This window comes from Kitasatospora sp. NPDC041917 (assembly GCF_055589745.1).
Genome location: NZ_JBVJBI010000004.1, coordinates 288286 through 345956, shown reverse-complemented (window position 1 = coordinate 345956; position 57671 = coordinate 288286). Strand labels below are relative to the sequence as shown.

Below are 57671 nucleotides of genomic sequence, written 5' to 3'. Positions count from 1 at the left end.
TGCGCCCCGACGTTTCCGCCGGCCGGTCGGCGGGGCCTCCGCTGCACGGGAAGTCGGCCGGGCCGACTTCCCGCGCCTTCGGATGCCGGGGCCGCCGTGGTCGGTGCGGTCGGTGTGGTCGGTGTGGCCGGCCCACAGCACTGTCCACAGGCTGTGGACAGTGCTGTGCACTCAGGATGGAACCCTCACCCGCGGCGAAGGACGCGAATCCGCCTCCGCGAAGCCGGTAGCCGACGGCCGGAGCCGGTAGCCGGTGACAGGCGGCCGGGCCCGTCAGTCGTCCTGGAGGTCGACGGCGGTGTGCAGGGTGGCGAACAGGGCCGAGAGGCGGGCGTTCCAGTTGGCGTACGTCGGGACGTCGATGGCGTGCTTCTTGCCCATGTCCTTGACCACCTTCTGGGCGTTCTTGAGCTCCTGCGCGGCGTCGTCCGGGTTGCCCTCGTTGAGGCGCGCGGCAGTGGTGTCGAGGATCCTCAACAGGTCGGTCTGCTTGTCCCGCTCCCTGCCGACCTGGGCCTGGGCGACGGCCTGGCGGAAGGCCTGGATCTGCAGCGCTGCCGGCTGGTTGCGCGGGACGGCCTGGGTGGGGGCCGGGGGTGCGGACGGCGCCGCCGAGCTGGTGGTGGGCGCCGCCGAGCCCGCGGAGGCCTTCGGGGTGGGCGTCGTGACCGGGGCGGTGGACGGGGCGGTGGCCGCGGCGGGCTTGGCGGCGGCCGCGTTGCCGGCCGGCTCGTCGAAGGCGGTGAGGGCGAGCGCGGTGACGCCGGCCAGGCCCGCCACGCCCAACGCCCCGAACACCAGCGGCTTCCGCCGGCTGCGGGCAGGCGCGGGCGCGTTCCCGGGCCCGGGCCTTGGGACCGGGACGTAGGCGGGAGCCGCCGGGGCGGGTATCGGCGCCATCACCGAGGTGGCGGCCGGCGGCTGGGGCGGCAGCACCGTGGTGTGCTGCTGGTTCGGCGCCGGGAAGTGCGGCACCGGCGGCAGCAGCTGGGTGGCGGCCCCGCCCGCGTTCGCGAGCAGCTCCGCCGTCGGGTCGGCGACCATCAGCCCCGGTACGGTGCCGAGGAGTTCGGCCCGGGCGGTGGCCGCGTCGGCCGGGCGGTCGACCGGGTTCTTGGCCAGCAGCCGCAGCACCGCCGCGTCCAGCGCGGGCGGCAGGCCCTGGCGGCGGGCGGACGGCGGCAGCGGCTGCTCGCTGACGTGCTTGAAGGCGATCGCCACCGGGGTTTCGGCGGTGAACGGGGTCGCGCCGGTGAGCATCTCGGTCAGCACGCAGCCGACCGCGTACAGGTCCGTCCGCCCGTCCAGTTCCGAGGCGGTGGCCTGTTCGGGCGAGAGGTAGGCGGCCGTGCCGAGCACGCTCGCGGTCTGGGTCAGGTTGCTGGAGGAACCGGCCCTGGCGATGCCGAAGTCGACGACCTTCACCCCGCCGTCATCGGTGATCATGATGTTCCCGGGCTTGATGTCCCGGTGCACCAGCCCGGCCGCGTGCGCGACCGACAGCGCCTCGCAGACCGCCGCCGCGATGCCCACGGCGCGCTCCACCGGCAGCGCCTGCTGCTCCGCCAGCAGGGCGGCCAGCGAACGGCCGTTGACCAGCTCCATGACGATGAACGGGGTGCCCTGGTCCACGCCCGAGTCGAAGACCATGACGATCCTCGGGTGCGCCAGCATGGCCGCGTGCTGCGCCTCGCGGCTGAAGCGCTCGGCGAAGCGGGGGTCGTCGGCGAGTCCGCCGTTGAGGACCTTGACGGCCACCTGACGGCCCAGCACCCGGTCCGTCCCGCGCCAGACGGTGGCCATGCCGCCGACGCCGAGCAAGTCGACGAGTTCGTAACGCCCGTTCAGCGCCCGTCCGATCACCTGGAGCTCCCCTCACGTGCCCTGCCCGGGGTCCCGGGCCGCCTCGTGCACCTGTGCACGATAGCCGCACCGCCGAACGCGCCGACCAGGGGCGGAGGGTGGCGGTCGGGGGACCGGGCAGCGGTCCCCCGGCCGCCGGCACGGGGGTGCGGCCCGCCCTGACTGCGGGCGGGCGGGCCGCACGTTTCCGGGCCGGCCGGGCCGGCGGCGCGTCCGGGGGGTGCGCCTGCCGGTCCGGCCGGGGCCGGCCGGGCGGCCGGTGGGCACGGGGGAGCCGACCGGCCACCCGGGGTCTTCGGGTGGTACTGCTTCCTGCGGGTGGTGCGGGTCCTGCGGGTGGTACGGGTGGTGCTGTTCCGGGTGGGCGGCGAGCCCGGGGGGAGTCGCTCGCCGCCCACCCGGAGTCCTGGGGGCTACCTCCCGGCCGACTGTTCGTTCTCGGTCCGGTCGGGCTTGTCCGGGCGGCCGTCCTGCGCGTTGGGGACGGCCGGGGCGGTCACGCCGGACTTGCCCGGCCTGGTACCGGCGCCGCCGGTGCCCTCGCCGTCGCTGCCGCCGCTGGTGTTGCCGCGCCCGTTTCCGCTGCCGCTTCCGTTGCTGTTGCCGTTTCCGTCGGTCCGGCCGCCGCCGGTGTTCCCCTTGCCGGATCCGGCGTTCGCCCCGCTGCCGCTGCCGGTGCGGCCGGGGTCGCGCGTCGGGCCGGTGGCGCCCTGGTGGTCGCCGTCCTCGCCGCCCTCATCGTCGATCGCGGCCCGGCAGTAGTCCGTCACGCGGTCCGCGCCACCGGCCGCCGCGACCAGCGGGCCGTACAGCGATTCGCCGGCCAGTCGGCTCGGGCGGTCGCCCTTGGCCGTACGGTCGGCGAAGCCGGTGCAGAGGCCGAGCAGCGCGGGCGGGACGGCCGAACGGCCACCGCGCCCCTCGGGCGAGGGGGTGCCGGGCGTCGCGGGGCCGGACGGGACGACCGCCTGCGGTCCGGCGGAGGCGCTGCCGGACGGACGGGCGGAACCGGACGCCACGGCACCGAACGGGGCCACGCCCGCCGACGACCCGACGACCGCCGGGCCCGACGCCGGGCCGGTGGCAGCGTCCCGGCCCGCGAGCCTGTGCTCCGGCGCGGACGGGCCGCCGCCCAGCGCGGGCGGCAGGTTGCCGGTGCCGGCGGCGACGGCGACACCGCACAGCGCGGTGGTGCCGAGCACGACGGCAGTGGCCTTCATGCTGAAGGCCCTGGCCAGCACCGCGGTTGCCATCGATCGTCTCCGGACGGGGGTCACTGTCGGGTCGGGCGTGAGACTCGCCTCCCGGAACGCGGCCAGGGCGGCCTCCTCCCCGGCCAGTTCGCCGGCCGTCGCGGGGGCGGCGGCCGCGGCGAGCACCCGGGCGAGTTGCCCGGGACCGCCGTCCGGTCCGGTGAGCGAGGCGTCCTGCCCGGCCGACGGGCCGCCCACGGCACCACCGAGCAGTTGCTCGGCGGCATCACGGTCGATCCGACGGGATCGGTTGGTGCTCATCTCATGTCCTTCAGCGTCGCGGCCCGGCGTTCTGTCACACCCTGCGGAGAACTTTTTTCCGCGGGTTTCCCCACGGGTCGCCCAACGGCCTCGCCCCCGCTCACTCCGGCCGCCGCCCCGGCGGCGTTCCCCCCGGCCCCGGCGCCCGGTCCGGCCTGGGCCCCGGCCGTCGCCGCGCCGGCCCGGACCGCCGGGATACCGCCCCCGGAGGCGCGCGGCTCGACCAGCTTGGCCAGCCGCCGCAGCCCCCGGTGGGCGGCCATCCGGACGCTGCCGGCCCGCTTGCCGAGCACCCGGGCGGCGCTCTCCGCGTCCAGCTCCATGACCACCCGCAGCAGCACGGCCTCGGCCTGGTCGCGCGGCAGTCGGGAGATCAGGGCCAGCGCGTCGGCGGTGCCGACCGTGGTCAGCGCCGCACGCGCGGTGTCGTCCCCCGCCGCCAGCTCGACCAGTTGCTCGAACGGCAGGTCGGTGACCGGACGGCGGCGCCGGGCGCGCAGGTGGTCGAGGGCGCGGTGGCGGGCGACGGTGGCGGCCCAGCCCCGGAAGCCGTCCCCGTCGCCGGAGAAGCCGCGCAGGTCGCGGGCGATCTGCAGCCAGGTCTCGGAGGCGATGTCCTCGGCGTCCTGCGCGTCCTCCGGCCGGCCGCCGACCAGCACCCGCAGGTAGCGCAGCAGGCCCGGCTGGACGGTCCGGAACAGCAGCCGGAACGCCTGTTCGTCCCCGGCCTGCGCGGCCCGGACCGCCTCGGTCAGGTCGGGGGGAGCGGGGGCCGGGCCCGGCGGCGGGCCGGCGGGTGGGACTGGTCCGGACCGGCCGACGGGTCCGTCGGTGCCCGCTCCGGGGCGCTCTGCACTCTGCACCCGCCACATGATGCGCCATTCGGGCGAACACTTCGGCTCCGGCCGAACGACCGCCCGCGGCCGGGGCCAAGGTCCCGAGGACTGCTGTCGTTCGCCCACGGCCCGGACGGGCCCGTCCGGCCTACGTTGTCGGTGGGCGAAGCAGTCCGGGCCGACGGCCCGCCCCGACACGGGGTCCGCCGACGCACCCGGCCCGCCGCCGGGATACCGCCGTGTCCGAGGGCGCACGCACGACCCGTGCGGGCCCCGGTCGCACGACCCTGCCTGGTTTGAGCCGTGCCGCTGGGGACCAGCACTGACGGGGACCACCACCGGCGCCGGGCCCGGCGCACCGCACCCGGCGCACCCGTCCGACACCACGACCAGCAGGGAAAGACCGCGATGACGACCGCCCACGAGCTCCACGGGCTCCACGAGCTCCATGCGAAGGGCCTGCGCGAGCACCTCGCACCCGCCCTGCGCGCCCTGGGCCTCATCGGGTGGCGCCGGACCTTCAGCCTGCCGGACGAGACCCACTGGCTGCTGCTCGGCCTGGTCGAGCGCCCCGCCGCCGACCGGGTGCCCTTCACCTTCGAGCTCAGCGTGGTCCGACGCACCGACTGGAGCGTCGCGGCCCTCCCCGGCCACCGGCCCGACCCGCGCACCCGGTACGGCGTCGAGACCTGGCGGGCCCGGATCGGCGAGGTGCTGCCGGTCGGCGAGGACGTCTGGTGGGAGGTGCTGCCCGGGCCGCGCTGGCAGCTCCCGCTGGACGACGCGGTCGCCGCCGTGCACCGTTACGGCCTGCCGGAGCTGCGGCGCCGGGCCGAGGCGGACCGCACCCCCGCCGGGGAGACCTACCTCCTGCCCGCCGAGCTGGAGGCGGTCAACGCCGCGCTGCTGACCGCGGCGGTGGCCCGGGTGCAGCGCGCCGAGCTGACCGACGAGGCGCTGGTGCTGACCGGCGCCTGGACCCGCGGCGACGGCGTCGCCCGGACCGTTCTGGCGGGTGTCGCGCAGGGCTTCCTGTCCGCCGGCGACGAGCGCTTCGGCACCGTCCGCTGCCTGGACACCCTGGGCCGCGCACTGTGGACCTTCCCCGACGAGGGGTAGGAAATCCGCAGGTCGGAGGCGGTGTCACGGCGCGCACCATGACAACCGTCACGCGGATGACGCAACGGACGGCACTGCGCTGACGGAGGGTCGGACGGAAAGACTGGAGGCACGACGCGGGCAGCGGCCCGCGGCCACCAGCCGGGGAGGAACCCACCGTGAGCCAGACCGTCAGTGCCGCCGCCGTCACCAGCACCGTCGCCCACACCGGCACCACCCCGGCCACGTCCGCCGCCACCGGCGCCGCCACCCACGCCAAGGCCCCCAACCCGCTGGTCTCCGGGCTCCGCCCGCTGGCCCTCGACGTGGCCGCCCCGCTGGCCGGCTACTACCTGCTGCACTCGACCCTCGGCCTGAGCGAGTTCGCCGCACTGGCCTGGAGCAGTGCCTTCCCGGCCGCCCGGACCGTCCTCGGCCTGCTGGTCGAGCGCAGGCTCAACCTGTGGGCCGCCCTGATGCTGACCGTCAACCTGGCGGGCCTGGCGCTGACCTTCGTCACCGGCGACGCCCGCCTGATGATCGCCAAGGACGGCGGGCTGAGCGGCACCGTGGCACTGGCGATCCTGGTCTCCGCGCTGGTCGGCCGACCGGTGATGACTCCGATGCTGATGCCCTTCCTCACCAAGGGCCGGCCGGAGCGCGCGGCCGCCTGGCAGCGGCTGGTCGAGGGCCGGGCGGCCGGAGCGCGGGCCTTCCGCCGCCACGAGCGGCTGTTCTCGGGCATCTGGGGCACCGCGCTGCTGACCGAGTGCGCGGCCCGGGTGGTCGGCGCCTTCACCCTGCCGGTGTCGACCATGGCCTGGCTGTCCACCGTCGTCCTGATCGGCGCGATCGTGGCCGGTTCGATGCTCGGCCAGATCGCGGTCGAGCCGATGGAGCGGCTGGTCCGCACCGAGACCGAGGCCCCGACCGCCGCCTGAGCAGACGGCCCGCCGCTTTCCCGAACACCCGGTTCCCTGAACAGCCGCCCCCGAACACTTCCCTGAACACCTCCCTGAACAGCCGGTTCCAGGGGCTCGAACGGCGAGGAACCATCCGGATCCCCCGGGAGTCGTTCATAACGAGGGGGTAACGGGACCCCCGCCGAGGAAAACGGGGACCCCCATGTACCGGACGACGCACGCGCCGAGCAGCACCGAGGACCGCACGCTCGTCTGGGACGGCTGCCTGAACGTCCGCGACCTGGGCGGCCTGCCCACCGCCTCCGGCCGGCCCACCGCCCACGGCGCGATGGTCCGGGCGGACAACCTGGACCGCCTCACCGCCGAGGGCTGGGACGCCCTCCTCGACCACGGCGTCCGCACCGTGGTCGACCTGCGCAACGCCGAGGAGTACAAGCCGCTCCTCCCGCTCCCCGAGGACGTCGAGCTGGTCCGCGTCCCGCTGGACGAACTGGCCGGCCCCGCCTGGTGGGAGGCCCACGGACGACTGGACGGCACCCCGCTCGCGCTCCGCCCCTACCTGGACCACTGCCCGCACGCCGCCGCCGCGCTGGTCTCCGCGCTCGCCGACGCCCGCCCCGGCGGCGTGGTCGTGCACTGCGGCGCCGGCCGCGACCGCACCGGCCTGGCCGTCCTGCTGCTGCTCGCCCTGGCCGGGGTCGACCGGGCCGCGATCGCCGAGGACTACCTGATGAGCGGCCCCAACGTCCGTCCGCTGTACGGGATGCTGGGCCTGCCGGACCCGTACCGCCGGATCGACGCGGTGCTCGCCGAGGCCGGGACCACCGCGGAGGACGCCCTGGCGGCCGCGCTCGACGACTTCGACCCGGTCGGTTACCTGCTCGCGGCGGGTGTCGCGCCCGAGCGGATCGCCGCCGTCCGGGAGCGGCTGCTGCCCGCCGCGTAGCGCGGGCCCCCGAAGCCGCCGGGGCTCCGAAAGGGTTCCCCGGGACGCCCGGGAAGACTTCCGCAAACCATCGTCAACCGATGGTTGACGATCCCCGGATCGACAACCTACGGTTGACGCATGGAGAATCCCGTTGTTCCCAACAGCACTCCGCTGCGCCTCGACGACCTGATCGCCGCGATCAAGAAGGTCCACACCGACGCGCTCGACCAGCTCTCCGACGCGGTCATCGCCGCCGACCACCTCGGCGAACTCGCCGACCACCTCATCGGCCACTTCGTCGACCAGGCCCGCCGCTCCGGCGCCTCCTGGACCGACATCGGCCGCAGCATGGGCGTCAGCAAGCAGGCCGCCCAGAAGCGCTTCGTGCCCAAGGATCCGGGCGCCCCGAACGACCTCGACCCCAGTCAGGGCTTCAGCAGGTTCACGCCCCGGGCCCGCAGCGTCGTGGTGGCCTCCCAGGAGGAGGCCCGCAAGGCGGGCAACGCCGAGATCACCACGGCGCACCTGGTGCTCGGCCTGCTCGCCGAGCCCGAAGGCATCGGCATGAAGGCGCTCACCGCCCAGGGCGTCACCCCGGAGGCCCTGCGGGCGGTGGCCGCCGCCGCCCTGCCGGCCGCCGCCGACGACCTGCCGGCACTGATCCCGTTCGACGCCGAGAGCAAGAAGGCGCTGGAACTGACCTTCCGCGAGGCGCTCAAGCTCGGGCACAACTACGTCGGCACCGAGCACCTCCTGCTCGCCCTGCTGGAGCTGGAGAACGGCCAGGGCGTGCTGGCCGGACTGAAGGTGGACAAGCCCGCCGCCGAGGCCTTCGTCTCGGAGGCGATCGCCGCCATCGTCGCCGCCGCCCGGGACGCGGAGGCCGAGCCGCAGCGGTGAGGCCCCGTGCCCTGTCCCGGACGGAACTCCCGCCCGGGACGGGGCACGTGCGCTCAGAACCCGGAGACGTGGGTGGTGACGATCCGCACCCGGCCGTCCTCGGCCGCCTCCAGCGCCGCCCGCAGCCGGGCCGACCGGGCCGGGCCGAGCAGCTCCAGGGCGTCCTCGACCGACGCCCAGCGGTAGTCGTCCAGCTCGCCGGCCGGGACGGTCACGGGGGTGCCGTCCGGGACGTCACCGAAGTCGAACATGAAGTGCTGGGCGGGGTGGTCGAGTTCGGCCGAGGCGTGGGTCCAGGAGATGGCCAGCAGCTCGCCCGCCCGCCGGACGAGGCCGGTCTCCTCCTGCAGCTCCCGCTCGGCGCACTCCACCGGGCCCTCGCCGAGGTCGATCGTGCCACCCGGGAACTGCCAGTGCTCGCGGTACCCGGCCTTCACGATCAGGATCCGGCCGGACCCGTCCCGCAGCAGGCACCCCGCCGCCGCGTAGATCCGGGGCAGGGAGGCCAGCCATTCCTCGCGGGACTTCAACGGCTCAGCCGTCACGGTGCTCCTCCTGGGACGGGGCGGGTTCGGTCGCCCCCACTCTGCCACCAGCCGACGACCGATGAGTCGAGGCCGCCCCGGCGGTCCTATCCGGCATGAACACCGTGGAAGCCGAACCGGAACGCCCCGTACTGACCTGCGACCTGGGCGCGCTGACCGCCCCCGACCTGGCCGTCGTCGACGCGCTCGCCCGGCTGCGGCTGGCCGCCGCCCGGCACGGAGTGGCCGTGGTGCTGGTGAACGCCGGCGGCCCGCTGCGCGAACTGCTGGCGTTCAGCGGCCTGTCGGCGCTGCTGCCGGGCACGGCCGACCCCCCGGCCTTCGCGGAGCTACTCGGCGACGGAGTCCACGGCGGGCTCGGCGGGCTCGACGGGCTCGACGGGCTCGGCGGGCTCGACGGGCTCGACGGCTTCGGCGGCGGACTCCGCGACCGGATCGGCCTCCAGTCGGGGCGAGAGGCCGAAGAGCGGGAAGAGCACCTCGGTGTCCAGGAAGTTGGTGAAGCCGGTGATCCGCCCCTCTGACGTCTCCGGCACGATCAGCGCCCACGGCTCGTACCCGCCCGCCGGACTCGGCCGGTACTGGCCGAAGGCCGGGCCTCCGTTGGCGGTCACCGGGAGCAGCCGGGAACCGCGGCAGCCGTGACCGGGGCCCAGCATCCACGCCCGGAGTTCGTCCCGCCCGCGCAGCCACATCGAGAACGGCGGCATGTTGAGCGTGACGTCCTCGTGCAGCAGCGCGGCGAGACCGTCCATGTCGTACGCCTCGAAAGCGCGGACGTAGCCGTCCAGCAGCGCGCGCCGGCCCTCGTCCAGCTCGGGGGCCGGCCGGGCCGCCGAGGCGTCGACGGCGAGCACCGCCCGGGCCCGCTGCAGCGCGCTGTTGACCGAGGCCACCGTGACGCCGAGCAGTTCGGCCACCTCGGCGGCCTTCCAGCCGAGGACCTCGCGCAGGATCAGCACCGCCCGCTGCCGGGGCGCGAGGCGCTGCAGCACCGCGACGAAGGCCAGCTTCACCGACTCGCGCTGGACGGCCACCTCGGCCGGGTCCCCCGTCTCGGGCAGCACCCGGCCGTCCGGCGCCGGACCGATCCACGTCACCTCGGGGAGCCGGGTGTCGTGCGCCGCGGCCACCGTGACCGGCCCGGCCAGGTCCATCGGCCGGGCCCGGCCGTTGCGGCCGTTCAGCGCGTCCAGGCAGACGTTGGTGGCTATTCGGTACAGCCAGGAGCGCAGCGCGGCCCGCCCCTCGAACCCCCGGTGCCCGCGCCAGGCGCGGACCATGGTCTCCTGCACCGCGTCCTCCGCCTCGAAGACCGAGCCGAGCATGCGGTAGCAGTAACCGGTCAACTCGGTGCGGTACCGCTCCAACTGGAGCTCGACCGGCTCCTCCGTGATCACGTCGGTCATCGTGCGCCCCGCCCCCGTCGTCCTGCCCCGCACCTGCACCGGTGCCTGTGCCCTGGTGAACGGGACGAACGTAGCGCACACCACTGACAACGACCGTGCCGACCGCGCTCAGGCGCAACAGCCCTGCGGGAACGGGCCGAAGCCGTCGCCGACCGGCCGCCGCGGGGGACGGGGAACGTCTGACGATGCGCCAGGAGCGCTCCGTCCGCTGTGCGGTGCAGTGCACCGCGGCACGGTCCGGTGCGGTGCGGCTCAGTGGGCGGAGTGCTTCTCCGCGCCACGGTGCCGGTGCCCCTTGAGCTCGGCGTGCATCGCCGGGGCGGCGTGCATCGTCGTGCCCGGCGCGTCCCTTCCACCGTGCCGGAACGATTCGCCGGCACCGTGCCCGGCGGCGGCGTAGGACATCGCGCCGGCGCTCGGCATCGGCGCGAACCGGGCGGGCGGGCTCGCCATGCCCCGGCGTTCCAGCAGTTCCTGGGTGCCCTGGCGGAGCTTGGCGGTGCTGCCGGGCGTTCGCTTGGTCATCGTCGGCCTCCCTTCGTCGGCCACCGGCCGGACGGACGCCGGCCGGTGGGGCCGAACGGGCTTTATGTCCGGATTTTATCCGGATTGCAGGTCCGTGCCAGTGCGGAAGGGATGTGCGGGCGCCACACCCGGGAGACGTCCGCGGGAGCCTGCGCGAGCGCCGGTACGCGGGCCCCGTCAGACGCGTGACCGGCTCAGCCCATGACCTCGTGGACGAAGCACCAACGCCAGTCCTCTCCCGGCTCGTAGGAGCGGATCACCGGGTGGGAGGTGTTGTGGAAGTGCGCGGTGGCGTGCCGTTGCGGAGAGAAGTCGCAGCAGCCGATGTGGCCGCAGTCCAGGCAGATCCGCAGGTGCACCCAGTCCCGGCGGCCCTGCTCCAGGCAGTCGGCGCAGCCGTCGGCGGGCGGCCGGGGCTCGATGTTCTGAGGGGCCAGAGCGAGGTCTTCGCAGGCGCTCATGACTGAAAGGCTATGCCGCCCCGGCACGGAACGCCCGCTCAGGGCGGCCACGGACGGGCGCCCCGAGGGTGGCACTGCCGTTCCCGGGTTCGCCCGTCCCAGGAAGGGCCGTCCCAGGAAGGGAGTTCCCGGGAAAAGCGCAACCCTGGGTAACCGCTCGCAGCCCGCGCAGAGTGGTCGGCACCGGCCCGACCGAACCTCTGGAGCCCCCGATGAGCCACCCCTCCGCCGACGCCCGCACCGCCGACCGCACCGCCGTCGTCACCGGAGCCGCCAGCGGCATGGGCGCCGCCACCGCCCGCCTGCTCGCCGCATCCGGCGCCCGGGTCGCCCTGCTCGCCCGCCGCACCGAGCGGCTGGACGCCCTCGCCGCCGAGATAGCCGCCGCGGGCGGACGGGCGCTGGCCGTCACCACCGACATCACCGACCAGGCCTCGGTGGACGCCGCCGCGAAGACCGTCCACGACGCCTACGGCCCGGTCGACCTGGTGGTCAACAACGCCGGGGTGATGCTGCCCAACCCCCTCGCCGACGGCCGGATCGACGAGTGGACCCGCATGGTCGACACCAACCTCACCGGCGCGCTGCGGATCGTCCGCGCTTTCGGCTCCGACCTCACCGCGGCCGCCGCCGAGGGCCGCACCGCCGACCTGGTCAACGTCTCCTCGATCGCCTCGCACGTGGTCTTCCCCGACTACGCGGTGTACGGGGCCACCAAGGCCGCGCTCACCCAGCTGTCCGCCGCCCTGCGCAGCGAGTTCGGCCCGCGCGACGTCCGGGTCAGCGCGATCGAGCCCGGACTGACCGACACCGAACTCGCCGGGCACATCGACAACCCGGTGCTGCGCGAACAGCTCGGCGGCATGTTCACCGCCATCCCGGCGCTCGCGGCCGAGGACGTCGCCGACCTCATCGCCTACACCGTGAGCCGCCCCCGGCACGTCAACCTGCGCCACCTGGTCGTCCTGCCGACCCGGCAGGCGTAGGGCCGCGTCGTCCCGGCACTGCCGAATCCCCGCCCCTCGCCCGCGGGCGGCATGGGAGCATGCCATCCGTGGCGATCGTGACGGGGAGAACGAACGGCGACACCGGCGGGGCCGACCCCGGCGGTGCGCCCGCACAACGGAAACGCGGCACGCGGACGCGGGACACCGGCGGCAGAAGTGGCGCCGGCACCGACAGCGGCAGCAGCGGCGACGGCACCGGGTCATCGGCCGACGGCACCGGAGTATCCACCGACGGCACCGGGGTACCGACCGACGGCAGCCCCGGAACGGCCCCCGCCCGGATACCCGAGCAGGCCGGCCCCGGCCGGTTCCGGGCCCGTCCGCTGCCCGCCACCGACCGGGTCCGGCAGCCCGTCGCCCTGATCCGGCTGCTCGGCGGCCTGTTCGCCATCGCCCTCACCCTGCTGCTCGCCGACTACGCCCGCGCCACCACCGGTGGCATCGCCGCCGACGTCGCCGAGGCGGCCTCCCTGGTGCCGCGCCCGCTGGCCGGACTGGCCGGCGGTCTCACCACCGCCGCCGTCCTGCTGCTCCCGGTCGGCCTCGCCGTCCGCCGGCTGCTGGGCCCCGACCGGCGACGCGCCCTCCAGCAGGTCTCCGACGGGCTGCTCGCCGCCGTCCTGGCGTACGGCGCCACACTCGGACTGGACCTCTGGGCCGACGGCCTCGCCCCGCCCTCACTGCTCTCCGTGCTCACCCAGCCGCTGCCCGGCAGCGGCGGGCTCGGGCACACCGAGTCCGTCTACGGCTACCTCGCGCCGGCCCTCGCCTTCATGACCGCCTCCGGCAGCCGGGAACGCCGCCTGCCGTGGACCGTCCTCGCCCTCTCCGGCCTGGCCGGGCTGACCGGCGGGTACGCCACCCCCACCGCGCTCCTGCTCGGGCTGCTGATCGGCTGGACCGGCGCCCACGGCACCCTGTACGCGGTCGGCACCCCCGACCCCTGCCCCCGGCCCGGCGAGCTCCTGCGTGCCCTGCGCGACAGCGGCCTGCGCCCGGTCGAGGCCCGGCCGGCCGGCCCCGACCGCTACCGGGTCCGGCAGGCCGACGACCGCCCCGACCTCGACGTCCAGCTCCTCGACCGGCAGGCCGTCACCGCCGCCGCCGTCCAGCGCGCCTGGCGCCGGCTGCGCCTGCGCACCGCCCCCGACCCGCGCGTCCTGCGCTCCCCGCGCACCGGCCTGGAGCACGAGGCCCTGGTCACGTACGCGGCCCTCGCGGCCGGCGTCCGCACCCGCCGCATCGCCGCCACCGCGGGCATCGGCCAGGACACCGCCCTCATCGCGTACGAGCGGCTGGCCGGACGCACCCTCGACGAACTCACCGACGAGGAGATCACCGACGAGCTGCTCACCGACGCCTGGCGGCAGTTCGCCCTGCTCCAGCGCCGCGAGATCGCCCACCGCGCCCTCGTCCCCTCCTCCCTGCTGATCGACGGCTCCGGCGCCGTGCACCTGGTCGACTTCGCCGACGGCGACATCGCCGCCACCGAACTCGTCCTGTGCTGCGACCTCGCCCAGCTCCTCACCACCCTCGCCCTGCGCGCCGGCGCCGCCCGTTCGGTCCGCACGGCCACCGCCGTCCTCGGCCCCGACCCGATCGACGCCGCCCTCCCGCTGCTCCAGCCCATCGCCCTCACCCACACCACCCGCCGCGCCCTCAGGCAGCACGCCAAACGCACCACCGCCCGAGCCGCCGCCGTGGCGAGCGGCAGCCACGGCGCAGCAGCCGGTGACGTGGGCGCGCCCACCGGTGGCACCGGAGCCGCCACCACCCCCGAGCCGGGGACCCCGCACGACTCCCCCGCCCCCGGCGGCCTCCTCGACGAGATCCGCGCGGAGGTCCTGCGCACCCGCCCGCAGGTGGTGGGCCGCCCGGTGCGGCTGGAGCGGCTGCGGCCGCGGACCCTGCTGATCGTCGTGGGCGGCGTGGTCGCCGGCTGGCTGCTGATCCCGCAGCTGTTCGCGGCGGAGGACAATCCGGTCTCCGCGCTGGCGGACGCCGATCCCTGGTGGCTGCTGCTGGCGCTGGTGGCGGCGGCGACGAGCCACGTCGCGGCGGCGATGGGCTTCGTCGGTTTCGTGCCGGAGCGGCTGAACTTCCGCAACGCGGTGCTGGCGCAGGTGGCCGGGTCGTTCGTGAAGCTGGTGTCGCCCGGCGGCGTCGGCGGGGTCGCGCTGAACACCCGCCTGTTGCAGCGGGCGGGCATCCCCACCGCGCAGGCGCTGTCCAGCGTCGGCGTGGGGACGCTGATCGGCCTGGTGCTGCACCTGCTGCAGCTGGGGGCCTTCGTCTACCTGCTGGGCTTCGAGCCGGGAGGCTCCGAGCTGGACGCGCTGCCCGCGGTGGTCGCCGGGCTGGCGGGGGCGGCGGCGCTGCTGGCGGGGGTGTCGGCGATCCCGGTGGCGCGGCGGTGGCTGGCGACGCGGCTGCGGCCGCTGACGGCCGAGGTGCTGCCGCGGCTGCTGGACCTGCTGCGCAGCCCGACCCGGCTGGCGGTGGGCGTGACCGGGCAGCTGCTGGTGTCGATCTGCCTGATCGCCTGCCTGTACTGCTGTGCCCGGGCGATCGGCCCGGAGCCGTCCTTCGCCGCGGTCGCGGTGGTGTTCCTGGTGGGCAACGCGGTGGGCAGCGCGGCGCCGACCCCGGGCGGGGTCGGCGCGGTGGACGGGATGCTGGGCCTGCTGCTCCAGCAGACCGCCTCGATGGAACAGGGCGGCGCACTGGCCGCGGTGGCGCTGTACCGCCTGCTGACGCTGATCCTGCCGGTGCTGCCGGGCTGGGCGGCCTTCGTCTGGCTGCAACGCCGCCGGGCCCTCTGAACCGGGACGGCCGGTCCGGGTGGCAGCGAGCCCGGGGTGGGGGCGGGGCGGGGGCGGGGGCTGCGGGCCCGCAGCCGGTCCCGTCGCCCACCCGTCGGCTACTCCCGGTACTCCTCCTCGTCGTGCCGGACCGGCCGGGTCTGTTCCACGACGTCCGCGACGTTGGTCGCCGGGTCCGCTCCGAGGGCCCGGCGTTCGGCCACCTCGTCGTAGGTGTCGCCCTCGGGTGCCTTCTCGTCGGTCTCGACGGTCTCGGCGGTCTCCTCGATCAGGTATTCCTCGTGCTGTTCCTGCGGCATGGCATCCGTCCTCACTGTTCGGAGGCCTTCACGGGCCCGGCTGGCGTACTGGCAGTATCCGCCGCCCGGCGCCGGGACGCGAAGTGCCGACGCCGTTCCGGCGTGTTGCCGGGACTGCCGCGGACCCCTTGCCGACCCGCCGGATTGACCCATGAAACAGCGCCCTGAATGACCCAGAGGGCAGGTTCATTCCGCCCCTAGGGTCATAGGCATGACGACGAACGAGAGCGCCCGGACCACCCCGACCACCGACGCCGCCGAGGCCCCCGCCCGCCTCGACCACGCCCGCACCGCGCCCAAGGTGTTCCGCGCGATGATCGCCCTGGACGCCGCCGCCCGCGAGGGCCTGGACCCGGCCCTGGTCGAGCTCGTCCAGGTGCGCACCTCCCAGCTGAACGGCTGCGCGTACTGCCTGGACATGCACGTCAAGGACGCCCGCAAGGCGGGCGAGACCGACGAGCGGATCTACCTGCTGCCGGTCTGGCAGGAGGCCCCGGCCGGGGTCTACAGCGAGCGCGAGCGGGCCGCCCTGGCGCTGGCCGAGGAGATCACCCGGATCCACGGCGGCGTCTCGGACGCGGTGTACGCCCGGGCCGCCGCGCACTTCGCGGAGGCCGAGCTGGCGCAGCTGATCTCGGTCTGCTTCACCATCAACGCCTGGAACCGCATCAACGTGGCCACCCGCAAGACCCCCGGCGCCGCGTGACCGCACCGCTGTCCGGAACGCCGTCCTGAACGTCGTCCTGAACGTCGTCCGGGCCGCCGGGGGTACGATCGGTGCCGTACAAAGGGCTAACCCACACCCACCCGGTGGCCCCGAGGCCCATACGAACGACGGGGAAATCATGTCCGGCTCGCACTACTTCACCGGTGCACCCGAGGTGGCCAGCGACCGCCGGCCGATCACGGTCTCCCTGCCGGACCTCACCCTGGAACTGACCACCGACACCGGGGTGTTCTCCCGCAGCCGACTCGACCCGTGCACCCGGATCCTGCTGGAGCACGCCCCGCAGCCGCGGGTGCGCGGCCCGATCCTGGACATCGGCTGCGGCTACGGTCCGATCGCCCTGACCTGGGCGAGCCGCCGCAAGCGCCTCCCGGTCTGGGCGGTGGACGTCAACGAGCGCGCCCTGGAGCTGGTCCGGCTGAACGCCGAGGCGCTGGGGCTCGGCAACGTCCAGGCGGCCCTGCCCGACGACGTCCCCGAGGACGTCCGCTTCGCCACCATCTACTCCAACCCTCCGATCCGGATCGGCAAGGCCGCGCTGCGCCGCCTGCTCACGCACTGGCTCGACCGGCTGACCCCGGACGGCTCGGCGTTCCTGGTGGTGCAGAAGCACCTGGGCTCGGACTCGCTCCAGAAGTGGCTGAACGAGCAGGGCTACCCGACCACTCGGGTCGCATCGGTCAACGGGTCCCGGATTCTGGAAGCGCGGCCCCGCCCCGAGGTGGGCGAGGGCTCCGAGAGTGGACGAGGTACGACGACGTGAAGCAGCTGCGCGGGACCGAACTGAAGCGCCTGCACCGCTCCTGGCGGCGCAGCAACGAGTTCCGGCTCGCGATGATCCTGGAGAACCTCCAGTCGCCGTTCAACGTCGGCTCGGTGGTCCGCACCGGCGCCGCGATGGGCGCCGAGAAGCTGTACCTGGCCGGGGACACCCCGTCGGTGCGCTCGTCCGGCGCTCAGAAGGCCGCGATGGGCACCGACAAGTACCTGAAGGTGGAGCACTTCCCGACCGTCGCCGAGGCCGTCGCGGCGGCCAAGGCGGACGGCTTCAAGGTCGTCGGTCTGGAACTGGCGGACGAGGCGGTGCCGATGTTCGCCGCGGAGCTGACCCCGGCGGTGGCCTTCGTGCTCGGGCACGAGGACCGCGGGATCACGCCCGAGGCGCTGGCCCTGTGCGACCAGGTGGTGTTCGTGCCGCAGCTGGGCCGGGTCGGCTCGCTGAACGTCTCGGCGGCCGCCACGGTGGCCTGCTACGAGGCGCGCCGGCAGGGCTACGCGATCAGCGGCACCCCGGACGGCGACCTCGCGGGTGACCTGGCGGGCGACCTCGGCGACGACGAGTAGCCGAGCAGCGCCCCCGAGGTGTGACCCGAAGCGCGAGGGGAGCCCGGTCCGTCCGCCGACGGGCCGGGCTCCCGGCTTCGCACGGCCTCGGCCTTGACCTCCGCCCCGGGCCCGTGCCCCGACCCGGGCCTCAGCCCTTGACGTTCCGCCGGGCCGCCCCGACCAGGAACACCACCGCGAGCATCGCCGCGGACAGCGCCCCGACCAGCAGCGGGCCCGGACCGGCCGGGCTGCCGTCGACGCGCACGGCCCCCATGAAGTCGACGGCGGCGACGTTGTTGACCAGGACCCACCAGAGCGGCAGGTAGACCGCCTGGAAGAGCCGGTGGCTCCGGCTCACCACGCCGAGCGCCATGGCCAGCGACGGGACGAACAGCGCGCCGCCGAGCCAGCCCGCCGTCCCCGCGCCGTCGCCCGCCACCAGCATGCGTATCAGCGGGGCGGCGCCCGTCACCGCCGTGAGCACCAGCCCGGACGCCCATTCGGCGAGCAGCCGGCGCCGGGCCGACGGGTAGGCGCCCAGCAGCACCTCCAGACCGTTCTCCACCTGCCGGCTGCCGAGCCGGGACCAGATCAGGACCGGCCACAGCCACACCAGGGGCAGCAGCAGGCCGGTGACGGCGTCCGTCGGCAGCACGAACCCGGCCGCCGTCAGCCCGGCCGCGACCAGCCACCACCACCGGGAGACGCCCTGCACCAGGATGCGGACCTCACCCGCCAGCAGCCGGCCGAACGCCCCGGCCCGCCGCGGTTCGGTCCCTGGCAGGGCACCCCGCGCGGTCGTCCGGCGCGCCCCCGCGGGCTCCGTCCCGTCGGACCCGGACAGCCGGCCCGCCGCCCCGGCGGCCGTCGGAACCTCGGCCGGCTCCGGCGGCGCGGCCGCCCCGCCGGACCCGCGTGCGGGATCGAACCTGCCGAACCACAGCGCCGGCAGCACCGCCACGGCGAACGCCGCCAGCACCAGCGCCAGCCGGCCGAGGAGGAACCCGGAGGACGGGTCGAACCCGTCCCAGCGGAAGGTGCCCAGCGGCCTGTCGACCTTGGTGAGGCCGAGGCTGAATCCGCCCGGGTCGGCCGTCCCGTGCTGGGCCTCCAGCGCCGCGCCCATCGACCGCGCGATCCGGTGCACACCGAGGCCGTCCAGCGGCGCGGAGGCCGACTGCCCGCCGATCGCGAGCACCATGGCCAGCACGAACCAGACGACGTTGCCGAAACCGCCCCGCAGCAGCGGCACCGTCTCGAACAGGAGCGCCGCCGCCGCGGTGAAGGCCATCAGGGGCAGCGAGAGCAGCAGGAACGGCTCCGCCAGGGCTGCCGGGTCGACCGCGCGGTCCTCACCGCGGGCGAGCTGCATCAGCAGCGCGGTGACGGCCAGCACGCCGACCATGGAGGCGAGCACCAGCAGGTTGCTCAGGAACTTGGCCAGGAGGTACTGGGAGGTGCGCAGCGGGGTGGCGGCGAGGATCTGTCCGACCCCGGTCGTCTCGTCCCGCGCGATGCCGCTGCGCACCACGTAGAAGCCGCCGAAGGTGAGCCAGAGGGCGCCGGCCAGGGCGGTGACCGCACCGACGTAGGCGCTGTTGTAGACGCCCCGGCTCCCGCCCACGTCCATGATCGTCCAGTGGCCGCCCGCGTCCGGTACGGCCAGGTAGCCGAGCCCGACCGCGGCGAGCAGCGTCACCGCGTACACCGGCCGGCGCACCCGGTCGCGGAAGTCGCCGACCGCCAGCCCGGCGAGCACCGATCCGGTCACCGCCGCACCGCCCGCGGCTCGGCCCCGTCCGGCTCCCCCGGCCGGTGGATGACGCCCAGGTAGGCGTCCTCCAGGTCGGGCGGCACCGGGACCGCGTCGGGCCGCGGCGGCTCGGCGGCGAGCAGTCGCAGCCGCACGCCGCTCCCGGTCCGCACCATCCGGCTGACCACGTGGCGGGCCCGCACCTCCAGGAGGTCGGCCGGATCGACCACCGCCTCCCACACCCGCCCGTCGACCTCCCGGAGCAGTTCGTCCGGCGCGCCCCGGCGCAGCAGCCGTCCCCGGGCGACCACCGCGATGTCGGAGGCGACCGACTCCACGTCGGAGACGATGTGGGTCGACAGCATCACCACCCGGTCCGCCGCGAGCTCGCTGAGCAGGTTGCGCAGGCGCACCCGCTCCTCCGGGTCCAGGCCGGCGGTCGGCTCGTCGACCACGATCACCCGGGGGTCGGCCAGCAGCGCCTGCGCGATGCCGACCCGGCGGAGCATGCCGCCCGAGTACGCGCCGAGCGGGCGCTTGACCGCCTCGGTCAGGTTGACCAGCTGGATCAGCTCGTCGATCCGGGCCCGGGCCGAGCGGGCGCCGATCCCCTTGGCGGCCGCCAGGTAGGACAGGAACTCCCGTGACGTCAGGTTCGGGTAGACCCCGAAGTCCTGCGGTAGGTAGCCGAGTTCCCGGCGCAGCCGGTCCGGCTCGGCCACCACGTCGGCACCCCGGTAGCGGACCTGGCCGCCCGTGGGCCGGGTGACCGTCGACACGATGCGCATCAACGACGACTTCCCGGCACCGTTCGGCCCCAACAGCCCCACCATTCCCGGCCCGAGCCGCATCGTGATGCCGTCGACGGCCCGCTTTCCGCCCTTGTGGACCTTGGTGACATCCACCAGTTCGAGCACGCTCTCCGCCCTCACCCCTTGAGCTCCGTCCCACGCCCGTCCCGCAGCACCACGACCCCCCGGGGAACCTCGACCCGGTACTTCGTGTCGCAGTTCGCCAGCCCCGAACACCCCGCCCTGAGTTCGAGCACCCCGTCCTCGAGCGTCCAGGACTCCTTGACGCTGCCGACCTTCCCGCTCGTGTCGAACCAGCGGGTGACCTTGACGCCCTCGCGGTCGACCGCGACCAGGTCGGCCGGCGCACCGTGCGACTTCACGTCCAGGCTCCTGCCGGCGAACTCGAAGGTCCTGTCCTCGGGCGCGGCGTCCATGGCATCGGCACAACCGGCGAGCGACACCAGCGCGGCCACCACGAGAACGACCGTCCCGTATCCGGATCTCGCACGTCGCTCCACCTCATCCTCCTTGCGGCTGTGATCGGACGCACCGTTCCGGGCCCATCCCCGGGGCACGTGAACCCGCTCGCAAGCCTGGCCGATCCGCGGACTCCTGCCATCTGCCGTTCGGCAGATATCCCGTATGACCAAAGGGGGAGTTTCTCCCACCGACAACACCCTCCCACCGTCGCCAGAATGGCCTCACGGCCGGTACGACCGGACCGTGCGACAGCACCACCGGGAGGGGACCACATCCATGGACAGCACGACGCGACCCGCACAGAGCCCGGCACCGGCCGAGGCCACCGGGCTCTCCGCACCCGCCGGATCCTCCGTACCCACCGGATCCTCCGTACCGGCCGGCTCTTCCGTACCCGCCGGGTTCTCCGTACCGGCCGGGCTCACCGCCCTCCGCCGGAGCCTGACCCTCAGCAGGCTCTCCTGCGTCGCCCTCGTCCACTCCCTCGGCGTCACCGGCGCGATCTCCCTCACCGGCCCGGGCCTCGGACTGGTCCCGCGGGCCATGGCCCGGGTGCGCGCGCTGACCGACCGTCAACGCGCCCTGGCCACCGACTGGTCCGGCATCCGCTTCCCGGGGCCGCCCGGCCCGCTGCCCCCGGTGCCCGAGGGCGCCTCCGGCGTATTCGCCCGCTACCGCTGGATCACGGGCGACCCGCAGACCCGCCGCGAGTTCCACTGGATCCTCGCCGAGCCGTTCCTCGGCAGCGTGCTGGCCTTCCTGCCGGTCGCCGCCCTGCTCAGCGGCCTCTGGGGCGTCTTCCTGGCCCTCTTCGGCGTCCCGCTGTCCGCCGAGTGGGGCGGCCTCTGGTACGAGTTCATCCCGATCGAGGGCACCGTCACCGCCGTCCTCGCCGGCGTCCTCGGCCTGCTCCACCTCCCGCTCGCGCTCTGGCTCGCGCCCCGCACCGTCCACCGGCACGCCCGCCACGTCCACTCGATGCTCGCCCCGGGCGAGCAGGAGCTGCTGGCCGGCCGGATCGCCCACCTGACCGCCACCCGCAGCACCGCCGTCGACACCCGGATGGCCGAGATCCGCAGGATCGAGCGTGACCTGCACGACGGCGCCCAGGCCCGGCTGGTCGCGATGGGCATGACCCTGGACGCCGCCGAACACCTCCTGGAGAGCGACCCGCAGGCCGTCCGCGCCCTGCTGGTCGAGGCCCGCCAGTCCTCGGCCAAGGCCCTGGAGGAGCTCCGCGACCTGGTCCGCGGCATCCACCCGCCGGTCCTCGCCGACCGCGGACTCACCGACGCGGTAAGGGCGTTGGCCATGGTCTGCCCGGTCCCCACCGAGGTCTCGGCGGACCTGCCCGGCCGCCCCGAGATGCCCGTCGAGTCCGCCGCCTACTTCGCGGTCTCGGAGCTCCTCACCAACGTCGTCAAGCACTCCGACGCCGGCCGCGCCGGAATCGAACTCCGCTACGATCGCGGCGTGCTGCGCATCACCGTCTCCGACAACGGCCGCGGCGGCGCGGACGCCCGCCGGGGCACCGGGCTGCGCGGCGTCGAACGACGGCTCGCCACCTTCGACGGGGTCGTCTCCGTCAGCAGTCCCCCCGACGGTCCGGCCACGGTGACCATGGAGCTTCCTTGCGCATTGTCCTCGCCGAAGACCACTTCCTCCTGAGGGACGGCCTGATCCGCCTCCTCCAGGCCCACGGCCACGAGGTGGCGGCCGCCGTGGACAACGGCCCCGACCTCCTCCGGGCCCTCACCGAGCAGCGGCCGGACGTCTCGATCGTCGACGTCCGGCTGCCGCCGACCTTCACCGACGAGGGCCTGCGCGCCGCCCTCACCGCCCGCCGCACCACCCCCGGCCTCCCCGTCCTGCTGCTCTCCCAGTACGTCGAACCCCTCTACGCCCGCGAACTCCTCACCACCGGCGGCCGCGGCATCGGCTACCTGCTGAAGGACCGCATCACCAACGGCGCCCAGTTCCTCGACGCCATCCGCCGCGTCGCCGCCGGCGGCACCGCCATGGACCCCGAGGTCGTCACCCGACTCCTGGCCGCCAAGGACCGCGACACCGCCCTCGCCACCCTCTCCACCCGCGAACGCGACGTCCTCGAATCCCTCGCCCAGGGCCGCTCCAACGCGGGCATCGCCCAGGCCCTCTTCATCACCGAGAAGGCCGTCGCCAAGCACATCACCAACATCTTCACCAAGCTCGACCTCCCCCCGACCACCACCGACAACCGCCGCATCCTGGCCGCCCTCACCTACCTCGACCAGTGACCCCACCCGCCGGCGCACACACAAAGGCCCGGACCGGATCCCATCCGGCCCGGGCCTTCGGCAGTGCGGCACGGTCCGTTCTTGCGGACGAACCACTCAGCACCGGTACTCGACCGATGACAGTGCGTCATTTTTCCCTCAGCCCGGCTTTCAGCGCCCGCAACCGGCTGTCCCACGTGCAGACCAACTCGTGGAAGCCACCCGCACTTCGACTGCGGGCAGACTGCAATCGGGACTCCGCGAGATCGAGCCACCCGCGCTGCCATCCGCTGTCTCGGGGAAAGGGGTCCATGGAGCCGGCGAGTTCGGCCGCCCATGCGATGGTCTGACCGCGCATGAAGGCAGTGTCGACCTTCTCCTGACCGTTGACGGCTGCTTCCATGACCCTGCGTCCGTCGAAGCAGTTGTAGGCGCGCCAGGCGCTGGACCGGGCCGCTTCGGGATCCCGCTCTGCGTTCAAGATAGAACGCCGCAGGTAGAGACTCCCCAGAGACATCAGGACTTCAACGTCGGTGAAGTGCTCTTCAAGGAGATCATCCACCACGAGTGCCTCATGGGGCGCTGCCGCATGCTCCCATTCAATGGAGTCCGCCGCGGGGCCGCTGTCGATGTCCGCGGCCGTCCGATCCCGACGTTCATTGAGGTAGCGCCCCACGTTTCCGACGTAGTCGTCACCGATCAGCTCGGCAAACTTGGAGTCGGCCAGGTCCCAGTCCACCGGCCTGCCCAACTCAAGGGCGATCCGAGCGGACAGCAGCGACACCCGGGGGGCCTGTGTGTGGAGTTCGGAGACCTCCTGCAGGTAGTCCGAAGCCGCGCACAAGGCCGACTCCCGCGCCGCGGAGGAGATCCCCTTTTCATAGATCGCCTGTCTCAGCAGACACTCGGACGCCTCGATCAGACCACGACGCCAACGGTCCCCGTCCCGCTCCTGCCGAACCGCCTCAGCGTGGAGTCGGGCCGCCTCGCCGTACTCCCAGATGTATCGGTGGTAGGACGCACGGGACCTCATGACGTCCAGGTTCCGCGGAAACAACTGCCCGGCCCTGTCCAGCAGTTCCCAAACCGGTCCGTGATCGACCTCCTGCGGGCGCCTGCTGTAGATCGCGGTCCAGCGTTGGTACTCACGAGTGATCCTGATGCGGGCCTCGTACAGCGCCCAGGTCGGACCGTACACCCGCTCATGCGCCATCAGCGCGTTCCAGCGCCCACGGTGAACCTGGTCGGCTCGCACCTGCTGCAAGGAACGGCCGGTGTTCCAGCCCGTGTTGTGCACGGGCACGGCCTGCGCCGCGACCACCAGGGTCCCTTCCCGCTGCCAATCGCTGTCCAAGCACCACAAGTGCAGCAGGGCCAACGACTGATTCCCGGCCCGGACCTCCTCACCACTGTCGAGCCACCGACGGACCTCTTCGACGGCCTTGGCGTGCTCCGGAAGCAGCGTCCGTCCACGACCGCCCCCGGACCAGACCTGCTTCGTGCGCAGCAGCCGGAGCCACGTCATGTAGGTACGTCCGGTGGGGAAGGACCGCACGGCGATCCGGGCCATGCGTACACCCTGTTGGAGGCTGTGCCGGGCCGACGCGTGATCGTTGCGCTCACGGTAGACATAGGCCAGGAACGCGTTGGCCTCGGCCAGTTCGACCATGTGGTCCACCGGCATGGTGGCGCTGGGCCCCTCCCGATCGGCAAGGCTTCCGGCCCGGCCGTTCAGTAGAGCGAGAACCTCCCGGGCACCCGCGTACTGCAACTCCAGGTCCGCGTGCCGCTCGTGGACCCTGCGCAGGAATCCGGCCGCCTCGACCACCAGTGGCACCGGCCAGTCGTCCCTGGAGCCCCACGCCTCCTCAAGTGCCGACAGCGTCTCCTGGGCCAGCTCCAGCCGCTCTCCGTCCCCTCTTGTCTCCTGTGCGTACATGTACCCGCTTGCCAGAAGATTGTGTGTCCACTGCTGCTGCCGCTCCGGGACCACGCTTGCCAAACGGGCGTTCTCGTTCGCGAGTTCATAGGCGGAACGCACCGCTGTCCGTCGCTCGTCCGCCGTCGTCGCCGTCGCACGGCGAAGTCCTGCCAACCTGTAGAGGAACCAGTTCCGGGTCTGGCGGGCCCGCGAGTCCTGTGCCAGAGGAAAGACCTCCAGCAGTTGCCCCGCCAGTTCGAGACTGTCGGAGGCATCGGCGCCGACGTCTGCCGAAATCTGGGCAGCAGCCGTGTTCAGGATCCAGGATGTCGACCACAGCAGACGGTTCAGCGAGACGTTGGCGGGACCTTCGTGGAGGGCCGCCAGCTGTCGCGTCAACCGTTCACGGGCAGGGGCCACCTGGGCAAGCGCGCGATGGCGGCGCGCCCCGTGGAAGCCGCACTGGTCGACGGAGCGAAGCACACGCCACGGGGCGGCTTCACCGCACACCTCCAAGAGCGATACGGCGTACTCGAACGCGGACAGGAAGGTCGCGGCTGCGTCCGGCTCCTGCACCGACGCCCGGGAGGCCAGGTTGAGGCGTCCCGCCGCCGCGTACAGTTCGTCGATCAACTCCCATCGCCGCACAGCGCCGTTGCCGGGTTCTGGACCGTTCGTCACAGCATTCTGGGCAGCCGATCGCTCACTCTCCGCGCCAGTCCGCGAGACCGTCTCCGGCGAGGTGTTCGCCGGCTCCGTCAGCGGAACAGAACCGATCGTCTGCGCCACCGGCAGAAGGACCGCGTCCGCGGAGTCGCCGTTGACGTAGAGGCCGAGTCGCGCGCGCAACCCCGGCAGCGCATCCGGGACATGGCGGTCGATCCATCCCACGGCCCGACGCAGCGCCTCGATCACACGAGGCACTGCCTCCGACTCCCCCTCCGTCTCCCCGCTCGGCAGCACCGTGTTGGCCAGCAGGCGCCCGGCAGCGATCAGGTTCCGGTCGACAACGTCGCACGGGCGTTCCCCGCCGGCGCCTGCCGTCATGTCGGCGGTGGAGCGGATCGTACGCAGGAGGTCGTTCCTGAGCGCCTCTCGACTGACCGGGCTGACCTCCAGCCGGGGGGAATCCCCGGCTGGAGGTCCCGAGTCGGCGGCGGGACGCCAAGGGATGAGAATTCCTTCGTTGAAAAGCACCCGCAACACACTGTCCGGTAACCCCATGCCCCGGAGCGCGGCTACCGGGAGTGGCAGTTCGTCGATGACTCCCCACACGGTGAGGAGGGCCTGGCCTTTGGTGCGGTCCATTCCTGTCGCGGTGGACCAGGCCCTGTCCAGTACGCTGGCGATGGTCGGCTCTGCGGCCTCCATCAGAGCTTCTTCGAACTCTTCAGGCCCAATCTCCACCGCCGCCCGGGAACGGGCGTCGAATCCCGCGAGGAAACTGTCGTAATCGTCCTTGCGGTGAATTCGACAGACCAGGCGGACGGCGCGTTCGATGACCCCGGGACGACGCACTATCTCGTCATAGCCCACCAGGTCCAGGCCGTTGACATCGGTCACGAGATTCTCGCCGGCGAGCCAGTCACCGATCAACGCGAGAGCGTCCGATGTGGCCAGCGCAGGTACGACGAGTGGCCTCGGCCGGTGGTTCCCACCGTCGATCTCAACGGTTTCGGTGGTCTCCACGATGACCGCGGCGCGCTTGAAGACCTCCTGCCTCAGCAGCTCGTCCAGCTCTTCACGGAGTTCCGGGCGATTCAAGTCGATGCGACACGCCTTGATGACAAGAATGAGACTCCTGCCCTTGACCTGACGAGGCAGAACGAGGTCGAGAAGGCCATCGGTCGTACGCTTGGCCGCAACCATGAATTCGCTGTCGTCCAGCGTCTGATGCAGCGCTCTGGTGATCGCCTCCATCAGCGGGCTCTCAGCCGCCGCACTGGGCTCGATCTCGAGTACCACGGGCGGGAGGGAACCCGCGGGCAGCAGGTCGGCCTTGGCGAGAAGCGAGGTGAGAAGCGCCGACTTGCCCACCTGCGCCCGTCCCGTCACGGGAAGGACCTGCCCCATGCGCACCATTTGGCGCGCCTCACCCAGCAAGGCGTCGCGCCCCAGGAAAGGGATCGGCAGCGGCAACGGGTCCGGGCCGAGGTACTGGATCTTCTCAGGTTGCGCTGGCGTCCCACTGTCACTGTCCGGCGCAGCGGCTTGATAGCCGGCCGCCTCGAACGGCTTCACGAACCGCCGGTTCCTCACCCAGGGCAGTTCACCCACCCGCGAGTCATTGGTGACCGGTCGCGGGTAACCACGGCTGGTGAGCCACTTGTCGACATGCGTCAAGAGTTGCCGCGGTGTCCAGAACCGCTCGGTGGGTGGCCCACCAGCCACCAGGCACGTGATGAGGGCCTGGCCGAAAGCCGTGAACTCGTTGTCCTCGGGCGACTTTGCCGTTCGGTTGGCTTCGCAGGCGGCGAGGACGTAGCAGCCCTCGGGTGCCTCACCGGCAACGTGCTGCTCGAAGGGCAGGACGTCCATGGCCAGCCCGGCATGGCAGCAGTCGAGAAGTACGAGTTTGATCGGCGCGGGCCCGCTGCCCACTGCATTCATCAGGTCGGCGAACGCCAACATGGTGCTCGGCATGTCGGCTCGGGAATGCGTCAGTGGCAACAGGAGTTGCCCGCCTTCTTCGACACCGTGACCCGCGAAGTAGAGGACGAAGCACTCCTCCGCCGCCTGGGACGCCGCCTGGACGACCGAGAGGATCTCGGCGGGGTTGCTCTTGTGCGTCAAGATCTCCTGGCAGTGATCGAGCCTGAGCCCCCACACAGCAGGATCACGCAGTTGCTCGCTCACCTTCTCGACGGTTCGCTCAACCGCCTCGAGCTCGGCGAACGTACTGTCGGTGAAGATGCGGGACGAGATGAGGACGGCGCGTGACTTCTCTCCGGCAGGCGGCTCGGCGTTCATGAACTGCCGAGAGAACGCGGCAGTTCGCGGAGCACCGCCTCGGCAGTTTCGGGGTCACGCGCCTCGATGGTGATGGTCCGCGTGCCGTCAGGAGCATCCACGCGTTCGATGACCAGCATCGGCCTGTCCTCGGCCGGACGGGAGGCGGCCTTCGACCGCCAGTAGTCGATCACCGACTGTGCCAGCACTCCGACCAGTCCCGCATCGATGGCAAAGCGCAGACAGTCCGCAAGCACTCCCATGTCACCTGGAAGGGTGGCCGCATGTTCGCGCCGGATGACCACACGACGCAGATCACGCTCGGACTTGAGCCACTTCTCCAGCGCGCCCAACTCGTCGGATCGCGCGTCCACCAAACGAAGAGTGATCTGCACCAGGCCCCCCGGGCTTGCGACCAATCAGATGCCGCACCCTACCAGCTGCGAACAGGCCGAGGCGCCGGCCTCGGACACGCCTCTCCGCTCCGTCGCGGCCGACTCCGCGCACGATGCGGCGCATGATCGCCGTTGGCGCGTCGTCGACGCCTGCCGCAGGTCGCGGAAAGGCAAAAGCCCCAGGTCACGGCGAGTGAGTCCTGGGGCTTTCACAGAGCCGCCTGCGGGATTCGAACCCGCGACCTACGCATTACGAGTGCGTTGCTCTGGCCAGCTGAGCTAAGGCGGCACCGTTGCCGTGTGTGGCGGCAACGCGGGCCAGTCTACACAGGTTCGCGGGTGATCCGTTACCCGGTATCCGGGGGCGGGGGTCAGGCGGAGGAGACGGCGAGTTTGGCGGCGAAGCCGGCGAAGAGGACGGCGACGCCGCTGGTGAGGGTGGCGGAGAGGCGCTTGCGGCGGCGGAAGGCGGTGGCGAGGGTGGTGCCCGCGAAGATCAGGAGGGAGAGGTAGAGGAAGCTGAAGATCTGGAGGATGCCGCCGAGGAGGGCGAAGGAGAGGGCGGGCTGTCCGTAGGAGGCGTCGACGAATTGGGTGAAGAAGGAGAGAAGGAAGAGGATGGCCTTCGGGTTGAGGAGGCTGATCACCAGGGCGCGGCGGAAGGGGTTCTCGGTGGTCTCGGGGGTCTGCTCGGTGGTGGGGTCGGCCGCGGCGCGGCGTTCGCGCCAGAGTTGGCGGGCGGCGCGGAGCATGCCGTAGCCGATCCAGAGGAGGTAGGCGGCGCCGCCGAACTTGACCACGGCGAAGACGGCCGGGTTGGCCTTGAGCAGGGAGGCCGCGCCCAGCGAGGTGAGGCTGATCAGGGTGAGGTCGCCGATGAAGACGCCGGCCGCGGCCCGGTAGCCGGTGCGGATGCCCTTGCGGGCCGCGACGGACAGGACGTACAGGGAGTTGGGGCCGGGCAGCAGGATGATGACGAGGGCGCCGAGGACGTACGTCGCCAGGTCGTTGACTCCGAGCACGATGAGCTCCGGTGCAGGGGAGGGTGGCAGGGGGCGCTCATCGTAACGTCGTACCGGTAATCGGTTGAAGTGAAAACCACCTGTCGGTCGGCCGGCGCCCGGCCCGCCCTACCGCTCGCAGCGCTTGCCCTGCTCCGGGGCCTCCCCGGTCAGCAGGAAGCGGTTCACCGCGCCGTCCACGCAGGTGCTGTGCCGGCCGTACGCGGTGTGGCCGTCGCCGTCGAAGGTGAGCAGGCGGCCGGACTCCAGCTGGCCGGCCAGCGACTGCGCCCAGGCGTACGGGGTGGCCGGGTCGCGGGTGGTGCCGATGACGACGATCGGGGCGGCGCCGGCGGCCCGGACGGTGTGCGCCGCACCGGTGGCCCGGACCGGCCAGTAGGCGCAGGTCAGAGCCATCCAGGCCATGTCGCGCCCGAAGTGCGGCGAGACCCGCTCGAACTCCGGTACCGCCCGCTGGACGTCCTCCGGGCCGTGGAACGGGGCGGGCAGGTCGAGGCAGTTCACCGCGGTGTTGGCGAACATCAGGTTGGGGTACGAGCCGTCCGACTCGCGCCCGTAGTAGTCGTCGGAGAGCTTCAGCAGCCCGGTGCCGTCGCCGGCCTCGGCATCGGTGAGCGCGGCGCGCAGCTTGGGCCAGAGGAAGTCGGCGTACATGGCCTGGATGACGCCGGTGGTCGCCTGGGACCCGGTGAGCCGACGGCCGGCGTCGGTGGTGGGCAGGGGGGCGGTGCGGACCCCGCCGAGCAGGGCGGTGAGCCGGTCGCCGACCTGCTGCTCGGTGCGGCCGAGCGGGCAGTCCTCGCGCTGGGCGCAGTCCTGCGCGAAGGCGGCCCAGGCGGTCTCGAAGCCGCCCGCCTGGGTGCGGTTGCCGGTGACGGAGTCGAGCGCCGGGTCCATCGCGCCGTCCAGCACCAGCCGCCCGACCCGGCTCGGGAACAGCCCGGCGTAGGTGGCGCCGAGGAAGGTGCCGTAGGACTTGCCGACGAAGTTCAGCTTCTCGTCGCCGAGCAGGGCGCGCAGCACGTCCATGTCGCGGGCGGCCTCGACGGTACTGAGGTGGCCGAGCACCGCCCCGGCCTGCGTCCGGCAGCCCTCGGCGAACTCCTTGTCGGCCGCGACCAGCGCGTCGACCCCGCCCCGGTCGCCGGGCGTCAGGCCGACGGCGGTGTAGGCGTCCATCCGGTCGCCGCTCAGGCAGCTGACGGGGCTGCTGCGGCCCACCCCGCGCGGGTCGAGGCCGACCAGGTCGTAGCGGGCCCGCACCTCGTGGTCGTACGTCCGGGCGGCGGCCTCCAGGTACTCGATCGCGGAGCCGCCGGGCCCGCCCGGGTTGAGCAGGAGGGAGCCGAGCCGCGTGTCCTGGGAAGCGGAGGCGACAGCGGCAGCGGCGGAGGCAGAGACAGAGGCAGAGGCGGACGGGTCGGAGGAAGCGCTCCCGGGCACCGCCGGTTCCGCCGCGGCGCGGGCGGCCGCGAGGGTGAGGTCCCCGTCCCCCGGGTGGTCGTAGTCCAGCGGCACCCGGAACGTCGTGCACTCGAACCCGCTGTCGCAGGGCTGCCAGACCGGACGTTGCGCGTAGTACGGCGCGAGCGCGGCCGGGACGGCGGCGGGCAGCGGCTCCAGCGGGGTGGCTCCGGCCCTCGCGGCCGTCGGGGCCGAGGACGTGCCGGAGGCGGCCGGGTCCGGGGAGGGGGCCGCCGGTGCCCCGGCCGGATCCGCGCTGCAACCGCCCGCCAGCAGCCCGACGACGACCAGCGCCGCAGCCGACACCCGTGCCCGCACCCGTGCCCGCACCCGCGCCCGCACCGATGCCCGCGCCTGTGCCCGCTCGAAGGCCCTCATCCGCCACCTCTCCGCAACCGACCAGCACGTGGAAGAACCGAAGGAACCGGGGGAACACCGGGGAACACCGGAGGAACACCCGCAGTGGGAACAACCCTCGGAGCACCCCGGAGGAAACGCCGCTGCCCGGCACCCGTTCCGGGGTACCGGGCAGCGTAGCCCCGCCGGACCTGCCCTCAGGACGCCCTTGCCAGCGCCTCGGCCAGAAACTGCGCCGCCTGACGGACCAGCCGCAGCCGCTCCCGGTCGGGGGTGAAGTCCTGCACGTTGTCCGAGATCCGCACCTCGGCCTTGGCCGCCGCTCCGGGGCCGGCCTTCAGCGCGGACTGGAGCCTGCGAGCCGCGTCCAGCCCGGCGGAGTCGCCCTTGGCGGCGGCCAGCAGCAGCTTGGCGGCGCTGCCGGCCGGGGCCTCGGCACCGGTCTGGGTGAGCGCGGTGGCGTCGTACCGGCCGGAGACCGCCGCCGCCGCGCCGTACAGGTCGGGCCGGGAGAGCCCGGCGGCGGCCGCGCAGGGCGCGCCGGCCTCGACGCCGAGGGTGCCCCAGGAGGCCGGGCCGGGCGGCAGGGTGCGGAAGGAGGTCGCGATGGTGGTGCGCAGCGTCGCGTCGTCGGCGACGGCGGCCGGAGCGGCGGCGACCAGTTCGCAGGGGTGCGCGGTGCCGTTCGGCGCCTCGGGGGCGACCAGGATGAACGGGTGGGACTTGCCGGTCTGGAGGGCCGAACCGATGCCCTCGAAGACGTCCGGGACCTCGGCGTCGGCGGTCTTCTGGGGCGTGGCGGCCTGCATCACGACGACCGGGAAGCGGGCGTTCGGCTCCTTGGCGTACTGCGGCGGAAGCCAGACCCGGATGTTGCGGGGGTGGCCGTCGGGGCCCGGTACGGCGGACTGGAGCAGCTCGCCCCCGCCGGGGTGGCCGACGCTGTCGAAGCGGCTGACCACGGCGGGGGCCGCGGCAGCTGCGACGGCAGCGGCGGCCGACTCGGCGACCGCGGGCGGCACCGCCTGCTGCTGCCGGACCGCCGTCCCCGAACCGGTCCCGGCACCCGTGTCCGTGCCCGGAGCCGAGCCCGCCGCGTCCACGACCGGCTCCGCCCGGTCCGGCTCCTGGGTGCCCCGGCCGAGACCGCCGAAGGCGCCCAGCGTGGTGAGCACCGTCAGCGCGGTGACGCACACCCCGCAGACCATCGCCCCCGCCGCCCGCAGCAGCATCGGCCAGCGGTCGCCGGCCAGCTCGTAGGTCTCGGCGGCGCGCAGGTCGCGCCAGCGGTGTTGGGCGCCCCGGGCCAGCCAGAGCCCGCCGAGGGCGGCGGCCAGCAAGGGGATGACGAGGAGCGAACGAACCACGGAACGCACCACCTCTGGAGGGGGTCGCGCCGAACCGGACCCGGCGCGCACGGGAGGCGACCGCCCCGGCAGCGGGCGCAGTCGGCCCCCAGCGTGCACAACGGGTGGACGGTCACACGACGGTGTGCCCGGCGAGTGTCGCTCGTTCACTCGAAGGTGGGATGGCGCACCGGCTCCGGGAGGCGTACAGCCGCCGCCCGCCGGAGCGACGCCCGGGCGGACGGCCCGAGGGCCCGGAGCCGGACGGCCCCGGACGGGACCGCCCCCGATCCCCGATCCCCGATCGGCGATCCCCGATCGGGGGTTCAGCCCGCGCGCAACGCCACCGTCATCGCCTCGACCGCGAGCAGCGGGTCGACGTTGCGGTCCAGCGCCTGACGGCAGGCCAGCACCGCCTCGATCCGCCGCAGCGTGCTCTCCGCCGGACCGGCCTGGGCCACCCGGTTCAGCGCCTGCCGCTGGTCCTCGTTGGCGAGCGAGCCGGTGGAGCCGAGCTGGATGGCGAGCACGTCCCGGTAGAAGCCGAGCAGGTCGAGCAGGGCGACGCCGAGGGTCTCCCGGCGGGTGCGGGTGGCCCGGCTCTTCTGTCGCTTCTCCAGCTCCTTGACCGCGCCGGCCATGCCGCGCGGCACCTTGCCGCCCTCATAGGCGCCGTAGGCGGCCTTGAGGTCGTCCGTCTCCTTGGCGTCCTGGGTCTCGGCGAGCGCCTCGGCGTCGGCCTTGGCGGTGTCGACCAGGCGCTGGGCGGCGGTCAGGCAGCCGCCGATGTCTCCCACCTCCAGCGGGATACGCAGCACCTCCGTCCGGCGGGTGCGGGCCTGTTCGTCGACGGCGAGGCGGCGCGAGCGCTCGATGTCGCCCTGCCCGGCCAGCGCGGCGAGCCGGGCGGTCTCCGGGTCGACGCCGTCACGGCGGACCAGCGTGTCGGCGACCGCCTCGGCCGCGGGGGTGCGCAGCACCAGCAGGCGGCAGCGTGAGCGGATGGTCGGCAGCACGTCCTGGACGGAGGGGGCGCACAGCAGCCAGACGGTGCGCGGGGAGGGTTCCTCCACGCCCTTGAGCAGCGCGTTCGCGGCGGCCTCGGTGAGCCGGTGGGCGGCGTCCACCAGGATCACCGACCAGCGGCCGCCGGTCGGGTAGCTGGAGGCGCGCATGACCAGGTCGCGCATGTCGCCGACGCCGATGGAGAGGCCGTCGGTACGGACGTACTTCACGTCGGCGTGGCTGCCGGCCAGCACGGTGTGGCAGCCGTCGCAGAACCCGCAGCCGGGCGTGCCGCCGAGCGCGAGGTCGGGACTGGTGCACTGGAGGGCGGCGGCGAAGGCGCGCGCGGCGGTGACCTGCCCGGCGCCGGGCGGGCCGGTGAACAGCCACGCGTGCGTCATGAGGGAGGCGTTCGCGCCCTCGACCGGGGCGGTCCCGCGACCGGCCTCGATCGTCGCCCCGGCCGCCCGGGCGGCGGCGGTCAGCTGCTCGACCACCCGCTCCTGGCCCACCAGGTCGTCCCAGACGGCCACTGCTGCTCCCAAGCTCAGTACGGCAGCGCTCGTGGCGCCTCTTCCCCGCCGTCGAGCATACGTCTCCGTTCCGACACCCACTGCTCCGTCCGGGTCACGGCGGGGCGAGGAGGCGGCCCTACGGAACGCGGCGGCGCCGCCGGGGACCTGCCCCGACGGCGCCGCCCACACGTGTCCGGTCAGCCCCGGCGGCCCCAGCGACGGCCCTTGCCCTTGCCGTCGCCCTTGCCGTCACCCGTGCCGTCACCCTTGTCCTGTGCGTCCCCGCGGCCCTCGGGCCGCTCCGCGCCGCCCTGCGGGCCGCCGTACGGAGCGCCCTGGCCCTGACCGCCGTGCTCCCAGCGCGTCCATTCGTCGTGCGAGCCCAGCAGGGTGTCGGTGAGGCTCGGCAGGTCGTCCAGCGGCGTCTCCTCGGCCCACTCCGGCCTCGGCCGCTCGGCACCGGGCTGCGACCGCTCGGCCGTCGGCCCGGCGTCGACCACCGGCAGCTCGCGGGTGCTGTCCACCGGCTCCGCGCGCCGCGGCCCCTGCGCCGGCCGGCCCTCGGTGCGGCCTCCGGTACGGCCTCCGGCACGCTCCTCGGTGCGGCCCGGCTCAATCCGCGGCAGCACCTCGGTCCGGTCGGCCTCCGCCGGGACCCTCGGCAGCACGGCCGTCTCGTCCACCGCCGAGGCCGGCACCACCGGCAGCTTGGCGGTCTCGTCGACCGTACCGGCGGTTCCGCCGGCCGCCCGGCGCGCCTCGGCAGCCTCCGCGGCCTTGCGCGCCTCGGCGGCCTCAGCAGCCCGGACGGCCGCCTGCCGGTCCCGCGGCGAGAGCTCGCGCGTCGCCTCGTCCCCGAGCCCGCCCACCGGAGCCTGCGCCGCCGGCTGCGCCGCGTCCCGCGGGGCGCCCTTCGGGACGTCCCGGACCGCCCGCAGCTCCGTCGTCGTCTCCGCAGCCGACTCCCCGGCCACCGAACCCGACGCCGAACCCGAACCCGACGCCGAACCCGCGTCGGACGCCGGCCCCGAACCCGGCCGCGCCTCGGCCCGGCCCTCCGCGGACTCCGCCGCCGCAGCCGCGGCCGCGAGCGCGGCGGCCTGCGCCAGCCGCGCCTCCTCGGCCCGCTGGAGCGCCTCTTCCGCCCGGCGGCGCTGCTCCTCGCGGGCCAGCTCGCGCTGCCGCTGGAGCTCGGCCTGGGCGGCCGCCTCGTCGGCGATCCGCTGGCGCTCGGCGGCCTCGGCGGCCAGCCGGGCCTCCTCGGCCCTGCGCCGCTCGGCCTCCTGCTCGGCGCGACGCGCGGCCTCCTCCTCGGCCCTGCGGCGCGCTTCCTCCTCGGCCTTGCGCCGGGCCTCGGCGGCGGCCCGCTCGGCCTCCTCCTCGGCCAGCCGCTCCTTCTCCGCCTGCTCGGCCCGCAGCTGCGCCAGCACCTCCTGCCGCTTGCGCTCGGCGGCCTCCTCCTCGGCCTTCTTGCGGGCCTCCTCGGCGGCGCGGCGCTCGGCCTCCTCCTTGGCCAGCCGCTCCTGCTCGGCACGGGCGGCCTTCTCCTGCTCGGAGAGCGGCAGCTCGCGGTCGAGCCGGTGCCGGATGGCGGTGGTGACGAAGCCGGGGGCCTGGCTGCCGTCCACGACCAGGTAGCGCGCCGGGTCGGCGGCGGCGAGGGCGAGGAAGCCGGCCCGGACCCGCAGGTGGAACTCGGTGGGCTCGGACTCCAGCCGGTCCAGCGCCTCGGTGAAGCGCTCGCGGGCCTTGGTCGGGTCGACGTCCAGGACGACGGTCAGGTCGGGCAGCAGCCCGCCGGTGGCCCAGCGGGAGATCCGGGCGACCTCGGTCGCGGCCAGGTCGCGACCGGCGCCCTGGTAGGCGATGGAGGAGTCCATGTACCGGTCGGTGATCACCACGGCGCCGCGGGCGAGGGCCGGCCGGATGACGTTCTCGACGTGCTCGGCGCGGTCGGCGGCGTAGATCAGCGCCTCGGCGCGGTGCGACAGGCCGGTGTTGCCGACGTCCAGGACGAGGCCGCGCAGCCGCTGGCCGACCGGGCTGCCGCCGGGCTCGCGGGTGAGCACGACCTCGTGCCCCTTGCCGCGGATCCACTCGGCGAGCGCCTGGGCCTGGGTGGACTTGCCGGCGCCGTCGCCGCCCTCCAGGGCGATGAAGAAGCCGGTGCCCGCACCGAGGCGCGGAGCCGGGCCGCCCGGGCCGCGCACCGAGTCCACCAGGTCCCGGACGAACGGCGCGGTGCCGCGCCGGTCGTCGGTGCGCAGCAGCACGACCGCGGCGAGCACCAGCGTGAGCAGCCCGGAGGTGGCGACGGCCAGGGCCGCGCCGCCGTGGATGAAGGTGAAGGAACCGGGCTCGACGGTGCCGTACTCGACATCCCCGTAGGCGGCGGCGATCAGCGGGACGACGACCAGCGCGGCGGCGACCACGGTCCGGAGCACCGCGAACAGGTGCTCGGTGACCTTCGGCAGCCGGGCCTCCTCGACCTCCTGGGCGAGCAGGGTGCGTCCGGCCGAGATCACGATCCCCGCGGCCAGCCCGGCCAGCACGGTGAGCAGCAGGACCAGCACGAAGTCCAGCACCAGCCCGGCCAGGATCAGTGCGACGCCCTGGGTGAGCAGCGCCAGCGCGAGCAGCCGGCGGCGGGACAGCGAGGGCAGCGTGACCCGGGTGAGCCGGGCGCCCAGGGCGGGCGTCCCGGCGGCGGCGAGCACCAGCAGGCCGTAGCCGATCGGCCCGGCGCGGTGCTCGGCGGCGGTGAGCAGCGCGAGTGCGGCGACGCCCGCCATCGCGGCGTAGCCGGCCGCGACGGCGAAGGTGAAGTACGGGGCGCCGCCGGTGCGGCCCTTGCTCAGCGCGGGGCCGGGGGCGGCGTCGGTCGGGGCGCGCAGGCCCTGGAGCGGCGAGACCGGGGCGACGGACACCGGGCCGCCGGGCAACTGCTGGAGGTGGTCGCGGACCGCCGCGGCGGCGAACAGCCCGGCCGCGCCGAGCGCCGCGAAGGTGAGCTGGTGGGCGCGGAGCCAGTCGGAGCCGAGGGCCGCGCCGATGTTGTTGAGCAGGGTGAAGGCCACCAGGCCGAGCGCGCCGAGCGGCACGGTCACCCAGCCGGTGAAGCGGTCGATGCTCCGGACGCTCTCCAGGTTGGCCGCGGCCGGGCGCTGCTCGGCGACCGGCAGGTGCGGGTTGGCCGGAGGCAGCAGGCCGGGAACGGCGGCGGCCTTGGCGATCCCCCGGACCCGCTCGGCGGCACCGGTGACGAACACGGTGGCGAGCAGGGCGTAGGTGGCAGCCCCGGAGGGCTCGGCGGCGGAGCCCAGCCAGACGCTCCACCAGGGGGCGAGGCCGATCAGCAGGGCGCGCAGCACGTCGGCGCCGAACAGCGTCCAGCGCCGGTCCAGTCGGCCGGTGACCAGCCGGTGCACCGGGCCGAGCAGGGCGACGCCGACCAGGCCGGTCGCCAGCACCCGGACGGCGAGGACCGCGGCGAGGGCGAAGGCGAGGCTGCGCGGCAGGCTGCCGAACCGGTCGCCCTGGGCGGCGGCGATCACGGTGAGCGCGAGCAGCACCAGCAGGCCGAGCCGGTCGGCGGTGCCGCCGATCAGCTGGGTGGTCCACAGGCGCCGGTAGGCACGTGTCCGCAGCAGCGCCCGGGCCCGGTCCACCGGAGTCCCGGCGGGCGCGACCTCGGGCAGGTCGGACACCCCCGCTCTGGCGGCCGGGGCGCTGGGGGTGGGCTGCTCCTCGCTCGTCATACGGTCAGCGTAGCGGGCTGGGCCTGGCCGGAATGTGGCGAACGCGCTTCCGGATCGTGCTCATCACCGGGTTGTGACGTACCCCGCACAGACCCGACGGGCCTCGGGCCCGCCCCCCGGGATCGGGGGTGCGGGCCCGGCCGCGATGACCCGGGATCAGCCTTCTTCGGTGGCCGAGGCCTTGTCGGCCGCCGTCCTGCTCGTGGCGGTCTTCTTGGCCGCCGTCTTCTTCGCCGCCGCCGTCTTGGTGGTGGTGGTCTTCTTCGCGGCGGTCTTCTTCGCGGCCGCGGTCTTGGTCGCCGCGGTCTTGGCGGTGGTCGTCTTCTTGGCCGCGGCCTTCTTCGCCGGGGCCTTCTTCGCCGCCTTCTTCACCGGTCCGCGCGCCCGCTTCTCGGCGAGCAGCTCGTACCCGCGCTCCGGCGTGATGGTCTCGACGTCGTCGTCCTTGCGGAGCGTGGCGTTGGTCTCGCCGTCGGTCACGTACGGACCGAAGCGGCCGTCCTTGACCACCACCGGGCGCTCGCTGACCGGGTCGTTGCCCAGCTCCTTGAGCGGCGGGGCGGCGGCCGCCCGGCCGCGCTGCTTCGGCTGGGCGTAGATCGCCAGTGCCTCGTCGAGGGTGATCGTGAAGAGCTGGTCCTCGCTGGTGAGCGAACGGGAGTCGGTGCCGCGCTTGAGGTACGGGCCGTAGCGGCCGTTCTGCGCGGTGATCTCCGCACCCTCGGCGTCGGTGCCGACCACCCGGGGCAGCGAGAGCAGCCGCAGCGCGTCCTCCAGCGTGACGGTGTCCAGCGACATCGTCTTGAACAGCGAGGCGGTGCGCGGCTTGACCGCGTTCTTGCCGGTCTTCGGCGTGCCCTCGGGCAGGATCTCGGTCACGTACGGGCCGTAGCGGCCGTCCTTGGCGACCAGCATGTTGCCGCCGACCGGGTCCGGGCCGAGCTCGAAGTCGCCGCTGGGCTTGGCCAGCAGCTCCTCGGCCAGCTCGACGGTGAGCTCGTCCGGCGGCAGCTCGTCCGGGATGTCGGCACGCTGGCCCGGCTCGCCCTCGACGGTGGAGGCGCGCTCGACGTACGGGCCGTAGCGGCCGACCCGCAGGGTGATGTCGTCGCTGACCCTGAACGAGCTGATCTCCCGGGCGTCGATCGCGCCGAGGTCGGTGACCAGTTCCTTCAGGCCGCCCAGGTGGTCGCCGTCGCCGTTGCCGGCCTCGGCGGCGCCGCCCGCGGCGTGGCCCTCGCCCTCGCCGAAGTAGAAGCGCTTCAGCCACGGCACGGACTGCGCCTCACCGGCGGCGATCCGGTCGAGGTCGTCCTCCATCTTGGCGGTGAAGTCGTAGTCGACCAGTCGGCCGAAGTGCTTCTCCAGCAGGTTGACCACGGCGAAGGAGAGGAAGGACGGGACGAGCGCCGTCCCCTTCTTGAAGACGTACCGGCGCTGGATGATCGTGTCGATGATCGACGCGTAGGTGGAGGGGCGGCCGATCTCCCGGTCCTCCAGCTCCTTGACCAGCGAGGCCTCGGTGTAGCGGGCCGGCGGCTTGGTAGCGTGGCCCTCCGGGGTGATCCGCTCGGCGGCCAGCGGGTCGCCCTGGACGACCTGCGGCAGCCGGCGCTCGCGGTCGTCGAGCTCCGCGTTCGGGTCGTCGGCGCCCTCGACGTAGGCCTTGAGGAAGCCGTGGAAGGTGATGATCTTGCCGGTGGCCGAGAACTCGACGTCCCGGCCGTCGGCGGAGGTGCCGCCGACCCGGACGGTGACGGACTGGCCGACCGCGTCCTTCATCTGGGAGGCGACGGTGCGCATCCAGATCAGCTCGTACAGCTTGAAGTCGTCACCGGTCAGGCCGGTCTCGGCGGGGGTGCGGAAACGGTCGCCGGACGGGCGGACGGCCTCGTGCGCCTCCTGCGCGTTCTTCACCTTGCTGGCGTAGGTGCGCGGGGCGTCCGGCAGGTAGTCCGCACCGTACAGCTGGGTGACCTGGGCCCGGGCGGCGGTGATCGCGGTGTCCGACAGCGTGGTGGAGTCGGTACGCATATAGGTGATGAAGCCGTTCTCGTACAGCTTCTGGGCCACCTGCATGGTCCGCTTGGCGCCGAAGCCCAGCTTGCGGCTGGCCTCCTGCTGGAGCGTCGTGGTGCGGAACGGCGCGTACGGCGAGCGGCGGTACGGCTTGGACTCGACGCTGCGGACGCCGAACGCCGTCTGCTCCAGGGCGGCGGCCAGCTGACGGGCCGCCTGCTCGTCCAGGTGCAGGGTGTTCGCGCTGGCGGCCTTCAGCCGGCCGTCCTGGCCGAAGTCGCGGCCGCTGGCGATCCGCTTGCCGTCGACGGAGGCCAGCCGGGCGCCGAAGGTCTCCGGGTTGGCGGCGTCGGCCGGGGTGCGGCCGGTGCCGAAGGTGCCGACCAGGTCCCAGTACGAAGCGGCGCGGAAGGCCATCCGCTCGCGCTCGCGCTCGACCACCAGTCGGGTGGCGACGGACTGCACCCGGCCCGCCGACAGCTTCGGCATGACCTTCTTCCACAGCACCGGCGAGACCTCGAAGCCGTACAGCCGGTCGAGGATGCGGCGGGTCTCCTGGGCGTCGACCAGTCGCTGGTTGAGCTCGCGCGGGTTGGCCACGGCCTCCTGGATCGCCGACTTGGTGATCTCGTGGAACACCATGCGGTGCACCGGCACCTTGGGCTTGAGCACCTGCTGGAGGTGCCACGCGATGGCCTCGCCCTCGCGGTCCTCATCGGTGGCGAGGAAGAGCTCGTCGGACTCCGCGAGCAGCGACTTCAACTTGCTGACCTGGGACTTCTTGTCCGCGTTGACCACGTAGATGGGCGCGAAGTCATGGTCGACGTCCACCCCGAGGCGCCGCACCTCGCCGGTGTACTTGTCCGGCACCTCGGCCGCGGTGCTGGGGAGGTCGCGGATGTGCCCGACGCTCGCCTCGACGATGTAGCCGGGGCCCAGGTAGCCCTTGATCGTCTTCGCCTTGGCCGGCGACTCGACAATGACGAGTCGCTGTCCGTGCGCGGTCTCGCTGCTCGGGGACACCTTCGCTCTTCTCTCCCGGTCCTTATGTGGCTGGTCGGCGCCGGCAGCACGGGCTGCACTCCGCCCGACCCCTCCACCGCCCCGGGGCTGCCGCGGCACGACACCCCCACCAGCGGAGTGTGACCGTACCCCGGCCACCCTTGTCAAACGGACGGATCCCGCTTTTTCACTTGCCGGGCTCACCGACGCCACTCGAACGGTAACCCGATGACGGAGGTTCGCGCCCCGCGGAGGGGGGCCTTCGGCAGGTTCCGGAGGATGGAATGACGGATTTCAAGATCTGTCAACGGAAAATCGACGGGTTCTCGCGGGGCGGGGGCGGGGCGGAGCGAGGCGGGGGCGGGGCTCAGCCGCCGGCCACGGCCAGGAGCCCGGCGCCCGCCGCCAGGCAGCCCATGCCCAGGACGCTCCACAGCAGGTCCACGACGGCGGCCCGCCCGACCTCGCCCGCGGCCAGCACCACCCGGCTCGGGCGCTGCGGGTCGTAACAGATCCGCACCGAGGCTCCGGGCGCGAAGCGGTCCGGACGGCGCAGCGGGGTGTGCCCCCGCGGACGGGCGATGACCAGCCCGGCGATCCCGCACGCGCCGGCGCCGCCGACCGAGGGCGGCACCGAGAAGGAGAGCAGCGGAGCACTGTCCAGCTGGCCGTGCACGTCGTCCTCGGCCATCACGGTGGCCAACGCCGCCGCCCCCCGGCGGCGCACCCGCAGGCGCAAGCCCACCTCGGCGGCGCACCAGAGCAGCAGCACGCCACCGAAGAGGGCGAGCACCGACCCGCCCACCATCGCCGTCGTCGTGTCCACCCCTGGCCCCCGGCTCCCCAGCTCTGTCCACAGCCTGTGGACAGAGCTTCACAGTGGAGAGCCAACGGGAGACTGCCACCCGGCGGCGGCCGGACGAACCAGGGGGTACGGGCGAGTGAACCGGTCAGGTCTCGGCGGGTGCGGTCACGGAGGGCCGGGGTCCGGGCACGGCGCAACCGGGCACGGCGCAACCGGGCACGGTGAATCCGGCCACGGAGGGCCGGGACGCGTCGGGACGGGCCGGGCCGCGCCGGGACGCGTCGGGACGCGCCGGGTCGGGACGCGTCGGGCCGCGCCGGGTCGGGCCTCAGCGGACCGGGTCGATGAACCCCTGCTCGGTCAGCAGGCGCAGCGACTCCGGCACCCGGTCCCGCAGGACCACCCGGTCCTCGCCGAGCAGCTGCGCGATGGCGTCCACGATCTCGCCCGCCGACAGCGTCCCGTCGCAGACCCCGACGAACCCGGCGCCCACGGTGTCCACCTTGGTGGCGCGCCGCATGCCCCGGTTGTGACGCAGGATCACGTGCTCCGGGTCCTCCGCGCCCGGCGCGCCGACCTGCTCCTGGACCACCTCGTCGGCCAGCACGTAGCGGGCCGCGAGCAGGCCCGCGTCGTCGTGCGAGCGGAGGAAGTCCTGCCGGTCGAACCAGGCCTCGATGTGCGGGCCCAGCGGCTGCTCCACCGGGTGCGGCCACTCCTCCACCCGGACGGTCGGACGCTCGGCGCCGCTCGCCCGCAGGGTGATCCAGCCCATCCCGATGCCCTCGACCCGGCCCGCCTCGAAGGCGTCCAGCCACTCGCCGTACCGGGCCTGGTAGTCGCCGCCGGGGCCGCGGTGGTCACCGCCGTCGCGCAGCCACAACTCGGCGTACTGGGCCACGTCCTGGACCTCGCGCTGGACGACCCAGGCGTCCAGGCCGGTGCCCGCGACCCAGCCGGCCAGCCTCTCCTGCCAGTCCTCGCCCTTGACGTGCTGCCAGTTGGCGAGGAGCTGGCAGTAGCCGCCGGGCTCCAGGTGGTCGGCGGCCGAGCGGACCAGGCTGCGGCACAGGTCGTCCCCGGCCATGCCGCCGTCGCGGTAGGTGAACCGGCCGCCCGGCGAGATGACGAACGGCGGGTTGGAGACGATCAGGTCGAACTTCCGCTCCCCGACCGGCTCGAAGAGGCTTCCGGTGGACACCTCGGTGTTGTCGAAACCGGACAGTGCCAGGGTCAGCTCGGTGAAGCGCAGCGCGCGCGGATTGAGGTCCGTGGCGGTGACGGTCCCGGCGTGGCGGGCCGCGTGCAGCGCCTGGACACCGGAGCCCGAACCGAGGTCCAGCGCGGCCCGGACGGGACGGCGCACGGTGATGTTGGCCAGCGTGGTGGAGGCACCGCCGACGCCCAGCACCAGGTCCTTGCGGGCCACCCCGTGCGCGGTCTCACCGGAGCCGATGCCGCCCGCGCCGCCCACCGCGCAGCCCAGGTCGGAGACCACCCAGGCATCCGAACTGGGCATCCCGGCCACCTCGTTGGCGTACGGCCGGACGTCGACGGTGGCGCGCACCAGATCGCCGTCGGGGCGCAGCCAGCCGTCCGCCAGGCAGTCCTCCACCGGCAGCGCGGCGGCGGCCGCCCGGTACGGGACCGGCTGCTGGAGCAGGAACAGCCGCACCAGCGTCTCCAGCGGGCTGCCACCGCGGGTCGCCCGCAGTGCCGGGACCGCCTCGCTGCGGGCCAACGCCGAATAGCCGATGGGCCCGAGCAGGTCCAGGCACCCGTCGGCGGTGAACGAGGCGGCGAGCAGCGCCTCGCGGAACTTGGCGAGGCGGGTCGGGTCGAGAACGGGGCTACTGATCACCCCGCCATTGTCCCCCGGCGCCCACCCCGCGGCCGCCGCTGCGTCCCGCGGCCATCGGACGGAAGCCCGCACCACCACGCACGCCCCCGGGAGCCACCGCGCGCCGCCCTGCCGGGGGCGCCGAGTCGTTCGACAGCGGCGGCCGGCGGCGGCTCGCAGCGGCTCGCGGAGGCGGCTCGCGGTCACGGGGTCGGCGGCGGGCAGCGCCGGCGGCTCCACGAGGGCGCCCCGGCCCGCGTGACTTCGTCATGACCGACGCGCCGCCCCTCACCAGCCGGTCCCGGGCCGGGGACGGGCCGGTTTCGGGGGCGGGCGCGTCGGATCGTGCGGTCCGCCGGGGGGCTCAGCTCGCGCTGGGGGCGGGGTTCGCCGGGGTGCCGGCCGGGGCGGACGGAGCGGTGGTCGCGCCGGCAGCGGCCGGGCTCGCACTGTCGGTCGCGCCGGGCGCCGGGGTGGTGGCCGGGGCGCCCGGGGTGTCGGTGGCGCCGGGGGCGGGGGTCGTTCCCGCACCGCCCGGGGCCGGGGTGCCGCTCGCGCCGGCACCCGCACCACCGGTGGCACCACCGGTGGCACCGCCGGTCGGGGCGGTGGTCGGGGACGGCTTGCAGCCCTCCTGCTTGGCCATCGCCGCGCCGAGATCGCCGCGCTGGAGCTTGCTCTGCGCCTGGGTGGAGAGCGAGGCCAGCTGCTGCACCTGGTCGGCCACGCTGCGCAGCCCGTCGGCGAACTTGGCCTGGTCGGTGTTGGGCAGCGCGTCCAGCTTCTTCTGGACCTCGACGTAGCCGTCGGCCGCCTTCTTCAGCTCGTCGACGGTGTCCTTCTGGAGGGTCGCGCCGTCCTGCACCTTGGGCGCCCCGGCACCGTCGATGGCGGCGGCTATGTCCTGGTTGGTCTTGGCCAGCCGCCCGATGTCCGTGGAGAGCCGCTTCTGGAGGTCGGCGGGGACTTCGCCGGTCTTCACCTGGCCGGTGTCGGCGAGCGCGGCCTGCGCCTGGGAGATCGGGTCCTTGGCGGCGCCGCAGACGGTCGACGCCCAGGACTCCAGCTGCTTGCTGTTGTTGTCGTCGCCGCCACAGCCGACGGCACCGAACGCGAGCAGCACGCCGAGGGCGGGTACGGCCAGCAGTCGCTTGTTCACCGGGAGGAGCCTTTCGGTTTCGGTCGTCATCGGTCGTCGAACCTACACGGCCGGTGTCCGTTCCCCGATTTCCGGTTTCCCTCCCCCGCTGCCTGCCGCCCGCTGCCCGTGCCGATGCTCGATGTCATGCGGGATCGCTGCCGAACGGGATCGCTGTCGAGCGGAACGACGGGCGAGGTCGGCCGCTGCTGCTGCGCCGGCAGAGGAGGGCGCGTCCTCGCACAGCCGGCCTACGGGCATGCCGACGCGGACCTCCTCGCCCCGGGTGCCCGCCGACGGCCGACCGGCAGCTCGGCCCGGAACGCTTCGGAGGTCGAGGCGGCTGCCGATGTCCCGGCGGCCTGCCCGGTCGTCCGGGTGACGGGATGCGAACCCACCCGGACGCCGTCCATCGCGACGAGGCCCGATCGACGAGTGGACCCGGTCGTCCGGGAGCAGCCGACCGCCGGGATAACCACGCGTCGACGCCCTGCCCGGGAGCCGGGCTCCAGCCCTCGCGGGCGTGCGGAAGCGCGAAAGCGGCGCCGGCGGCGCCTCAGACCGCGACGGAGGGGACCGAGACCGGCCAGCTCATCCGGATCAGGCCACCGTCCGTGCCGTTGGTGACCTCCAGGTCCTCGACCAGGCCGGTGATCACGGCGAGGCCCAGGGTGTCCTCGTCCGGGTCGCCGCCCACGGCGGCGCCGGAGGCCGGGACGGCGGCGGCGCCGGCCTCGTCCTCGACCTCGATGAGGAAACGCTTCTCCTGATCGGTCAGCGCGACCCGGACCGTGCCGCCGATGCCGCCGCGCTGGTGCAGCCCGACTGCGCGGGAGCACGCCTCGCCGACCGCGAGCCGGACCTCGTCGAGCACCGACTCGTCGACCCCGGCCCGTCTGGCGACGGCCGCGGCGACCAGTCGGGCCGTCCGCACATGCTCGGGAAGCGCGCTGAATCGAAGTTCGACGGTTGCCATCTCTCCCCCTCGGGGTGCTCCGACCGGGGCCGGAGGTCCGGCCCCTGCGGGCCGGCGGAACCGGCCCAGGGGCGTCCGTGGACGCACCGGGCCGCACGGACCCGGGCTCCCGGACGCGAGGAAACGAGCGGGCCGGCCACCCGGGCCGGCCCGGCCGCGTCAGTCGGTCGCGTTGACCGCGTCGTCCACCGAGGTGTGGATCGGGAAGACCTTGGTCAGGCCGGTGATGCGGAAGATCTTCAGGATGCGCTCCTGGTTGCAGACGAGGCGCAGCGAGCCCTCGTGGGCGCGCACCCGCTTCAGACCGCCGACCAGCACACCGAGGCCGGTCGAGTCGAGGAAGTCGACGCCCTCCATGTCGACGACGAGGTGGTACTTGCCGTCGTTGACGAGCTCGACCAGCTGCTCCCGCAGCTTCGGGGCGGTGTACACATCGATCTCGCCGCCAACCTCGACGACCGTACGATCGCCGACTGAACGGGTCGACAGGGACAGGTCCACGGAACCTCCAGCACCTTGCCTTGCTACGTCATGTGCGATCCTCGGCCGGACGGCCGCCACCGCATGGTCGCGAGCCCGGGCGCGCCCCGCCAACGCGTGGCAAGCCTCAGCGCTGCGACCCACGGCCATACGGCCGTCACGGCCACATTCAACCACCTGCGGCCATGCCCGCACGATGGCTTACGACGATTCTCCGTCACGCCGGTGACACACTGGGTCCCCATGCCGCCCCGACACAGCCCGCCCGAGGCACTGCTCACGACCCTGGCCACCGGCCGGGGGCGGTCCGACCGGCTCACCCATACGGAGCACCTTCCCGCCCGACCTGCACGTTATTCACCGTGGCCGGACTCGATCCGTCCGGAGGTCGTGGCCGCGGCGCGCGCCCTCGGGGTGGAACAGCCGTGGGCGCACCAGGCAGAAGCGATGAATCTGGCCAAAAGCGGCCAGACTGTGGTGATCGCCACAGGCACCGCCTCGGGCAAGTCGCTGGGCTATCTGGCACCGGTGCTCACCGACCTCCTCGACGGCACCGAGGCCCGCAACGGCCGCGGCGCCACCGCGCTCTACCTGGCTCCGACCAAGGCGCTCGCCGCCGACCAGCGCCGCCGGGCGGCCGAACTCGCCCCGCCGAGGGTCCGCGCCGCCCTGTACGACGGCGACACCCCGACCGAGGAGCGCGAGTGGGTCCGCCAGTACGCCTCCTACGTGCTCACCAACCCGGACATGCTCCACCGGGGCATCCTGCCCGGCCACGCCCGCTGGTCCTCCTTCCTCAAGGCCTTGCGTTACGTGGTCGTCGACGAATGCCACAGCTACCGGGGCGTGTTCGGCTCGCACGTCGCACAGGTGCTGCGACGGCTGCGCCGCATCTGCGCCCGTTACGGCTCGTCACCCACCTTCCTGCTGGCCTCCGCCACCACCGCCGACCCGGCCGCGACCGCCCGGCGGCTGACCGGCCTGCCCGCCGTCGCCGTCACCGAGGACGCCTCGCCGCGCGGGCCGATGGTCTTCGGCCTCTGGGAGCCGCCGCTCACCGAGAACGTCGGCGAGCACGGCGCGCCCGTGCGCCGCACCGCGACCGCCGAGGCCGCGAACCTGCTGACCGACCTGGTCGAGCGGGAGATCCGCACCGTCGTCTTCGTCCGCTCCCGGCGTGCCGCCGAGCTCGTGGCGCTCCAGGCCCAGGACCAGCTCGACCGCCCGCTCGCCGGACGGGTGGCCGCCTACCGCGGCGGCTACCTCGCCGACGAACGCCGCGCCCTGGAACGCGATCTGCACACCGGCCGACTGCTCGGCCTCGCCTCCACCTCCGCTCTCGAACTGGGCGTCGACATCTCCGGCCTCGACGCCGTCCTGATGGCCGGCTACCCCGGCACCCGGGCCTCGCTCTGGCAGCAGGCGGGCCGGGCCGGCCGGGAGGCCCAGGGCGCGCTGGCCGTGCTGATCGCCCGGGACGACCCGCTGGACACCTACCTGGTGCACCACCCGGAGGCGCTGTTCGCGGCGCCCGTCGAGGCCACCGTGCTCGACCCCGACAACCCGCACGTGCTCGCCCCGCACCTGTGCGCGGCGGCAGCCGAACTCCCGCTCACCGATGCCGACCTGGAACTGTTCGGGCCGTCCACCGCGCCGCTGCTCCCGGTCCTGGAACGGCGCGGCCTGCTGCGCCGGCGCAGTGACGGCTCCTGGTACTGGACCCGTCGCGAACGCGCGGCCGACGCGGTGGACCTGCGCGGCAGCGGCGGCCGTCCGGTTCAGATCGTCGAGGCCGACACCGGCCGCCTGCTCGGCACGGTGGACGCCGCGGCCGCCCACACCAGCGTCCACACCGGGGCCGTGCACCTCCACCAGGGCCGCACCTACCTGGTCCGGGAGTTCGACCTGGAGAACTCCGTGGCCCTGGTCGAACCGGCCGACCCGCCGTACACCACGGCCGCCCGCGACATCACCTCCGTCTCCGTCCTGGACACCGACACCACCGTGGAATGGGGCGAGGGCCGGCTCAGCTTCGGCTCGGTGGAGGTGGTCAACCAGGTGGTCGGCTACCTCCGCAAGCGGATCTCCACCGGGGAGATCATGGGCGAGACCAAGCTCGACCTGCCGCCCCGCACGCTGCGCACCCGCGCGGTCTGGTGGACCGTCACCGAGGACCAGCTGCTCGACGCGGACATCCCGCCCGACCAGTTGCCCGGCGCCGCCCACGCCGCCGAGCACGCCTCGATCGGACTGCTGCCGCTGTTCGCCACCTGCGACCGGTGGGACATCGGCGGCGTCTCCGTCCCGCTGCACCCGGACACCGGCCTGCCGACCGTGTTCGTCTACGACGGCCATCCGGGCGGGGCCGGCTTCGCCGAACGGGGCTTCCGGCGGGCGGTCCAGTGGCTGACGGCCACCCGGACGGCGATCGCCTCCTGCGAGTGCGAGCGCGGCTGCCCGTCCTGCGTCCAGTCGCCCAAGTGCGGCAACGGGAACGACCCGCTGGACAAGGCCGCCGCCGTCCGGCTCCTGGACGTCCTGCTGGCCGGGGCCGCCGGAGCCGCGGAGACGCAGGACGGACGGGAGGCGCCCGACGGCCCGGAGACTCCGGACGCTTCGGATGCTTCGGAGACGAGCGCCGGTCCGGAGGCGCCAGGCGCGCCGGAGGCGGCCCCGGGACCGGACGGTGGAGCGCCGGCCCGTTCATGAGACCGCCGCCGCACTCGGGGCTCCGCTCGGAGCTTCGCTCGGATCCCCGACCGGCCCGGCGTCCGGCACGTCCTCGGGACCGGTGACCGGGGCCCGTACCGGCCCGGCCCGGGCCCTCGCCCGTGCCGGGCCGACCGGCAGTCGGGCCGGGAGCCCGCGGACGTCCACCTCGGCCACCACCTCGACGGCGTCCGCCGACCGGTCGACCGCACAGGACACCAGTCCGGCGCCCTGAGCGGCGGCGATCGCGGCGGCCCGGGCGCAACCGCCGTCCCGGTCCAGCAGCAGCCGGTCCGCCGCGGCGAGGGCCGCGAGGTCGGCCGCCGACTCGGCCCGGTGCCGGGAGGCGACCACCGAGCCGACCGCGATCGTCCCGGCGAACACCGCCGTTCCCAGCATCGCCAGGGCCAGCAGCCAGACCGTCGCGGAGCCGGCGTCCGGCCCTCGCCCGCCCGCCGCGACGGCTCGGGCCGCACGGGCGCGTGCCACCCGCTCCGCCGTCTCCCCCAGCCCGGTCAGGACGGCCATGGACCACCACCTCCCGCCGTGACCGCCACCAGGACGTCCTCCCGCGCCGCCACGGCCGCCGCACTGAGCCGGACGGCGAGCAACCCGCCGAGCCTTCCCGGCCCCGCGCACGGCGCCTCCACCTCGACCCGCACCGTGTCGGCCGCCAAGGCCACCCGGACCTGCGCGCCCGCCGGTGCCGCCGCGCGGGCGAGTTCGGCGGCGTCCGTCTCCCCGCGTGCGGCCGCCCTGGCACCGACCCGGGCGGCGTCCACGCAGCGGATCTGCGTGGACGCCGCGAGCACTCCCCAGATCAGCATCGCCGCGAGCAGGACGAGCGCCGGCAGCGCCACCGCCGTCTCCGCGGTGACGAAGCCCGCGTCGCCGCACGGCCGCAGCGGCCATGCCCGGCCGGCGCCGCGCTCCCCGGCCCGGCCGGAAGCCGTCCTCAGCCTCCTGTCACCCACCGGGAGCGCGGGCGGGGCGGCGTCGAGGAGCGTGCCGCGCGCGGCGGTGGCGGGAGCGCCTCCCGGCCGCCGGGCCGAGGACCGTCGGCGTTCGACGACCACCCCGCGGGGTGCTCCTGCCCACCGGGGCCTCCCGGCCCCTGCCGGCCGACCGGCAGGAGTTCGACGGCCTGTCCTAGGTGGCATGGAGCGCCCGCACCAGCATGTCGGTCAACGCACCCGTGATGGCTTCGCTGGTCACCACCTTGTACAACCCGGCCGCGAGGGCGCACGCGCCCAGCGTCCCGACGGCGTACTCGGCCGTGGTCATCCCGGCGTCCGAGCGGCCCCGGAGCCGGGCCACCCTGCGCACCCGGCAGGCTGCCCGACGGCTCCTCCGCCGCCACGCCCCGGCCAGCGGGCGGAGCGACCGCCCGGTACCGGTCCCGATCGCGATCACTGCGGTCATGAGATCCTCCTGTCGTTCGTCGTCCGTCGTTGTCCGTGCATCCGGCTCTTGTTCACATCGCCTGCGCGAAGCGGCTGGTGAGGCCGACGACCACCGGCACCACGCCGATCAGGACGAAGGCCGGGAGGAAGCAGAGCCCCAGCGGCGCGGTGGCGAGCACCGCCGCCCGGCGGACCCGGGCGTGGGCCGCGCGGGCAGCCGCCGTGCGCTGCCCCTGGGCCAGCCCGATCAGCGGGCCCGCGGCGGGGACGCCGCCGAGGCTGCTGCGCTCCAGGCAGCGCGCCAGCGGCGCCAGCGGCGGGTGCTGCTCGCCCAGTCGGCTCCAGCACAGCTCCGGCGGCGCGCCCAGGGCCAGTTCGGCCCCGATCGCCACCAGCCGGGGCCCCAGCGGCGCACCCACACTCCGGCCCACCGCCGACACGGCGTCCGAGGGCAGCGCCGCCGACCCGAGGCAGGCCGCCAACAGCTCGGCGCTCAGCGGGAGTTGCCTGGTCAGCAGTTCTTCGTCACGGGCCTCCCGGCGGTCGACCGGCGACCGCGCCCGGGCCGACCACCGGTGAACGCCCACCGCCAGCAGCACCCCGACGGCCAGTCCGGTGCCACCACCGAGCAGCACCGCCGCCGCGAGCCCGGCGACGGCCGCTGTGACCGCCCGGCGTCGGCGCCCAACATCCGTGGCCGTCAGCCCGGTTCGCCTTGCCGTCCCCTTTCCGCCCCGGGCCCGGGCGAGCACCCGTCGGCGCCTCACCCGGCCACGCACCGGCGTCCACCCCAGGGCCGTCGCGCCCACCGGGAGGGCGAGCGCGACCCACTCGATGCCCCGCATCACCTCGCCACCGCCCCGAGCGCCCGTGCGCGCACCCGCGACAGCCCGCAGACCCGCCCGCTCGCCCGAGGGCCGGGCGCCGTACGGCCGGAGGCTCGAATTCGCTCGCGCCGCCCCGGAGAAGCCTCCAGCGCGCCGTGGGCCGCCGCCCGGACGATGCGTGCCGTCCAGAACACGCCCAGGCCCTCCAGGACCGCCCCCGCCACGAGGCAGCCCAGCCCGGCCGGGGTGTGCAGCAGGACCTCCAACGGGTGGGCCCCGAGCGCCGCGCCGAGGAGCAGCCCGATGCCCGGCAGCGCGGCCAGGACGGCGATCGTCGCGCGCGGCCCGGCCAGTTCCCCGGCGATCTCCTCCGCCAGCGCCCGCTCGCCGCGCAGCGCCTCGGCGACCCGGTCCAGCGCGGCGGCGAGCCCCGACCCGCTGTCCGCGGCCACCCGCCAGCAGGCCGCGATGGCCGCGGCCCCACTGCCGCCCGGCAGTTCGGCCAGCAGGTGCAGCGCGGCGGGCACGTCCCCGCCGTAGCGGCCCGCGGCCAGCCGGGCCACCGGCTCCTCGCCGAGCCCGCGCAGCCCCGCCGGGTCGGCGGCGAGCCGCACGGTCACCAGGTGCAGCGCCTGCTCCGGCGTCGCCCCGCCGCGCAACTCCCCCGCCAGGCCGGAGCAGAGCTCCACGACGGCCGCGGCCCGGTGCCGGGCCTCCGCCGCCAGGCGCCTGCGCGACCGCCACCTGCGCAGCGGCAGGACGGCCAGGGCCGCCGCGAGCACCGGCACCGGCGAGGCGGTGGCCTGCCCGGCGGCCAGTCCCGCCGGCAGGAGCAGCAGTTCGGGTGCCAGGAACCCCGGCAGCCGACCCCGGGCCCGCACCACCGTCTCCGGGCCCACCCGCAGCACCGGCGGCCCGCTGCCCGCCAGCACCAGCCTGGAGCGCCGCCCGCCCGGCAACTGCTCCTGCACCGCACGCCACGCCGCGACGGCCACCAGGCACAGCACTGCGGCCCAGCAGAAGGCAGGCTGACTCTGCGTCACATTGTTCACCTCCGTCCTCCTCGGTCCTTGCGCCCCGCAGCGCCGAGCAGCAGCAGGGCGCCCACGGCGCACCCGCTCAGCAGCAGGGCGAAGGCGAGTTCCACCGCCCGCGCGTCCGCACTCGCCGACCCGGCCACCGTCACCGTCACCGCGATCACGGCTGCCCCGACCCGAGCGACACCCCGCGTGCCGCCAGCAGTCCGATCAGCCGCTCCCAACCCGCACCGGGACGCAGGCCGCCGGACGCCGGGAAGGCCACCGCGGGCATGGTCACGGCCGACCCGTCACCGGCTCCGGTCAGCGTGTGGATCTCCGCCACCCGGCGCCGCCCCGAGCCCGGGTCGCGGACCAGGTGCACCACCACGTCGAGCGCGGCCCGCAGTTGGCTGTGCAGCGCCGGCCGGTCGAGACCGGCGAGCGAGCCCAGGGCCTCCAGTCGGACCGGCACGTCCGCCGCCGTGTTGGCGTGGACCGTGCCGCAGCCGCCCTCGTGCCCGGTGTTCAGCGCGGCCAGCAGGTCCGACACCTCGGCGCCGCGGACCTCGCCGATCACCAGCCGGTCCGGGCGCATCCGCAGCGCCTGGCGAACGAGGTCCCGCAGGGTGAACTCGCCGAGTCCCTCCTGGTTGGGCGGCCGGCTCTGCAGGCGGACCACGTGCGGGTGGGCCGGCTGCAGCTCGGCGGAGTCCTCGGCGACCACGATCCGCTCGTCCGGCCCGACCAGGCCGAGCAGGGCCGACAGGAGCGTGGTCTTGCCGGAGCCCGTCCCACCGGACACCAGCAGCGACAGCCTGGCCCGCACGATGCCCGCCAGCAGCTGCGCGCCTTCCGGTGGCAGGGACCCGCCCGCCACCAACTCGTCGAGCGTGAAGGGCCGGGGGCGGCAGACCCGCAGCGAGATGTGGGTGCAGCCGGCCGCGATCGGCGGCAGCACGGCGTGCAGCCGGGTGCCGTCCGGCAGTCGGGCGTCCACCCACGGGCGGGCGTCGTCCAGCCTCCGGCCGGCCGCGGTGGCCAGCCGGTGGGCCAGCCGCCGCACCGCCGCGGCATCGGCGAAGCGGACTCCGTCGGCTCGCCGCAGGCCGCCGCCACGGTCGACCCACACCTCCTCCGGACCGTTCACCAGGACGTCCGTGACGTCGGGCGCCGCCAGCAGCCGGTCCAGCGGGCCCGCACCCACCAGTTCGGCGCGCAGCGAGCGCACGGTGTCCAGGACCTCGTCCCCGCCGAGCGGCGGGCGGGTGGCCCGCAGCGCGGCGGCGACCGAGCCGGCCGTCGGGGCGGCCCCCGACTCGGCCAGCCGCAGCCGGACCGCGTCCACCAGCGCCGCCGTGCGCTGCTCGCGGGCCGTCCGGCCGTACGGGCAGGGCTCGTGCGCGGGCTCGGGCGGCCCGCCGGGCGGCGGCACGCTCCGCAGCGGCCGGTGCTCCCGCGCACCGCCGCCCGGTTCGGGCGAGCCGGTCCGGAGGACCGTTCTGCGCAGACGGACCATCAGTACACACCTCCTCCGACCGCCGGCACCGGCGGCAGCACCTCGTTCAGGAAGCTCGCGCAGAAGCGCGCGAGCGGGCCGCTCTCCCGGCTCCCGGGCGGGACGCCCTTCACGATGTCCTGGGCCAGGCCCGGCTCCGGCTCCAGCTCTCCCGCCAGCGGCAACCGCAGCCCGCGGACGATCTGCCGGGCCGGGAGCCCGCCGGCCCGTGCCGGGCGCACCACGACCCGGACGTCCCCGAGCCTCATCCGGGCCGCCGCCGCGACCCGGTCGGCGGCGGCCACCGCGCGCAGCTCGGCCGACACCACCAGCAGCGCCAGGTCGGACTGCTCCAGCGCCTGCCCGGCGGCCGCGTCGAGGTGGCGGGGCACGTCGACCACCACCAGCCCGCCGCGCCGTCTGGAGGCGGCCAGCACGCTGCGCATGGCCTCCGGCGGCACCGTCAGGGTGTCGCCGCGGTCCCAGGACAGGCAGGACAGCGCGGAGAGGCGTTTGAGCGCCGGCAGTGCCCGGGCCAGCTCGGCCCCGCTGACCCGCCCGCGGGAGCCGGCCAGATCGGGCCAGCGCAGCCCGCTGACCCGCTCGCCGCCGAGCAGGATGTCCAGGCCCCCGCCCAGCGGATCGCCGTCCAGCAGCATCGTCCGCCGGCCCGCCCGCGCGGCCGTGACCGCCAGCGCGCAGGCCAGGGTCGAGGCTCCGGCCCCGCCGGACCCGCCGAGCACCGCGACGGTGACCGCCGGGCAGCCGACGCCCTCGGCCGCGTCGGCGATCCGGTCGAGCAGCCAGGCCTCGGCGTCGGGCAGGAACAGCACGTGCTCGGCCCCGAGTTGGACGGCTCTGACCCACACCCCGGGGTCGTCCAGGTCCAGCCCGAGCAGCAGCACCCCGCCGCGCCGCCCCAGCCCGGAGCAGCGGACGGCCTGGTCGTCCCCGACCAGGACCAGCGAGGCCCCTTCCCAGAGCTCCCGCGTCGGCGGCGCGCCCCGGACCAGCCTCGGCTCGGTGCCCGCCGCCGCGCAGATCCGCAGCAGGTGCTCGGCCAGGCCGTCGTCCTCGGTGACGACGAGCGGCCCGGCGACCGCGGGGCCCTCGGCGGTGATGTGGTCGGCGATCGGCGTCGACATGGATTCTCCCCTCCGCGCCGCCGGCCACCGGGGTGGCCGGCGGCGCACGTCGGACGGTTCCGGCGGACGGCCGCCCGACAGACCCTCTGGGGATGGAAGGGGTGAGGCCCTGTCCGGCGACCGCCGCCGGACATCACGGTGGGGGGAGATCCGGATTCCGTCATCCGAGTTCCGATTGCCTGTGGATAACTCGTGGACTGTGGAGGAAAACGTTCACCCGGGCGGGGGGCTAATCGGTGAAGAATTGACGAAAGGGGGTCACCGAGATGAACCGGCGACCCTCGGCATCCCGTTCGAAGGCACTCCCGCTCGGTGCTCGACACCTTCCCGACACCGCTTCCGGGCGGGCCCGCAGCACCGATCGGAACCAGCCGTTCGATCTCCGACGAACCTGAGCAAATGGCAACGCAGAGTGACGAAAGTCGATCGGCGGGCCGAGGTGACGACACCCCCTGCAAGCCGTCGGCACGACAGCGGCGAACGCACCGCGAGGGGCGTTCAAGCCCTGAAAATGGCCCCGGACGTGCGACGACCCCCGCCGGGGGGGAGAGCGGGGGTCGTCTATCCACAGCCCGGCTCGGGGGGGAGGAGCCGGACCGGGTTAGCACGGTCGCGAACGATCCGTGACTTCCATGGTGTACCCGAGCGGCCAGAAACACAAACCCGCACGCCCACGAGTACGCCGAATGGCGGGGTGTTTTGCGGCTCCCTCTATCCTCGGTTCCCGTGGACACCACCGAGAACGCCGACGAGTACGCCGACGAGTCCCAGGGCGACACCACCGGGCCCGGAGAACTCCGCCCGCCCGTGCGCCCTCGACCCGGCGGGCTGCGCACGGCGGCCTTCTTCGACCTCGACAAGACCATCATCGCCAAGTCCAGCGCACTGGCCTTCAGCCGCCCCTTCTACCAGGGCGGCCTGATCAACCGTCGGGCCGTCCTGCGCAGTGCGTACGCCCAGTTCGTCTTCCTGGTCGGCGGCGCGGACCACGACCAGATGGAGAAGATGCGCGAGTACCTCTCCGCGCTCACCCGGGGCTGGAACGTCCAGCAGGTCCGCGAGATCGTCGCCGAGACGCTGCACAACCTGATCGACCCGATCATCTACGACGAGGCGGCCTCGCTGATCGAGCAGCACCACGCGGCCGGCCGGGACGTGGTGATCGTCAGCAGCTCCGGCTCCGAGGTGGTCGAGCCGATCGGCCGGCTGCTCGGCGCGGACCACGTCATCGCCACCCGGCTCAAGGTCGAGGACGGCTGCTACACCGGCGAGATCGAGTACTACGCCTACGCCGAGAACAAGGCCGCCGCCATCCGGGAGTTGGCCGCCACCGAGGGCTACGACCTGGCCGCGTCCTACGCCTACAGCGACTCCTCCACCGACCTGCCCCTGCTGGAGGCGGTCGGCCACCCGTCGGCGGTCAACCCCGACCGGGCGCTGCGGAAGGAGGCGCAGGCACGGGAGTGGCCGGTGCTGGTCTTCGACAAGCCGGTGGAACTGCGGCGCCGGCTGCCCGAGTTCTCCGCCCCGAGCGGCTCGGTGCTGACCGCCGTGGCGGTCGGGACGGCCGTGGTGACCGCCGGGGTGATCTGGTACCTGGCCCGCCGGCGGCGCCCCGCCGCCTGAGGCCGTGCCGCCCGGCGCTCCTTGGACAAAACGGTCAACCGGGACAGACTTCTCGTTTCGGGTTCCCCTTTCGCCCGAAACGCGATACAAATGAAGCACGGCCCGCGAGACCCGGTCAGGACCTAAGAGGTCAAACCGACAACGCAGTTCAGGCCCCACGGACCGCACGTACAGATATCCGGGCACCCACATGCAGCCGACCCGCTGTCGGGCCGCCGGACCAGACGAACGGGCAGGATCCCCGTCTGATCGGCACTTCCGGTGCATGCATGGTCACCCGGTATCTGCACCAGCGGCGGCACCCGGCAGGATCAGGTGCCGCCGCATCCGCGTGTTCGCGCGCCCCCTCGCGGAGCGCGCGCCGCCCCGGTCCGACCGCTCAGACCATCCCGCGCTGCATCGCCTCGCAGACCGCCGTGCTCTCCCGGACGCCGAGCCGCAACGCCCGGCCGCAGTGCGCGATCCAGGCCGCCATCCCCTCGGGGGTGCCCGCCAGGTAGCCGGCCAGGGCCCGGCGGTAGGCGGCGGTGCCGAGCTCCGCCAGGCCGACCTCGGTCGGACAGATCGACTTCGGGTCGAGCCCCTCGGCGATCAGCACGATCCGCTGGGCGGCCCGCGCGATCACCCCGTTGTGGGTGCCGAACGGCCGCAGCGCGAGCAGCTCACCGTGCACCACCGAGGCCACGACGAGGGCCGGCGTGCCCACCCCCTGGCCCTCCGCACGCGCCACCAGCAGCCGGGAGAGCTGGTCGAGCCGGGCCGCGACCTCCTCCGCGCCCGGGGCGGGCGGCAGCACGGGCAACGGCCCGTCCACGGCGTCGACCTCGACGCTCTCCACCGGCTCCAGCTCCAGCGGGAACAGCTCCTCGGCGCCCTCGCCGGCCCGTCGCGGGCGCCCCGCCGCCGGATCGCCGTCGCCCGCCGCGAGCAGGTGCAGCCGGGCCAGCACCTGGAGCGGCGAGTGCCGCCAGATGCTGAGCAGCTGGCCGGCCTCGGCGGCGATCCGCAGGGCCGCGCCGACCGTCCGGGCTTCGGGGTCCGCGCCGAAGTCGCTGCGGCGGCGGACCTCCTCCAGCGGCCAGTCGGCCCCGGCCAGGGCCGCCGACGCGCGGGCGCCGCGCAGCGCGGATTCGGAGGTGACCTCGGCCGCCCGGCGGCGCATCACCCGGTGGCCGTAGAGGCGGTCGACGGCCTTGCGCACCTCGGCCACCGCGTCGGGCACCCCGGGGAGCTGGGCCAGCGGGGCGAGGGGATCAGTTCCAGTGCTCACCTACCCGAGAGTAATGAACGGGCCGCCCCTCCCGGAACAGCAACCCCGCATCACCCATTAGAGGCAATCCTCACTTCCCGCCCGCGACGGAACCCAAACCCCGGCTAGCATGGCCACTATCGGAGACGATAACGATTTCCAACTAGGGGTCGCGGCGCGCGCAACCCCGGGCAGGCGGCCCGCAGCGAGGGCCCTGAGCGAGAGCCGGAGTCCCCAGATGAAGATCGCCTTCGTCGGCAAGGGCGGCAGCGGGAAGACCACGCTGTCCGCGCTGTTCATCCGCCACCTGGCGGCCATGGGCCGGCCGGTCGTCGCCGTGGACGCCGACATCAACCAGCACCTCGGCCCCGCCCTGGGGCTGACCGACGATCAGGCCGCCGAACTGCCCCCGCTGGGCGGACACCTGCCGGAGATCAAGGAGTACCTGCGCGGCAGCAACCCGCTGATCCGCTCCTCCGACGAGATGATCAAAACCACGCCGCCCGGGCGCGGTTCGCGGCTGCTGCGCATCGTCGAGGAGAACCCGGTCTACGCCTCCTGCGCCCGCCCGATCGCGCTGGACGAGGGCTCGGTACGGCTGCTGGCGACCGGCGCGTTCACCGAGGAGGACCTCGGGGTGGCCTGCTACCACTCCAAGGTCGGCGCGGTGGAGCTGCTGCTCAACCACCTGCTGGACGGCCCCGGCGAGTACCTGGTGACCGACATGACCGCGGGCTCGGA

The 57671-nt window shown here is 74.3% G+C and carries 47 protein-coding genes, 1 tRNA gene and 1 pseudogene (1 of these 49 running past the window's edge); 15 read left to right on the top strand and 34 right to left on the bottom strand.

Annotated elements, in window-relative coordinates; genetic code table 11:
- Positions 1–273: 273 nt before the first annotated feature.
- From ACZ6EM_RS07295 to ACZ6EM_RS07285, 3 genes are all read right to left on the bottom strand, one after another.
- Complete coding sequence (locus ACZ6EM_RS07295) at positions 274–1863, bottom strand: protein kinase domain-containing protein (protein ID WP_465771904.1); 1590 nt, start codon at positions 1861–1863, stop codon at positions 274–276.
- Positions 1864–2276: 413 nt separating this feature from the next.
- On the bottom strand, positions 2277–3377 hold the full coding sequence (locus ACZ6EM_RS07290) for a hypothetical protein (protein WP_465771903.1): 1101 nt from the start codon (positions 3375–3377) through the stop codon (positions 2277–2279).
- Positions 3374–4249, bottom strand: a complete 876-nt coding sequence (locus tag ACZ6EM_RS07285; RefSeq protein WP_465771902.1) for an RNA polymerase sigma factor — start codon at positions 4247–4249, stop codon at positions 3374–3376. Before ACZ6EM_RS07285 ends, ACZ6EM_RS07290 begins: the two co-directional genes overlap by 4 nt.
- 372 nt (positions 4250–4621) lie before the next feature.
- Between ACZ6EM_RS07285 and ACZ6EM_RS07280 the strand changes: the two genes are divergently transcribed.
- The 4 genes from ACZ6EM_RS07280 (at position 4622) to ACZ6EM_RS07265 (ending at position 8062) form a co-directional block, all read left to right on the top strand.
- Positions 4622–5332 (top strand): hypothetical protein, encoded by a 711-nt coding sequence (locus ACZ6EM_RS07280; protein WP_465771901.1) that lies wholly within the window; start codon positions 4622–4624, stop codon positions 5330–5332.
- 158 nt (positions 5333–5490) lie between these two features.
- Positions 5491–6252 (top strand): VC0807 family protein, encoded by a 762-nt coding sequence (locus ACZ6EM_RS07275; RefSeq protein ID WP_465771900.1) that lies wholly within the window; start codon positions 5491–5493, stop codon positions 6250–6252.
- Between the two features lie 184 nt (positions 6253–6436).
- Positions 6437–7180 (top strand): tyrosine-protein phosphatase, encoded by a 744-nt coding sequence (locus ACZ6EM_RS07270; protein WP_359902117.1) that lies wholly within the window; start codon positions 6437–6439, stop codon positions 7178–7180.
- Between the two features lie 120 nt (positions 7181–7300).
- Positions 7301–8062: a Clp protease N-terminal domain-containing protein gene (locus ACZ6EM_RS07265; RefSeq protein WP_401051523.1), complete on the top strand. Its 762-nt coding sequence runs from the start codon at positions 7301–7303 to the stop codon at positions 8060–8062.
- Positions 8063–8115: 53 nt separating this feature from the next.
- Here ACZ6EM_RS07265 and ACZ6EM_RS07260 read toward each other — a convergent pair whose 3' ends face one another.
- Entirely contained in the window at positions 8116–8607 is a 492-nt protein-coding gene (locus ACZ6EM_RS07260) for an NUDIX domain-containing protein (protein ID WP_401051526.1), read from the bottom strand.
- 92 nt (positions 8608–8699) lie between these two features.
- On the opposite strand from ACZ6EM_RS07260, the pseudogene ACZ6EM_RS07255 reads away from it, so the two are divergent.
- Positions 8700–8891: pseudogene (locus ACZ6EM_RS07255) on the top strand (STAS domain-containing protein); the annotation flags it as partial.
- A 45-nt stretch (positions 8892–8936) separates the two neighbouring features.
- Here the strand turns inward: ACZ6EM_RS07255 and ACZ6EM_RS07250 are convergent.
- From ACZ6EM_RS07250 to ACZ6EM_RS07240, 3 genes are all read right to left on the bottom strand, one after another.
- Positions 8937–10016: a sigma-70 family RNA polymerase sigma factor gene (locus ACZ6EM_RS07250; RefSeq protein ID WP_465771898.1), complete on the bottom strand. Its 1080-nt coding sequence runs from the start codon at positions 10014–10016 to the stop codon at positions 8937–8939.
- 252 nt (positions 10017–10268) lie between these two features.
- Positions 10269–10541, bottom strand: coding sequence for a hypothetical protein (locus tag ACZ6EM_RS07245; protein ID WP_380352428.1), 273 nt, complete (start codon positions 10539–10541; stop codon positions 10269–10271).
- Positions 10542–10735: 194 nt separating this feature from the next.
- A complete protein-coding gene (locus ACZ6EM_RS07240; protein ID WP_359902101.1) occupies positions 10736–11002 on the bottom strand; it encodes a UBP-type zinc finger domain-containing protein in 267 nt (88 codons plus the stop codon).
- 212 nt (positions 11003–11214) lie between these two features.
- Between ACZ6EM_RS07240 and ACZ6EM_RS07235 the strand changes: the two genes are divergently transcribed.
- A complete protein-coding gene (locus tag ACZ6EM_RS07235) occupies positions 11215–11988 on the top strand; it encodes an SDR family oxidoreductase (RefSeq protein ID WP_465771896.1) in 774 nt (257 codons plus the stop codon).
- A gap of 68 nt (positions 11989–12056) precedes the next feature.
- Entirely contained in the window at positions 12057–14831 is a 2775-nt protein-coding gene (locus ACZ6EM_RS07230) for a lysylphosphatidylglycerol synthase transmembrane domain-containing protein (protein ID WP_465771895.1), read from the top strand.
- Positions 14832–14929: 98 nt separating this feature from the next.
- Here ACZ6EM_RS07230 and ACZ6EM_RS07225 read toward each other — a convergent pair whose 3' ends face one another.
- The gene (locus tag ACZ6EM_RS07225) at positions 14930–15130 is read right to left on the bottom strand and encodes a hypothetical protein (RefSeq protein WP_380541579.1); all 201 of its coding nucleotides are present in this window, start codon (positions 15128–15130) and stop codon (positions 14930–14932) included.
- A gap of 211 nt (positions 15131–15341) precedes the next feature.
- On the opposite strand from ACZ6EM_RS07225, the gene ACZ6EM_RS07220 reads away from it, so the two are divergent.
- The 3 genes from ACZ6EM_RS07220 to ACZ6EM_RS07210 all read left to right on the top strand — a co-directional run bounded on the left by ACZ6EM_RS07220 (position 15342) and on the right by ACZ6EM_RS07210 (position 17201).
- Positions 15342–15836: a carboxymuconolactone decarboxylase family protein gene (locus ACZ6EM_RS07220; RefSeq protein WP_359902091.1), complete on the top strand. Its 495-nt coding sequence runs from the start codon at positions 15342–15344 to the stop codon at positions 15834–15836.
- 139 nt (positions 15837–15975) lie between these two features.
- On the top strand, positions 15976–16620 hold the full coding sequence (locus ACZ6EM_RS07215; RefSeq protein WP_401049786.1) for a class I SAM-dependent methyltransferase: 645 nt from the start codon (positions 15976–15978) through the stop codon (positions 16618–16620).
- Positions 16617–17201 carry a TrmH family RNA methyltransferase gene (locus ACZ6EM_RS07210; RefSeq protein ID WP_380352434.1) on the top strand — a complete coding sequence of 195 codons (585 nt, stop codon included), beginning with the start codon at positions 16617–16619 and terminating at the stop codon, positions 17199–17201. Before ACZ6EM_RS07215 ends, ACZ6EM_RS07210 begins: the two co-directional genes overlap by 4 nt.
- A 130-nt stretch (positions 17202–17331) precedes the next feature.
- On the opposite strand, the gene ACZ6EM_RS07205 is transcribed toward ACZ6EM_RS07210, so the two are convergent.
- Genes ACZ6EM_RS07205 through ACZ6EM_RS07195 form a run of 3 tightly spaced genes read right to left on the bottom strand, consistent with a single transcriptional unit; the run spans position 17332 to position 20248 of the window.
- Positions 17332–18954, bottom strand: a complete 1623-nt coding sequence (locus ACZ6EM_RS07205; protein WP_465771894.1) for a hypothetical protein — start codon at positions 18952–18954, stop codon at positions 17332–17334.
- Positions 18951–19853, bottom strand: coding sequence for an ABC transporter ATP-binding protein (locus ACZ6EM_RS07200; protein ID WP_401049789.1), 903 nt, complete (start codon positions 19851–19853; stop codon positions 18951–18953). Before ACZ6EM_RS07200 ends, ACZ6EM_RS07205 begins: the two co-directional genes overlap by 4 nt.
- An 11-nt stretch (positions 19854–19864) precedes the next feature.
- A complete protein-coding gene (locus ACZ6EM_RS07195; protein WP_465771893.1) occupies positions 19865–20248 on the bottom strand; it encodes a hypothetical protein in 384 nt (127 codons plus the stop codon).
- Positions 20249–20486: 238 nt separating this feature from the next.
- Here ACZ6EM_RS07195 and ACZ6EM_RS07190 point away from each other — a divergent pair, with 238 nt between their 5' ends.
- Both ACZ6EM_RS07190 and ACZ6EM_RS07185 read left to right on the top strand, forming a co-directional pair.
- Positions 20487–21878: a sensor histidine kinase gene (locus tag ACZ6EM_RS07190; protein ID WP_465771892.1), complete on the top strand. Its 1392-nt coding sequence runs from the start codon at positions 20487–20489 to the stop codon at positions 21876–21878.
- On the top strand, positions 21842–22486 hold the full coding sequence (locus tag ACZ6EM_RS07185) for a LuxR C-terminal-related transcriptional regulator (protein ID WP_452178799.1): 645 nt from the start codon (positions 21842–21844) through the stop codon (positions 22484–22486). The genes ACZ6EM_RS07190 and ACZ6EM_RS07185 overlap by 37 nt, the downstream gene beginning before the upstream one ends.
- Positions 22487–22613: 127 nt before the next feature.
- On the opposite strand, the gene ACZ6EM_RS07180 is transcribed toward ACZ6EM_RS07185, so the two are convergent.
- The 14 genes from ACZ6EM_RS07180 to bldG form a co-directional block, all read right to left on the bottom strand.
- The gene (locus tag ACZ6EM_RS07180; RefSeq protein ID WP_465771891.1) at positions 22614–27356 is read right to left on the bottom strand and encodes a caspase, EACC1-associated type; all 4743 of its coding nucleotides are present in this window, start codon (positions 27354–27356) and stop codon (positions 22614–22616) included.
- Positions 27353–27709 (bottom strand): effector-associated constant component EACC1, encoded by a 357-nt coding sequence (locus tag ACZ6EM_RS07175; RefSeq protein ID WP_380541559.1) that lies wholly within the window; start codon positions 27707–27709, stop codon positions 27353–27355. The genes ACZ6EM_RS07180 and ACZ6EM_RS07175 overlap by 4 nt, the downstream gene beginning before the upstream one ends.
- A gap of 236 nt (positions 27710–27945) precedes the next feature.
- A tRNA-Thr gene (locus ACZ6EM_RS07170) sits at positions 27946–28019 on the bottom strand.
- A gap of 82 nt (positions 28020–28101) precedes the next feature.
- On the bottom strand, positions 28102–28752 hold the full coding sequence (leuE, locus tag ACZ6EM_RS07165; protein WP_465771890.1) for a leucine efflux protein LeuE: 651 nt from the start codon (positions 28750–28752) through the stop codon (positions 28102–28104).
- Positions 28753–28860: 108 nt separating this feature from the next.
- Positions 28861–30594, bottom strand: a complete 1734-nt coding sequence (locus ACZ6EM_RS07160; RefSeq protein WP_465771889.1) for an alpha/beta hydrolase — start codon at positions 30592–30594, stop codon at positions 28861–28863.
- A 176-nt stretch (positions 30595–30770) separates the two neighbouring features.
- Positions 30771–31940, bottom strand: a complete 1170-nt coding sequence (locus ACZ6EM_RS07155; protein WP_401044916.1) for an alpha/beta hydrolase — start codon at positions 31938–31940, stop codon at positions 30771–30773.
- A 305-nt stretch (positions 31941–32245) separates the two neighbouring features.
- Complete coding sequence (locus tag ACZ6EM_RS07150) at positions 32246–33457, bottom strand: DNA polymerase III subunit delta' (RefSeq protein WP_401044926.1); 1212 nt, start codon at positions 33455–33457, stop codon at positions 32246–32248.
- 179 nt (positions 33458–33636) lie between these two features.
- The gene (gene tmk, locus ACZ6EM_RS07145; protein ID WP_465771887.1) at positions 33637–37197 is read right to left on the bottom strand and encodes a dTMP kinase; all 3561 of its coding nucleotides are present in this window, start codon (positions 37195–37197) and stop codon (positions 33637–33639) included.
- A gap of 156 nt (positions 37198–37353) precedes the next feature.
- A complete protein-coding gene (gene topA / locus ACZ6EM_RS07140) occupies positions 37354–40239 on the bottom strand; it encodes a type I DNA topoisomerase (protein ID WP_401054865.1) in 2886 nt (961 codons plus the stop codon).
- Between the two features lie 346 nt (positions 40240–40585).
- The gene (locus ACZ6EM_RS07135; protein WP_401054912.1) at positions 40586–41044 is read right to left on the bottom strand and encodes a DUF3592 domain-containing protein; all 459 of its coding nucleotides are present in this window, start codon (positions 41042–41044) and stop codon (positions 40586–40588) included.
- Between the two features lie 307 nt (positions 41045–41351).
- A complete protein-coding gene (locus ACZ6EM_RS07130) occupies positions 41352–42884 on the bottom strand; it encodes a DUF7059 domain-containing protein (protein WP_465771886.1) in 1533 nt (510 codons plus the stop codon).
- A 343-nt stretch (positions 42885–43227) separates the two neighbouring features.
- The gene (locus ACZ6EM_RS07125; RefSeq protein ID WP_465771885.1) at positions 43228–44022 is read right to left on the bottom strand and encodes a hypothetical protein; all 795 of its coding nucleotides are present in this window, start codon (positions 44020–44022) and stop codon (positions 43228–43230) included.
- A gap of 535 nt (positions 44023–44557) precedes the next feature.
- Positions 44558–44977: an ATP-binding protein gene (locus ACZ6EM_RS07120; RefSeq protein WP_401056055.1), complete on the bottom strand. Its 420-nt coding sequence runs from the start codon at positions 44975–44977 to the stop codon at positions 44558–44560.
- A gap of 159 nt (positions 44978–45136) precedes the next feature.
- Complete coding sequence (gene bldG, locus ACZ6EM_RS07115) at positions 45137–45478, bottom strand: anti-sigma factor antagonist BldG (protein ID WP_049659132.1); 342 nt, start codon at positions 45476–45478, stop codon at positions 45137–45139.
- Between the two features lie 222 nt (positions 45479–45700).
- Between bldG and ACZ6EM_RS07110 the strand changes: the two genes are divergently transcribed.
- Positions 45701–48166, top strand: coding sequence for a DEAD/DEAH box helicase (locus ACZ6EM_RS07110; RefSeq protein ID WP_452178793.1), 2466 nt, complete (start codon positions 45701–45703; stop codon positions 48164–48166).
- On the opposite strand, the gene ACZ6EM_RS07105 is transcribed toward ACZ6EM_RS07110, so the two are convergent.
- The 8 genes from ACZ6EM_RS07105 to ssd form a co-directional block, all read right to left on the bottom strand.
- Positions 48161–48694, bottom strand: a complete 534-nt coding sequence (locus tag ACZ6EM_RS07105; protein ID WP_465771884.1) for an Rv3654c family TadE-like protein — start codon at positions 48692–48694, stop codon at positions 48161–48163. The two genes, ACZ6EM_RS07110 and ACZ6EM_RS07105, sit on opposite strands and share 6 nt — an antisense overlap.
- Positions 48682–49242 (bottom strand): TadE family type IV pilus minor pilin, encoded by a 561-nt coding sequence (locus tag ACZ6EM_RS07100; RefSeq protein ID WP_452178791.1) that lies wholly within the window; start codon positions 49240–49242, stop codon positions 48682–48684. Before ACZ6EM_RS07100 ends, ACZ6EM_RS07105 begins: the two co-directional genes overlap by 13 nt.
- 73 nt (positions 49243–49315) lie before the next feature.
- Complete coding sequence (locus ACZ6EM_RS07095; RefSeq protein ID WP_380541527.1) at positions 49316–49588, bottom strand: DUF4244 domain-containing protein; 273 nt, start codon at positions 49586–49588, stop codon at positions 49316–49318.
- A gap of 52 nt (positions 49589–49640) precedes the next feature.
- Complete coding sequence (locus tag ACZ6EM_RS07090; RefSeq protein WP_465771883.1) at positions 49641–50414, bottom strand: type II secretion system F family protein; 774 nt, start codon at positions 50412–50414, stop codon at positions 49641–49643.
- Complete coding sequence (locus tag ACZ6EM_RS07085) at positions 50414–51439, bottom strand: type II secretion system F family protein (RefSeq protein ID WP_465771882.1); 1026 nt, start codon at positions 51437–51439, stop codon at positions 50414–50416. The genes ACZ6EM_RS07090 and ACZ6EM_RS07085 overlap by 1 nt, the downstream gene beginning before the upstream one ends.
- Positions 51440–51444: 5 nt before the next feature.
- On the bottom strand, positions 51445–51597 hold the full coding sequence (locus tag ACZ6EM_RS07080) for a hypothetical protein (RefSeq protein WP_401053029.1): 153 nt from the start codon (positions 51595–51597) through the stop codon (positions 51445–51447).
- Positions 51594–52931 (bottom strand): TadA family conjugal transfer-associated ATPase, encoded by a 1338-nt coding sequence (locus tag ACZ6EM_RS07075; RefSeq protein ID WP_401053031.1) that lies wholly within the window; start codon positions 52929–52931, stop codon positions 51594–51596. The genes ACZ6EM_RS07080 and ACZ6EM_RS07075 overlap by 4 nt, the downstream gene beginning before the upstream one ends.
- Entirely contained in the window at positions 52931–54055 is a 1125-nt protein-coding gene (ssd, locus tag ACZ6EM_RS07070) for a septum site-determining protein Ssd (protein ID WP_465771881.1), read from the bottom strand. The genes ACZ6EM_RS07075 and ssd overlap by 1 nt, the downstream gene beginning before the upstream one ends.
- Positions 54056–54862: 807 nt before the next feature.
- On the opposite strand from ssd, the gene ACZ6EM_RS07065 reads away from it, so the two are divergent.
- Positions 54863–55681, top strand: coding sequence for an HAD family hydrolase (locus ACZ6EM_RS07065; RefSeq protein ID WP_380541609.1), 819 nt, complete (start codon positions 54863–54865; stop codon positions 55679–55681).
- A gap of 379 nt (positions 55682–56060) precedes the next feature.
- Here the strand turns inward: ACZ6EM_RS07065 and ACZ6EM_RS07060 are convergent, their stop codons facing one another.
- Positions 56061–56951: a Fic family protein gene (locus ACZ6EM_RS07060; RefSeq protein ID WP_387726831.1), complete on the bottom strand. Its 891-nt coding sequence runs from the start codon at positions 56949–56951 to the stop codon at positions 56061–56063.
- Positions 56952–57168: 217 nt separating this feature from the next.
- Between ACZ6EM_RS07060 and ACZ6EM_RS07055 the strand changes: the two genes are divergently transcribed.
- Positions 57169–57671 carry the beginning of an ATP-binding protein gene (locus ACZ6EM_RS07055; RefSeq protein ID WP_452178778.1) on the top strand. The gene runs 505 nt beyond the window's last position, so only the first 503 of its 1008 coding nucleotides appear in the window; its start codon is at positions 57169–57171; the stop codon falls past the right edge of the window.

Bases quoted from the DNA above. Each gene is read 5' to 3' on its own strand.
- ACZ6EM_RS07290 (WP_465771903.1), bottom strand. From the start codon at position 3,377: ATGAGCACCAACCGATCCCGTCGGATCGACCGTGATGCCGCCGAGCAA.
- ACZ6EM_RS07285 (WP_465771902.1), bottom strand. From the start codon at position 4,249: ATGTGGCGGGTGCAGAGTGCAGAGCGCCCCGGAGCGGGCACCGACGGA.
- ACZ6EM_RS07280 (WP_465771901.1), top strand. From the start codon at position 4,622: ATGACGACCGCCCACGAGCTCCACGGGCTCCACGAGCTCCATGCGAAG.
- ACZ6EM_RS07270 (WP_359902117.1), top strand. From the start codon at position 6,437: ATGTACCGGACGACGCACGCGCCGAGCAGCACCGAGGACCGCACGCTC.
- ACZ6EM_RS07265 (WP_401051523.1), top strand. From the start codon at position 7,301: ATGGAGAATCCCGTTGTTCCCAACAGCACTCCGCTGCGCCTCGACGAC.
- ACZ6EM_RS07250 (WP_465771898.1), bottom strand. From the start codon at position 10,016: ATGACCGACGTGATCACGGAGGAGCCGGTCGAGCTCCAGTTGGAGCGG.
- ACZ6EM_RS07245 (WP_380352428.1), bottom strand. From the start codon at position 10,541: ATGACCAAGCGAACGCCCGGCAGCACCGCCAAGCTCCGCCAGGGCACC.
- ACZ6EM_RS07240 (WP_359902101.1), bottom strand. From the start codon at position 11,002: ATGAGCGCCTGCGAAGACCTCGCTCTGGCCCCTCAGAACATCGAGCCC.
- ACZ6EM_RS07235 (WP_465771896.1), top strand. From the start codon at position 11,215: ATGAGCCACCCCTCCGCCGACGCCCGCACCGCCGACCGCACCGCCGTC.
- ACZ6EM_RS07225 (WP_380541579.1), bottom strand. From the start codon at position 15,130: ATGCCGCAGGAACAGCACGAGGAATACCTGATCGAGGAGACCGCCGAG.
- ACZ6EM_RS07220 (WP_359902091.1), top strand. From the start codon at position 15,342: ATGACGACGAACGAGAGCGCCCGGACCACCCCGACCACCGACGCCGCC.
- ACZ6EM_RS07215 (WP_401049786.1), top strand. From the start codon at position 15,976: ATGTCCGGCTCGCACTACTTCACCGGTGCACCCGAGGTGGCCAGCGAC.
- ACZ6EM_RS07190 (WP_465771892.1), top strand. From the start codon at position 20,487: ATGGACAGCACGACGCGACCCGCACAGAGCCCGGCACCGGCCGAGGCC.
- ACZ6EM_RS07180 (WP_465771891.1), bottom strand. From the start codon at position 27,356: ATGAACGCCGAGCCGCCTGCCGGAGAGAAGTCACGCGCCGTCCTCATC.
- ACZ6EM_RS07160 (WP_465771889.1), bottom strand. From the start codon at position 30,594: ATGAGGGCCTTCGAGCGGGCACAGGCGCGGGCATCGGTGCGGGCGCGG.
- tmk (WP_465771887.1), bottom strand. From the start codon at position 37,197: ATGACGAGCGAGGAGCAGCCCACCCCCAGCGCCCCGGCCGCCAGAGCG.
- ACZ6EM_RS07120 (WP_401056055.1), bottom strand. From the start codon at position 44,977: ATGGCAACCGTCGAACTTCGATTCAGCGCGCTTCCCGAGCATGTGCGG.
- ACZ6EM_RS07110 (WP_452178793.1), top strand. From the start codon at position 45,701: ATGCCGCCCCGACACAGCCCGCCCGAGGCACTGCTCACGACCCTGGCC.
- ACZ6EM_RS07105 (WP_465771884.1), bottom strand. From the start codon at position 48,694: ATGGCCGTCCTGACCGGGCTGGGGGAGACGGCGGAGCGGGTGGCACGC.
- ACZ6EM_RS07095 (WP_380541527.1), bottom strand. From the start codon at position 49,588: ATGACCGCAGTGATCGCGATCGGGACCGGTACCGGGCGGTCGCTCCGC.
- ACZ6EM_RS07090 (WP_465771883.1), bottom strand. From the start codon at position 50,414: ATGCGGGGCATCGAGTGGGTCGCGCTCGCCCTCCCGGTGGGCGCGACG.
- ACZ6EM_RS07075 (WP_401053031.1), bottom strand. From the start codon at position 52,931: ATGGTCCGTCTGCGCAGAACGGTCCTCCGGACCGGCTCGCCCGAACCG.
- ssd (WP_465771881.1), bottom strand. From the start codon at position 54,055: ATGTCGACGCCGATCGCCGACCACATCACCGCCGAGGGCCCCGCGGTC.